The organism is Geobacillus sp. FSL W8-0026 (assembly GCF_037966255.1).
Classification (GTDB): domain Bacteria; phylum Bacillota; class Bacilli; order Bacillales; family Anoxybacillaceae; genus Geobacillus; species Geobacillus icigianus.
Genome location: NZ_CP150194.1, coordinates 1414936 through 1472061 on the forward strand (window position 1 = coordinate 1414936; position 57126 = coordinate 1472061).

A 57126-nucleotide genomic window follows, 5' to 3' on the forward strand; every position below is an offset into this window, starting at 1 on the left:
CGATGAAACGAATGGAAACGCTGTTATGGAAGCTCGTTCTTATCCAGGCAATCTGTTTGCTTGTCGCCCAATGGCTTGCCCTCTACACCCCGATCGAGCTTTACATCAATAAGGTGTACGAATATGAAGGGGTGGCAAAACAGGAAAAAATGAAATCGGTCGAAACGGCCGTCGACCGTTGACGGCAAATATGATACAATGAACGTAGACGCATGCAGGAGTTTCCTGCATTTTCTTTATGCACTCATCACTTTGGATCAAGCAGGAGGAATTATGAAACGACGAATTAGCATTGCGATCGACGGACCTGCGGCGGCGGGGAAAAGCACCGTTGCCAAACTCATTGCCCATCGCCTTTCCTACGTGTACATCGATACAGGCGCCATGTACCGCGCGCTGACGTACCGCGCGTTGGCGTGCGGCATCGATATCGATGATGAACAGGCGCTCTTGTCGCTGCTTCGCGATACATATATTGAATTGAAGCCATCGCGCCATGGACAGCAGGTGTTGGTAAACGGTGAAGATGTCACGGATGTCATCCGCGGCGAGGCGGTGACGAAGGCGGTATCATGGGTGGCCAAGCACCCGCTTGTGCGCGAAGAGATGGTCGTCCGCCAGCGCGCGTTGGCGAAGGGTGGAGGCGTTGTCATGGACGGGCGCGATATCGGAACGCATGTGTTGCCGGATGCCGAAGTGAAAATTTTCTTGAAAGCTTCGGTGGAAGAGCGGGCGCGGCGTCGGCACGAGGAAAACATCGCCCGCGGCTTTCCGTCCGATCTGGAAACGCTCAAAGAAGAAATCGCTCGCCGTGACCGTCTCGATTCGGAGCGGGAAACAGCGCCGCTTCGCAAGGCTCCCGATGCGGTCGAAATCGATACGACGTCGCTGTCGGTGGAAGAGGTGGCGGAGCGAATCATGGACATTGTTAACGAAAGGATTGGATGAGGGTGGATTTTTATTCGTTCGCCAAGGTGGTCGTTAACGGGGTGCTCACCCCTTTTTACCGCATCCAAACGATCGGGTTGGAACAATTTCCAAACGAGGGGCCTGTGCTTCTGTGCGCCAACCATATCAGCAACCTCGATCCACCAGTGGTCGGCATCACGGCGCCGCGGCCGGTTCGGTTTATGGCGAAGGAGGAACTGTTCCGCACGCCGCTTGTCAAAACGCTCGTTCATCATTTGCGCGCGTTTCCGGTCAAACGCGGCATGAATGACCGTCAGGCGCTGCGCATGGGGCTTGAGGTGCTGAAACAAGGGGAAGTGCTCGGCATTTTTCCAGAAGGGACGCGCAGCAAAGACGGGCGGTTGCAAAAGCCGTTGCCGGGAGTCGGTTTTTTCGCCCTGCGCACCGATGCCGCCGTCGTTCCGTGCGCCATCATCGGCCCGTACCGACCGCTTCGGCCGCTCAAAGTCGTATACGGGGCGCCGGTCGACATGACGCCGCTGCGAGAGCGGAAGGCGAGCCCGGAGGAAGCGGCCGATTACATTATGGATCATATTCGCCAGCTGCTTGAACAACATCGTTAAGCATTCTAGTACATGTTGATTGAGAAAATATGGTATACTAATTAGAAAAGCGTCCTTCGTTTGCCGACAGCCGGCCGCGGCCACGGTGCGAGGCGCGCTTTTGACAGTTGCTAGTCGATGAAGGAGGGTTTTGCGATGACGGAAGAGATGAATGTGCAAGTGAACGTGTATGAGGTGGGCGACATCGTCCGCGGCAAAGTGGTCAAGCTCGAGGATAAGCAAGTGCTTGTTGAGGTGGAAAACAGCAAACAAAGCGGGATCATCCCGATCAGCGAGCTGTCGAACTTGCATATTGAGAAACCGAGCGATGCCGTCGCTGTTGGCGATGAGGTGACGGCCAAAGTCAAGAAGGTCGAAGAAGGTCAAGAAGGGGAAGAAGGGCTGCTCATTTTGTCCAAAAAAGCGGTCGACGCCGAGCGGGCGTGGGAGGAGCTGGAAGGCAAATTCGCCGGCGGCGAAACGTTTGAAACGGTCGTCAAGGACATCGTCAAAGGCGGGCTTGTCGCCGATGTGGGCGTGCGCGGCTTCATTCCGGCGTCGCTCGTTGAGCCCCACTATGTTGAAGACTTTTCGGACTACAAGGGAAAAACGTTGGCCGTCAAAGTCGTGGAGCTGGACCGCGAGAAAAATCGCGTCATTTTGTCACACCGGGCGGTCGTAGAGGAAGAGCAAGAGCGGCAGCAAAAAGAGCTGCTTTCCCGTCTCGAGCCGGGGCAAGTGCTCGATGGCGTCGTCCGCCGCATCGCTGATTTCGGCGTCTTTGTCGATGTTGGTGGGTTTGATGGGCTCGTACATATTTCCCAGCTTTCCCACACGCGTGTCGCCCATCCGGCCGATGTGGTGAAAGAAGGCGATGCCGTCAAAGTCAAAGTGTTGGCTGTCGATCCGGAAAACGGACGCCTGTCGCTGTCGATCAAAGAAGCGCTGCCTGGCCCGTGGGAAGGCGTGAGCGCCAAAGTGAAGCCGGGGGATGTCGTGACGGGAACGGTGAAGCGGCTCGCGTCGTTCGGGGCATTTGTGGAAATTTTCCCGGGCGTCGAAGGACTGGTCCACGTTTCGCAAATTGCCAATCGCCGCATCGGTTCGCCGCATGAAGTGCTGAAAGAAGGCGATCAAGTCAAGGCAAAAGTGCTCGATGTCAACGAAGCGGAGCACCGCATTTCCTTGAGCATTCGCGCGCTGCTTGAAGAAGAGGCGGCTGCGCCGGCCGAGGATTACAGCTCGTACACAAGGACTGCGGAAGCGCGCGGCTTTCAGCTTGGCGAAGTGATCGGCGAACAGCTGAAAAAATTAAAATAACAGACGGTGATCGAACGCCGGATCAAACGCGCGCAACGGCCGCTGACAGGTGCGGTGCACAGCAGTAAAAAAGAGGGCCGAAACGGTCGCCCGTCTCCCGAATCGGCCCACCCTCGCGCGGCAGAAACGGCAAGCGAGATACAGCGGTGAAAAGGGGGCTCGTTCGGGCCCCCTCTCTTTGTTGTTGGGGTGCCGAAAGACGAAAGCCGGCGTGCGGGCTTTCACGCCAAACAACCGAGAAATGAAGCCGGCCTGCCCGCCGCGGCCTCTTTGGTTGGCCGGCTGCTCCCGCGGTCAAAAAAAGTGCAGGCGTCCGTTCCGTGGGGACGCCTGCGCATTTCCTCGAGAAGGTCGGTGTTGAAGGGGAACTACTGCTCTCGAACCGTGTTTCTCAAACGGAAAATTCTTGCAACTTCATCATTTCATTCTTTCCCATTTCTCACCAATCGAACAATGTTGTTTTTCATCAGCTTTCTAAAAGGTCGGTGATTTAGGGCAAAATTACCGCTGATTTCTACTCATTTCTCAATGAGAGAAACCTCGCAGAATCAGCTTTCTTTTTGGAATGAAAATGCCGCCGATTGGTGTGTGACAGCGGTTTTTCACCAGCCTTCTAGTGCTTGTTCCGTTCGCGCGCTTCGTCTGGTGTATCGAGCCGGGCGGCTCCTTGATACGAAAGCGACTGGTCGCGGTCGGACTGAACTTGCCGCGACTGCTTCAGTTTTTTCTCCTGCCGGTCGTTTCCCATGATACGTTGCTCCTTTCTGTCCAAGGATCATTTTTACTATGGATTTCGACCAAGGATTTTATACATGGGATCTTGGAGGAAAGGACAAGGCGTTGAGGATGCGCAGGGATAACGTGAAAGATCGCTGATTCCTTACATCAATGGGGGAACGCGTGAAAAGGAGGAGCGCTGCAACAAGGTTTGTCTAGTTAAGCAATGACATTGCAAAGTTCAATCACCGGCTCTGGAGAGGTTCCTCTTTCAGAGCATGGATATTGCGCAAATTTTCAAGTTGATATGGAAAGAAGGCAGATTGATGGTATCTTTGTTTTTCAACTTCCTATTTTTCTTTCTTATTTTGATTTTGATTTTGATTGTAGTGTTTCATGATTTTATCCCAAGAAAAATACTTGCCTATCTCTTTCCAAGTTTGATATTTCTCATTATTTTCATTCCTTTGCTAGGTCATTCTACTTTGTTGTTGAATTACCAGTTACGAACACAATTAGACAACTTATCAGTTGATAAAGTGAATTTCCGCTCGGATCCGAAGGCGGTGGAGGAAATTCGTTCGTTAAATCATCCGCTTCGATTCAAAATTTTGTCAAAGACGAAAAAAGGAAGTCATGCCTTTGAGTTCGTTCTCAAAATGGAAGATAATCAACATCAATATTTCGTTCGAATGCGAAATTATACGGAACCATTTCAATGGCTTCCATTTAACGATTTTCAAATCAACCAAGTGAACAAAGTGAAATAATATCTGGGAAGCGGTATTCATTGAAGACGACGGTGAGATGAACCAAGTGAATAACGTGAAATAATATCCCCTTTGTGATATGTACATTCCCATTACAACCGGAGATCAGCAAATGGTGCGTCCCCAAAGAGATCGTTCACCGACTTTTTGGGGACAGTTTCTGTTGGGGAGGGGACTGACCGAAAAGGCGATCTCCCCCTCAAAGAATATCGTGTGGCAGAGACACGGCTGGTACTTATATGGCGATGAGACAGGTGTCCTGTTGGACGCCCTCCGGCTTCTCCCCTTCTTTTGGTCTGCTCTTCTTCTCCCACCCTTGCGTTTATTCCTGAGCAAGCTCGATCGTTTGCCCGTGTTTCAACGAAAACTAGCGGCCCCTTTGGCGGTGGCGATAGGAAAGATGCCGCTGAGCCGCGGAACGAACGGTTAAGAAAGGAGAAAAGGTGGCATAATGAACATCATAAGGAGTGAAAAAATGGAAGGCGCTTATTTTTATGTCGGCTGTTGGTTGCTGTGGTTGGTGGCGACCTTTTTTATGAAAAAGACACCGGAGCGGACCGCTTTGGCGGCGTTTGCGCTTTTGATGATCAGTTCCGCCTCGCTTGAGTTGAAAATCGGTCCGATGCGGGCGGCGCTGTCCTTTTTTGTCCTTTTGTTCGCGTCTTGCTACGGGATGGTGAAGCAGCGGCCGTGCTCTTCCTTGCTGATGGTGTGGTCGACGTCGGGGGTGGCGTTTGCCTACGCCGCCTTGCGCCTGCTTGCTCTGTTTGATCCGGTGTGGATTTGGCTTGATGAGCGATGGCTGCTTGCTTGGTGGCTGGCGATCGTCAGCGCGTTGTTTCATCGCCGGCTTTTCGCCCGTCTTGTTTGTGTCGCCATGGGCGGCTGTCAAGGCGAGGTGGTGTATGCCTTAGCAATTGACCGCATGGCGCCCGACTATGTCATCGGTTCCTTTTCTTTTCTTGATGCGCTTGCCATTAGCGTGGCGTCGCTGCTTGTTTGGGAAATGATTCGCTTTTTTGCCTTCCAGCTCGAAGAAAAACGGCCGATAAGGAGGACGAGGCAGCCGTGAATGAATACACGTTTCCGATCTTATACGGAGTGATCGCCGGGGTGGTGACGCGCCTTTACTTGCTGCGCACCGATTACCGGCAATACCCGACGTATTTGCACGGTCGGACGATTCACCTTGCGCTTGGAGCGATTGCCGCTGGATTAGGAACGGTCGCCGTGCCGGCGATTATGGAAAAAGAGTTCGCAGCGATCACATTTTTGGCCTTGGCCGCCTCACAATTTCGCGATGTGCGCAACATGGAGCGCAACACGTTGAACGAGCTTGATCAGTATGAGCTCGTGCCGCGCGGCAAGACGTATATTGAAGGGATCGCCATCGTGTTTGAAGGACGAAATTATTTGGTCATCTTTGTTTCTTTTTTATCGACGCTGGCCTATCTCGTATGGAACATTGGGGCGGCGCTGGCCGCCAGCCTCATCGGCTTGGTGGTGGCGCGGCGGTTTATGAGCGGAAGCCGGCTGAAAGATATCGCCGACGTCCAGTATGTCAAGCCGCATTTTGAAGGGGCAGGGCTGTATGTGGACAACATCTACATCATGAACATTGGCTTGCCGGCGCGGCGCGAAGAAATTTTGCGCTATGGCATGGGGTTTGTTTTAACGCCGAAAAATTTCAACGCCCGCACGACGATCGCCAACCTCGGCCAGCGGCAAGCGATTTTGCACGATGTGTCAACAGCGCTCGGCATTTATCGGGACTCGGGGACGCCGGCGCTCGTGCCGCTCGCGAAGCGGGACTTAAACGATGGGCGCGTCGGTATTTTTGTTTTGCCGCAAGTAGAAGATGTCGAGAAGGCGAAGGCGGTCATTGAAAACGTTCCGGTGCTTGAAAGCGCCATCCGCATGCCGGCGAAGCGGCCCTGGAAGCGGAGAGGAGGTGGCGGTGATGACGCATGAAAAAATGATTTTGGCCATTGTGACGACCAAGGGCGAAACCGTGGCCGGCGGCGCGCCGATCTTTCTTTGTCAGACCAACGAGGAAATGGTGCGGATCGCCGCTAATTTAGAGGCGATTTTGGATGGCATCGCCCATGAATTGAGCGAGGGGCTTCTTATTATCGTCAAACATTAGTTGTTGAGCGTTTCGCTTTTTGATAAAATAAAGCAGCTGCGGTATGCCCTTTTCGAAAAGGGCGTTTTTCACGAGGAACGATATAAAAATGACGATAAAGGGTGGTAGCATGGCGAATCCAGTCGTGGCCATTGTCGGCCGTCCGAATGTGGGGAAATCGACGATTTTCAACCGCATCGTCGGGGAGCGCATTTCCATCGTTGAAGACGTACCCGGAGTGACGCGCGACCGCATTTACAGCCGGGCCGAATGGCTGAACCATTCGTTTTACTTGATCGATACCGGGGGCATTGACATCGGCGATGAGCCGCTGCTTGTGCAAATTCGTCAGCAGGCGGAAATCGCGATCGATGAGGCCGATGTCATCATTTTTATGACCAACGGCCGCGATGGCGTGACCGCGGCCGATGAAGAAGTGGCCAAGCTGCTTCATCGCTCGAACAAGCCGGTTGTGCTCGCGGTGAACAAAATCGACAATCCGGAGATGCGCGATTTGATTTATGACTTTTACGCCCTCGGTTTTGGAGAGCCGTATCCGATTTCCGGGGCGCACGGGACGGGGCTTGGTGATTTGCTTGACGCCGTTGTCCGTCATTTCCCGAAAGGCGGCGGGCAGGAATATGAGGAGGACGTGATTAAATTTTGCTTGATTGGCCGCCCCAATGTCGGCAAGTCGTCGCTAGTGAACGCCATTTTAGGCGAAGAGCGGGTCATCGTCAGCGATATCGCCGGCACGACGAGGGACGCTGTGGACACCTCGTTCGTGCGCGACGGGCAGGAATATGTTATCATTGATACGGCAGGGATGCGCAAGCGAGGAAAAATTTATGAAAGCACGGAAAAATATAGCGTCTTGCGCGCGTTAAGAGCCATTGAGCGCTCGGACGTCGTGCTTGTCGTGCTAAACGCTGAAGAAGGCATCATCGAACAGGACAAAAAAATCGCCGGATATGCCCATGAGGCCGGACGCGGCGTCATTTTGGTCGTCAACAAATGGGATGCGATTGAAAAAGACGACAAAACGATGGTCGAGTTTGAGCGGAAGATTCGCGATCATTTTCCATTTTTGGATTATGCGCCGCTTTTGTTTGTGTCAGCGAAGACAAAACAGCGGCTGCATAAGCTCTTGCCGCTCGTCCAGCTTGTGAGCGACAACCACGCGATGCGCGTTCAGACGAATGTGCTCAATGAAGTCATTATGGACGCAGTGGCGATGAATCCGACGCCGACGCACAACGGCAAGCGGCTAAAAATTTATTACATGACGCAAGTGGCCGTCAAACCGCCGACGTTTGTCGCGTTTGTCAACGATCCGGAATTGATGCATTTTTCATATGAGCGCTTTTTGGAAAACCGCATTCGCGACGCGTTCGGTTTTGAAGGCACGCCGATCAAAATCATCGCCCGTCCGCGGAAATAAGGAGAGAGCCGATCTTTTTGATCGGGCGGGGGAGGTCAGTGCGCGCGCTCCATAGGGCAGCTCAACTGCTAGGGGTCGCCTCTGTTTCTGGCGAAGGCGGGATGGAGACGGAGCGATGCGGCTGCTTTTTCACGCTTGCGACAATGGGACGAAGGAAGTGGGAAACGATGGAGAATATCGCCGTACTGGGAGCGGGAAGCTGGGGCACGGCGTTGGCGCTCGTTTTGGCCGACAACGGGCACCGCGTCCGCCTTTGGAGCCACCGCGCTGAACAAGTAAGAGAGATCAACGAGCGGCGGACGAACGAAAAATATTTACCCGCCGCCCGTTTGCCAGAATCCGTCGTGGGGTATGACGATCTTTGCGCTGCGCTTGACGGTCTTTCCATCGTCGTGTTGGCCGTGCCGACGAAGGCGATCCGCACGGTGCTCAACCAAGCGCGTTCTTGCTTGACGGCACCGATCACGGTCGTTGCCGTCAGCAAAGGAATCGAGCCAGGGACGCATAAGCGAGTGTCGGAAATGGTGATGGAAGAGCTCGGCGAATGGCTTGAGGATGTCGTCGTCCTTTCCGGGCCGAGCCATGCTGAGGAGGTCGTGCTCCGCCATCCGACGACCGTGGCGGTATCCTCGCCCAATATGGAAGCGGCGCGCCGCATCCAAGACCTCTTTATGAACCATCACTATTTCCGCGTGTATACGAACCCGGATTTAATCGGCGTTGAAGTTGGCGGAGCGTTGAAAAACATCATCGCCTTGGCCGCTGGCATCAGTGACGGGCTCGGCTACGGAGATAACGCCAAAGCGGCCCTCATTACAAGAGGTCTCGCCGAGATTGCCCGCCTCGGCTGCGCCCTCGGCGCTAACCCGCTGACGTTCGCCGGTTTGACGGGAGTCGGCGATTTGATCGTCACGTGCACGAGCGTTCATTCCCGCAACTGGCGGGCTGGGCACATGCTCGGTCAAGGGAAAAAGCTCGACGAGGTGCTCGAGAGCATGGGGATGGTCGTCGAAGGGGTGCGGACGACCAAAGCTGCCTATGAGCTGGCGAAGGAGCTTGGTGTGAAGATCCCGATCACTGAAGCGCTCTATGACGTGCTGTTTGCTGGCAAAGACCCGAAAGAGGCGGTCGATTCGCTGATGGCGCGCGGAAAAAAAGAGGAAATGGATGACCTCAACACCATTTTTGCGGCGCAAGAATCGTGAAAATAGGCCAATGACGGTACAAGTTGTCTTCGGTGTGCATACAATATGGCGAACGATCATCGGCTTGAGCTTCCGGAAGGGTATAAGGCGATGCTGGAGTAAAGAAAGCCCCGCTTTACTTCAGCTTTTTTTATGTCGATGGTATAATGATAGTTGTCGAAAAGGGGGAGCGTGTATGTCACCGGCGCTAGCGAAAATGTGGATCGCCATCACGTCAATGGTGTTTATGTTTCTTTCAGTCGGCTTCATTTATTTGAGCCGCTATAAAATCAAGATGAAATGGCTGCGCTTTCTTTTGGCGTTCATCGCTTACATCCTGCTGATTGTATCGGGCATCATCATCGTTTTTGTCGTGTTCAGCGGACCGACGCCGCAATAGGCAAAGGATGGAGGAACCTATGAAACAGATCGCTCGCTTGCTTTTAGCTTGCTTGTTTCTCGCGCTGCTTTCCGGGTGTTTGTATCCGCAAGAGCGGCTAAAACAAAACCAAATTCCTTACAAAGATCAAGTCGCGGCGGTGCAATCGGCGGTCGACGAATACCGGAAGGAGACCGGGGGGCTTTTGCCGATCAAAACACGGGATATGAAAACGCCACTGTACCTAAAATACCCGGTCGATTTTCAAAAACTCGTCCCGCGCTACATGCAGGAGCCGCCGGGAAACGCCTATGAAAGCGGGGGCGTCTTTCAATATATCATTATTGATGCGGAAACGAAGCCGACGGTCAAGCTTCTTGATCTGCGCCTAGCCGAGCGCGTCCGCGACTTGAAACTGCGGCTGAGAATGTATACGGACGAGCACCGTTATCCGCCGTTTCAAGACGTCGTTGCGCCCGGTGTGTTCACCCTTGATTACAAAAAACTTGGCTACAAAGAGCCGCCGTATGCGGTCAGCCCGTTTTCCGGCAACAACTTGCCGTTTGTCATCGACGGGAATGGGGAAATTTATATCGACTATCGTTCTGATTTGTATGCGGCGTTGAAAAAATATGCGCACCACTACAAGCTAGGCGACGACATTCGCCCGATTTTGACCGACCATTCGCTGTTCGTGCCGGCGTATTCGTTGCCGTATACGATCGATGCGAAAACGAACGAACCGATTTTTTTCACGAAATAAGTCATCATCCCTTCTCTAGGAAAATACATTCTAGAGAAGGGATTTTTTCTTGCTTTTAGTCATAACTGAATCGGACAACATCATATGCATATAGTGTCCTGCTCTATTGATTCATCTCGCTGTTTCCAATAACGACCGAAGGACTGGAGGGAAGCCGTTTGGAAAAGGTCGATCTTTTTAAAGATATCGCCGAGCGGACTGGGGGCGACATTTATTTAGGGGTAGTCGGCGCGGTTCGCACCGGGAAATCGACGTTCATTAAGCGTTTTATGGAGCTGGTGGTCATTCCGAACATTAAAAACGAAGCCGACAAGGCGCGCGCTCAAGACGAGCTGCCGCAAAGCGCCGCCGGCAAGACGATCATGACGACGGAGCCGAAATTTGTGCCGAATCAGGCCGTGACGGTGAAAGTCGATGAAGGGCTCGAAGTCAACATTCGTCTCGTCGACTGCGTCGGCTACGCCGTGCCCGGCGCCAAAGGATATGAGGATGAAAACGGGCCGCGGATGATTCACACCCCTTGGTATGAAGAGCCGATTCCGTTCCAAGAGGCGGCGGAAATCGGGACAAGAAAAGTCATTCAAGAACATTCGACGATTGGGGTCGTCATTACGACCGACGGCACGATCGGGGAAATTCCGCGCCAAGACTACATCGAAGCAGAAGAGCGGGTGATTGGCGAGCTGAAAGAAGTCGGCAAGCCGTTCATCATGATCATTAACACCGTGCGCCCGCACCATCCGGAAACCGAAGCGCTCCGCCGCGAGCTTGCGGAAAAATACGACATTCCGGTGCTCGCCATGAGCGTGGAAAGCATGCGCGAAGCGGACGTGTATAACGTGCTCCGCGAAGCATTGTATGAATTTCCGGTCCTTGAAGTGAACGTCAACTTGCCGAGCTGGGTGATGGTGCTGCGCGAAGACCATTGGCTGCGCGAAAGCTACCAAGAAGCGGTGCGCGACACGGTCAAAGACATTAAACGGCTGCGCGACGTCGACCGGGTTGTGCAGCAGTTTGCCGAGTACGATTTCATCGAAAAAGCGCAGCTTGCCGGCATCGAAATGGGGCAAGGGATCGCCGAAATCGACTTGTACGCGCCGGATGAGCTGTACGATCAAATTTTAAAAGAAATCGTCGGTGTCGAGATTCGCGGCAAAGACCATCTGCTTCAGTTGATGCAAGATTTCGCCCATGCGAAAGCGGAATATGATCAAATCGCCGATGCCTTGAAAATGGTCAAACAAACCGGCTACGGAATCGCCGCTCCCGCTTTGTCCGACATGAGCCTTGACGAACCGGAAATCATCCGCCAAGGGTCGCGCTTTGGCGTCCGCCTGAAAGCCGTTGCGCCGTCGATTCATATGATCAAAGTCGACGTCGAATCGGAGTTTGCGCCGATCATCGGCACGGAAAAGCAAAGCGAAGAGCTCGTTCGTTATTTAATGCAAGATTTTGAGGACGATCCGCTGTCGATTTGGAATTCCGATATTTTTGGCCGCTCGCTCAGCTCCATCGTCCGCGAAGGCATTCAGGCGAAGCTGGCGCTCATGCCGGAAAACGCCCGCTACAAGCTGAAAGAAACGCTTGAGCGCATCATCAACGAAGGCTCCGGCGGCCTCATCGCCATTATTTTATAGAAAAAGTTTCATGGGCAGCGCGATCTGTCCTCCACCCAAGGATGAAAATCCGCGTCAGTCCTGCATTTTCGCGGAAAAGATCTATGGGCAATGGTTTGCCCTCCACCCGGGGACGAAAATCTCGCGCCAGTTCGGCATTTTCGCGGAAAAGCAGAGGCCGCGCGCCCAAGCTCCCGAGGAACAATGTTCCCCGCCCGCAGAAGTGCTTGCACTTCGAGGGCGGGGGGTATTTTGCGGCCGGAGCTAGATAGAAAAGAAAAGCGGAGGCCGCGCGCCCAAGCTCCCGAAAAGGGGGCTTTTTTTGATGCCGTTTTTTCAACTGCGAAGCGGCAACGGGAAAAAATCGCCCAACCCCTTGAGAAATCAGGATTGGTACTTGATTATAGGCATGGCGTTATGGTAATCTTTTATCTGAAATCGTTGTTTTGGTGAAATATGCCTAAAATTGGCCGTTTTTGCGAAAAAAGAGGTTGAATTCTTGCGGTGAATTGGTTAAGATTAGGCATGTCACCGTTCCTTGCAATGTATAGAAACGCAGAAAAGTGTCTACAAATGGCAGTAAACAAGCAAAGCCTTGGGAGGAGGTGAATGGCATGAACAAAACGGAATTGATCAACGCGGTCGCTGAAACAAGCGGTCTTTCGAAAAAAGATGCAACAAAAGCCGTTGATGCGGTGTTTGATTCGATTACAGAAGCGCTGCGAAAAGGCGATAAAGTGCAATTAATCGGCTTTGGGAACTTTGAAGTGCGCGAGCGCGCCGCTCGCAAAGGACGCAACCCGCAAACGGGCGAAGAAATGGAAATTCCGGCGAGCAAAGTTCCTGCATTCAAACCGGGCAAAGCGTTGAAAGACGCTGTCAAATAAGCCTACATAGCCGGAGTGGAGAAAAGAAGGGCAGGTGTACACCGCCCTTCTTTTTTGTGTTTTTCTCATCCCTATGCTAGAATCGGATTACATGCAGTTTTTACGATGCAGGAGGATGTTATTTGTATGCCAGAGATCAATATTGCACAAATTGAATATGCCGTTCGTCTCATTCTCGAGGCGATCGGAGAAGATCCGAACCGCGAAGGGCTTGTCGATACGCCGAAACGGGTGGCGAAAATGTATGCCGAGGTGTTCGCCGGGCTCAACGAAGATCCGAAGCAGCACTTTCAGACCGTTTTCAGCGAAGAGCATGAAGAGCTTGTGCTCGTCAAAGATATTCCGTTTTATTCGATGTGCGAACACCATTTGGTTCCATTTTTCGGCGTTGCCCACGTTGCATATATTCCCCGGGGAGGAAAAGTGACCGGCTTGAGCAAGCTCGCGCGGGCGGTTGAGGCGGTGGCGCGCCGTCCGCAGCTGCAAGAGCGCATCACAGCGACGGTCGCCGACTCGATCGTCGAGGCGCTCGAGCCGTATGGGGTGATGGTTGTCGTGGAGGCGGAACATATGTGCATGACGATGCGCGGCGTCAAAAAACCGGGGGCGAAAACGGTGACAACGGCGGTGCGCGGCGTGTTTGAAACGGATGCCAACGCCCGCGCGGAAGTGCTTTCGTTAATCAAAGCGTAAGGAGGAAAGGTCGATGTACACAAACAGCGACTTTGTCGTCATCAAGGCGCTCGAAGACGGGGTGAATGTGATTGGACTGACGCGTGGCGCTGACACGCGATTCCACCATTCGGAAAAACTGGACAAAGGGGAAGTGTTGATCGCCCAGTTTACCGAACATACGTCGGCGATCAAAGTGAGGGGAAAGGCGTACATCCAAACGCGCCATGGCGCAATTGAATCGGAAGGGAAAAAGTGATTCGGCAAATTTCTAGCAAACTAGAGCGCTTTCGGCAAAATTATGTTATAATGAGTCCGACATGACGGTGCGGATATTTTTTCGGGGACAAGGGTGGTTGATGTGAATGGCATCATGGTGAAATTGGCTTCATTGAAGGAACAAATTGAACGTCTGCTCGATCATCCATACTTGCGCGCGCATATACCGGTGCCAGCTGTGGACGAAGATCGGCTGCTGCTTTCGCTGTCGATGCTTGATGGCGCCAAAGAGGCGCTGGACGAGCCAGATCGGTGCATCACGGCCATGATGCTGATGCAAATCGCTCTTGACACCCATGAAGACGTGACGGATCGCAGCGGCGATTTGCGGACGCGGCAGCTCGCCGTTTTGGCCGGGGACTTGTACAGCGGGCTTTTTTACGAGCTGTTGGCCCGCTCCGGCGATGCGGCGCTGATCCGGCTGTTTGCCGAGGCGGTCCGCGAGGTGAACGAACAAAAAGTGCTGCTGTATGAGAAAAAAACGGACCAGCTCGAACGGCTCGTTTCCGCCGTTGCTACGGTCGAATCAGCGCTGCTCGTCAAGCTCGCCGACCGCATCGGGGCGCCGCAGTGGGGGCAGTTTGCCCGCCATTATTTGCTGCTGCGGCGCTTGCGCTCGGAAAAAGAATCGTTTGTTCGCGGCGGGGCGTCGGCGCTGTTTGACCAGATGGCGCGCATCGCCTTTCCGCGATTGAAGGCGGTGAAGGAACTGCGTCGGCAGCTGCTTCGCCTTTGCGATCGTTATATCGACCGTTGTCAAGAAGCGCTGTTTGCGGCGAATCTGCCGTTGAACAGTTTGTTGGCGCTTCGTCTCGCCGAGCTTTCTGGCGGGGTTCAAGCCATCGGCAAAATGACGGTGGAAGAAGGGTAGAAGGATGCATCAGTCGAAGGAAGAGCGAGTCCATCGCGTATTTGAAACCATTTCCGCTCATTACGACCGAATGAATTCGGTAATCAGCTTTCGCCGCCATCTCAAGTGGCGTGAAGATGTGATGAGGCGGATGAACGTGCAAAAAGGGAAAAGAGCGCTTGACGTTTGCTGCGGAACGGCTGACTGGGCGATCGCGCTAGCTGAAGCGGTCGGCCCGGAGGGGGAAGTGTACGGCCTTGATTTCAGCGAAAACATGCTGAAAGTCGGCGAGCAAAAGGTGAAGGCGCGCGGCCTCGTCAATGTGACGCTCATCCACGGCAACGCGATGCAGCTGCCGTTTCCCGACAACACATTTGATTATGTCACGATCGGCTTTGGCTTGCGCAATGTTCCCGATTACATGACAGTGCTTCGGGAAATGCACCGCGTCACGAAGCCGGGGGGCATGACCGTCTGTCTGGAGACATCGCAGCCGACACTGTTTGGCTTTCGCCAGCTTTATTACCTGTATTTTCGGTTTATCATGCCGCTGTTTGGCAAGCTGTTGGCGAAAAGCTACGAGGAGTATTCATGGCTGCAAGAGTCGGCGCGCGAGTTTCCGGGGCGGGATGAGCTGGCCGAGATGTTTCGCCAAGCTGGCTTTGTCGATATCGAGGTCAAACCGTACACGTTCGGCGTCGCGGCGATGCACATAGGCTATAAACGATGAGTTAAGGTGAACACCATGAAGTTGAAGGCCATTTATTCGTTTTTACATGATGATTTGGCGGCAGTGGAAACGGAGCTCGAGCGGACGGTCCGGTCCGAGTACGGGCCGCTTGGAGAAGCGGCGCTTCACTTATTGCAGGCGGGCGGAAAGCGGATCCGTCCCGTTTTTGTCTTGCTTGCGGCCCGTTTTGGCCAAGCGGACGTCGAACAGGTGAAACATGTCGCCGTCGCGCTCGAGCTCATTCATATGGCGTCGCTCGTCCACGATGACGTCATCGATGACGCCGACACGCGCCGCGGCCGGCCGACGATCAAAGCGAAATGGAGCAACCGCTTTGCCATGTACACCGGCGATTATTTGTTTGCCCGCTCGCTGGAACGGATGGCGGCGCTCGATGATCCGCGCGCCCATCAAGTGCTGGCGGAGACGATTGTCGAAGTGTGCCGCGGGGAAATCGAGCAAATCAAGGACAAATACCGATTCGACCAGCCGCTGCGCACGTATTTGCGGCGCATCCGCCGCAAAACGGCGCTATTGATCGCCGCCAGCTGCCAGCTTGGCGCGTTAGCCGCCGGCGCCCCCGAAGCGGTGACCAACCGGCTGTATTGGTTCGGCCATTACGTCGGCATGTCGTTTCAAATCACCGATGACATTCTCGACTTTACCGGGACGGAAGAACAGCTCGGCAAACCGGCCGGGAGCGATCTGCTGCAAGGAAACATCACGTTGCCGGTGCTGTATGCCCTTGGCGATGCGCGCGTGCGGTCTAAAATTACCGCCGTCGGCGCGGACACGAACGCGGAAGAGATGGCCGCTATATTGGCGGCGATCAAACAAACGGACGCCATCGAGCGGTCGTATGCGCTCAGCGACCGTTATTTGGAAAAGGCGCTTCACCTCCTCGATGAGCTGCCGACTAACCAAGCGCGCTCCTTGTTGCGCGATCTCGCCCTCTATATTGGAAAAAGGGATTATTAGCGCTTTCAAGGCGGCAGTTGCCAACGGCGGGAAACCATGATACTATGATGAGGGGAGCTTGTCTCCCGGTACATACGACAGTAGGGGTGGAGAGCGAATGGCAGAACGGACATTCATCATGGTGAAGCCGGACGGAGTTCAACGCAATTTGATCGGCGAGATTGTCGCCCGCTTTGAAAAAAAGGGCTTCCAGCTCGTTGGTGCCAAGCTGATGCAAGTGTCGCGCGAACTGGCTGAGCAACATTACGCCGAGCATAAAGAGCGCCCGTTCTTCGGCGAACTCGTTGATTTCATCACTTCCGGGCCGGTGTTTGCCATGGTGTGGGAAGGCGAAAACGTAATCGCCGCCGCCCGGCAAATGATGGGGAAAACGAATCCACAGGAGGCTGCCCCCGGCACGATCCGCGGCGACTTCGGTTTGACGGTCGGCAAAAACGTCATCCACGGCTCCGACTCGCCGCAAAGCGCCGAACGGGAAATCAATTTGTTCTTTAAAGAAGACGAGCTCGTCCGCTACTCGAAACAGATCAACGCATGGCTGTACTGATGCAAAGACCGGCCGCAATTCGGCCGGTTTTCCATTTTCATCATCAAAGTCATGAAGGAGGAAGAAAGCGATGGATGATTATATGCAGTTTATCGCTAAGGTGAAACGAAAAACAGGCATCGATTTGTCTTTGTACAAAGAAGCGCAGATGAAGCGGCGGCTGGCGGCGCTTTACGCCAAAAAAGGATTGAACAGCTTCTCCGAACTGTTTGCGGCGATGGAAAAAGATCCGGCTCTATGGCATGAGTGTTTGGATCGCATGACGATCAATGTGTCCGAATTTTACCGAAATGCCAAACGATGGGAAGTGTTGGAACAGACCATTTTGCCGCGGCTCTTAGCGGAAAACCCTCGTCCGCGCGTATGGAGCGCCGCTTGCTCGACCGGCGAAGAGCCGTATACGTTGGCGATGGTGCTGGCTCAGCACGTGCCGCTTTCGCGCGTCTCGGTGCTGGCGACCGACATCGATGAAAACGCGCTCGCCCGCGCGCGGCTTGGCTTGTACAGCGAACGATCGCTCGCCGAGCTGCCGGAGGCGATGAGAAAAAAATTTTTTACGAAAGACGGCGATTGGTATAAAATAGACGACAAGATCAAGCGGACGGTGACGTTTGAGAAACATAACCTGCTCGCCGATCCGTTTCCTAGGCCATTTGATTTAATTGTCTGCCGCAATGTGCTCATTTATTTTACCGAGGAGGCGAAGCGGACGCTGTATCGGAAGTTCCATGCGGCGCTGCGGCCCGGCGGCGTGCTGTTTGTCGGCAGCACCGAGCAAATTTTCAACCCCGGCTTGTATGGGTTCGAGATGGAGGAAACGTTTTTTTACCGTCGAAAGTAGCAGTTTTTTCAAATCACTATTTTCATTTTTCGCATTTATGATATATTTTTACTCAAACGCGTTAAAGATCTGAAGGGAGAGACGAAGGTGCGGTATTTGACAGCAGGGGAATCGCACGGCCCGCAACTGACGGCCATTTTGGAAGGAGTGCCGGCCGGTCTAGAGCTGCGCGCCGAGCATATCAATCAAGAATTGGCGCGTCGGCAAAAAGGGTACGGGCGCGGCCGGCGTATGCAGATCGAAAAAGACGAAGTGAACATCACCGCTGGCGTCAGGCACGGCAAAACGCTCGGTTCGCCGATCGCGCTCGTCGTCGAGAATCGCGATTTTAAACATTGGCAAACGATTATGGCAGTTGAACCGGTGGATGACGAAGCGGAAGTGAAGCGGAAAGTGACGCGTCCGCGGCCGGGGCATGCCGATTTAAACGGCGCCCTGAAATACGGGCATCGCGATATGCGCAATGTGCTCGAGCGTTCGTCAGCGCGCGAAACGACCGTGCGTGTCGCCGCCGGGGCGGTGGCGAAGCGCATTTTGCAAGAGGTCGGCATCCGCGTCGCTGGCCATGTCATCGAAATCGGCGGCGTGCGCGCCAAGAAGCTTGATTATCGTTCGCTGGAGGAATTGCAGGCGGTGACGGAAGAGTCGCCGGTGCGCTGCTTTGACCCGGAGGCAGGGCAAAAAATGATGGAAGCGATCGATCAAGCGAAGAAAAACGGCGATTCGATCGGCGGCATCGTGGAAGTGATCGTTGAGGGCGTTCCGGCTGGAGTCGGCAGCTATGTCCATTACGACCGGAAGCTTGACGCCAAAATCGCCGCGGCGGTCGTCAGCATCAACGCGTTTAAAGGCGTTGAATTCGGAATCGGCTTTGAAGCGGCGCGCCGTCCGGGAAGCGAAGTGCACGATGAGATCGTTTGGAGCCCGGAAGAAGGTTTTTCGCGCCGCACCAACCGGGCGGGCGGCTTTGAAGGCGGGGTGACGACCGGGATGCCGATCGTCGTTCGCGGGGTGATGAAGCCGATCCCGACGCTGTATAAACCGCTGCAAAGCGTTGACATCGACACGAAAGAACCGTTTGCGGCCAGCATCGAACGGTCGGACAGTTGCGCCGTGCCGGCGGCGAGCGTCGTTGCCGAGGCGGTCGTTGCTTGGGAAGTGGCCGCGGCGATCGTGGCGCAATTCGGGCAGGATCGGATCGACTTGATCAAGGAAAACGTCGAGCGCGCCCGGCGTTACGCGAGGGAGTTTTGACGATGATCGAGCGAACGATCAAAACGGCGACGAAACAATATCCGCTTTTTTTAGGGGATGGCGCGGCCGGTGCGCTGCCAAGTTTGCTGCGGTCGCTCTCTTGCCCGCCTGGAACGAAGCTGCTGATGGTCACGGATGAGGTTGTGGCGTCGTTGTATTTGGATGAGGTGCGGTCGTTGCTCGTCGCTGCCGGTTATGATGCCTCGGCCTTTGTCATTCCGAGCGGCGAGGCGGCCAAGTCGTTTGAGAATTATTACGCCTGCCAAACGGCAGCGCTCGAGTTTGGCCTTGATCGCCGCTCGATCATTGTTGCGCTCGGCGGCGGCGTTGTCGGCGATTTGGCCGGATTTGTCGCCGCCACCTATATGCGGGGCATCCGTTACATCCAAATGCCGACGACATTGTTGGCCCATGACAGCGCCGTCGGCGGCAAGGTCGCCATCAACCATCCGCGCGGAAAAAATATGATCGGCGCTTTCCATCAGCCCGAGGCCGTGGTGTATGACACCGCGTTTTTGCGCACGCTGCCTGAGCGTGAACTCCGCTCCGGATTTGCCGAGGTCATCAAACATGCGCTCATCCGCGACCGCTGCTTTTACGAGTGGCTGCGCGCCGAAATCAAGACGTTGTCTGACTTGCGCGGCGAGAAGCTCGTTTATTGCATCGAAAAAGGCATTGACATTAAGGCGGCAATCGTGCGCGAAGATGAAAAAGAGACCGGGGTGCGCGCTCATTTGAACTTCGGCCATACGCTCGGCCATGCGCTAGAGAGCGAGTGCGGGTACGGCGCGCTCACCCACGGGGAGGCCGTGGCGATCGGCATGTTGTTTGCCGTGCTAGTTAGCGAACGCTTCTACGGCTGCTCGTTCGCCGCTGAGCGCTTGGACGAGTGGCTGGCCGGATACGGCTTCCCGACCGCGCCGCCGCCAACGGTTCAGCCCGTCCGTCTGCTTGAACGAATGAAGGGCGACAAAAAGTCATACGCCGGGACGGTGAGAATGGTGCTGCTCCGCGCGATTGGCGACGTGGAAGTAGCGGAGCTGGAGGATGGCCGCCTGCTCGCATGGCTTGAGGAGTTTGTCCGACAGGGGGGAGGGCGATGATCCGCGGCATTCGCGGGGCGATCACGGTCGAACAAAACGAGGCGAACGAAATCGTAACGGCGACAGAAACGTTGTTGCGCGAGATGATCCGCGCCAATGATGTCGCCGCTGATCACGTGTCCTTCGTGCTCATTTCCGTCACTGATGACATCGATGCGGCGTTTCCGGCGCAGGCGCTGCGGCGAATTGACGGTTGGACGTATGTGCCGGTCATGTGTACAAGAGAAATTCCAGTGCCCGGCTCTTTGCCGCGCTGCATTCGCGTCATGATGACGGTGGCGACCGAGAAGCGGCAGCATGAGATCCACCATGTGTATTTGGGAGAGGCGGTCGGGCTGCGGCCCGACTTATCCGATCGTGAAAGCCGCTTCGGAGAATGTCAACGTTGACAGAAAAAACAGAAATGTAATATAGTGAAAATAACTTCTTTGCCCGCCTAGAAGGCCGATGAAAAACCGCTGTCAACACCAAGCGGCGGCTTTTCAAAGAAAGCTGATTCGGCAAGGGTTCTCTCATTGAGAAACGGATGGGATCAGCAGCACTTTACACGAAATCCCCGTCTTTCTAGATGGCTTGGTGAAAAACGGTTGTTTCTTTTGAGCAATGGGGAGCGTTTGAAAGACGATCTTGATGCGACAAGGAGAAACGAGCTTGATAAGCGGCTTGCTCCCTTAAATCCCCGGCCTTCTAGGCGCGGGCGGTGGAAGCAGAGCATGAGCAGAGAACGAGCGCAGGGTAGATGAGAATGAGCGAGTTTAGCCGAGGTGAGGTTGCTTTGATTGGCGATCATCTGCCCAAAGACGACCGTCTTTGGGCTTTTCTTTCCTCACATTTCGCCTCATAAACCCTCATTCTCCACCCGGCTGTCCGGAGGGGAGGAGAAGAGATGTCTACCGATGAGTTGGCCGCTTTTTTGGCGGATGCCGACAAGTTTCACACCATTCCGATCGTGCGCAAATTTTTGGCCGATGTCATCGAACCGCTTGGCGTGTTTCACAATTTGCGTGATGAAGCGGTGTTTTTGCTCGAAAGCAAAGATGATGAATCGCCGTGGGCGCGTTATTCCTTTATCGGTGTTTCTCCGTTTTTGACTCTTGAAAGCGAAACGGGGGAGACGTTTACAGTCAAGGACGAAACCGGCATGGAGCGCATGACGGCTCCGACGCTGAAAGAGGCGTTTCAGTGGGTCGAGCGGACGCTCGCTGTCAAGCCGCTTGTCGGGGTGGCGCCGTTTGCTGGCGGCGCGGTCGGGTTTTTAGCCTATGATTTGATTTCTGCCATCGAAAAAGTGCCGCGCCATCGCCATCGCGATGTCGCCATGAAAGCCGCTTATTTCGTCTTTTGCGAGTCGCTGTTTGTCTTTGACCATCAAAAACGCGAACTTTCCCTCATTCACTACATTCGGTTGAACGGCGGGGAAACGAAACAAGAACGAATCGAAGCATACAGCGCCGCAAAGAAGCGGCTTGACGCTTTGGCGGCGAAAGCGGCAAGAGAGCAAAGCGAGCGGCTGCTGCTGCCGGCGGCGGAAGAAGTCAAAGGCGCCGTTTCGTTTGCTGGGGTGGTGTCCAATTACGACAAAGATCAATTTTTGCGCGATGTTGAAAAAGTCAAGCAATATATCGCCGCCGGCGACGTGTTTCAAGCGGTGCTGTCGCAACGGTTTTCCGTGCCGGTGCAAGCGGGTGGATTTCCCATTTACCGCCTGCTCCGCCATATCAATCCGTCTCCGTACATGTTTTACTTTCGCATGGATGGAACAGAAATCGTCGGCAGCTCGCCGGAAAAGCTTATTCAAGTGCAAAAGCGGCGCGTCGAAATCGACCCGATCGCAGGGACGAGGCGGCGCGGCCGGACGCCGAAGGAAGATGCCGCGCTTGCTGATGAGCTGTATCGCGACCCGAAAGAGCGGGCCGAGCATTACATGCTCGTCGATTTAGCGCGCAACGATATCGGCCGCGTCGCGAAGTTCGGAACGGTCGAAACGCCGGTTTTGCTGGAGATCGGGAAGTTTTCGCATGTCATGCATTTGATTTCCAAAGTCGTCGGGGAGCTGAAGGACGACGTTCATCCGATCGATGCCCTGCTTGCCGCATTTCCGGCCGGGACGGTCAGCGGGGCGCCGAAAGTGCGGGCGATGCAAATTTTGCAGGAGCTCGAACCGACTGCCCGCGGGCTGTACGCTGGGGCGATGGCTTACATCGGCTTTGACGGCAACATCGATTCTTGCATCGCTATTCGGACGGCGGTCGTCAAAGACGGCTGCGCTTACGTGCAGGCGGGCGCCGGGATCGTCGCTGACTCGATTCCGGAACTCGAATGGAAAGAGACGCGCAATAAAGCTAGCGCGTTACTAAAGGCGATCGAACAAGCGGAACGATTCGTTGTCAAGGGGGAGAGGACCGTATGCTAAAAGAGCTGCTTGGAAAGTGCGCAGAAGGGCAAACGCTGACCGAAGCGGAAGCGTACGCGGCGATGAATGCGGTGATGGCGGGGGAGGCGACCGCCAGCCAAATCGCCAGTTTGTTGTCGATGTTGCGCGTGCGCGGGGAGACGGTGGATGAATTGGTCGGGTTTGTGCGGGCGATGCGCGATCGAATGACGGCCATTGACGCCGGTGATGAGGTCATTGACACGTGCGGCACAGGCGGAGACGGCGCGGCGACGTTCAACGTCTCCACCGCCGCCGCGATCGTCGTTTCTTCGCTCGGGGTCAAAGTGGCAAAGCACGGCAACCGCGCCGTCTCATCGAAAAGCGGCAGCGCCGATGTGTTGGAGCGGCTTGGCATCGATATCCAATCGTCGCCGGAGGCCGCCAAGCGGGCGTTGGATCAAACAGGATTGGCGTTTTTGTTCGCTCCGCTGTATCACGCGGCGATGAAACACGCGGCTGGGCCGCGGAAGGAAATCGGCTTCCGCACGGTGTTCAATTTGATCGGCCCGCTGGCCAACCCGGCGCGCTGCAAGCGGCAAGTCATCGGCGTTTCCTCGACCGATTATGCGGAGAAGCTGGCCGAGACGATGCGCCGCCTTGGTTCCGAACACGTCTTGTTTGTCACCGGCCGCGATGGTCTCGATGAATGCAGCATTGCGGCGGAAACCGATGTCGTCGAACTGAAAAACGGCGAGATCCGCCGTTTCGTCATCGCCCCGGAAGATGCCGGTCTTCCGCGCGGCGCGCTCGCCGATGTGCAAGTGCGCAATCCGGAAGAAAGCGCCGCCCTGCTTCAGGCCGTTATGGAAGGGACGGCTCCAGCCAGCGCCGTAAACATGGTGGCATTGAATGCCGGCGCCGCTCTGTACGCCGCCGGCAAGGCCGAAACGATCGCCGCCGGGACGGCGATGGCAAAAGACGCCATTTTGTCCAAAACCGCCTACGCCCAGCTGGAGCGGCTGCGGACGAAGGAAGTGGTGCACGATGCTTGAACAAATCTTAGCGACGAAGCGAAGCGAACTGGACACATTCGTATGGCCGGAACCGCTGCCACAACCGAAGCGCCGCTCGTTTGCGGCGGCGCTCCGACGGCCGCGGCGGGCGCTCGGGTTGATCGCCGAGGTGAAAAAAGCGTCGCCGTCAAAAGGCATCATCCGCGCCGATTTTGATCCGGTCGCCATCGCCAAAGCGTATGAGCGCGCCGGGGCCGACGCCATCAGCGTGCTGACGGATGAACGATATTTCCAAGGGCACCGCCGCTATTTGCAAGCGGTCAAAGAAGCGGTCGACATCCCGGTGCTGCGCAAAGATTTTATCATCGACCGACGGCAGGTGGAGGAAAGCGCCCGGCTTGGGGCCGATGCCATTTTGCTGATCGGCGAGGCTCTTTCTGTTGACACGTTGGAGTCGCTTTATCGAGAAGCGTATGACCGTGGGCTGGAATGTTTGGTCGAAGTGCACGAGAAAGAAACGCTAGAGCGCGTGCTTGAACGGTTTACGCCCGAAGTGGTGGGCATTAACAACCGGAATTTGCGCACGTTTGTGACGACGCTTGAGGCGACCAAAACGCTTGCCCCGCTCATTCCGTCATCGTGCGTCATCGTCAGTGAAAGCGGGATCGGCTCTTACAGTGATGTAAAGACGGTGGAATCGTATGGGGCGCAGGCCATGCTCGTCGGTGAATCACTCATGCGCCAGCCGGATGTGGAGCGGGCGGTTTACCGGCTGTTTGGAGAGGGAGATGAGAATGATCCGCTTGAAATACTGCGGAAACCGATCCCGTGAGGACGTGCAGGCTTCCTTGGCAAGCGGGGCTGACTATCTCGGTTTTATTTTTGCTGAGAGCAGGCGGAAAGTGTTGCCCGCGGAAGTGAGATGTTGGCTCGACGGTCAGGCGCTCGGGGCGAAACAGCTTGTCGGCGTGTTTGTCAACGCCCCGGTCGAACGGATCGCGGCCGTCGTCCGCGAACTCCCGCTCCATATCATTCAATGCCACGGGCGGGAGGATCGAGCGGAGCTGGCCGCGGTGAAAAAAGCGGTGCGCCTCCCGGTCTGGAAGGCGATTCACCATGGTGACGGAGCGCTTGCAGCGATGAAACAGTATGCCAGCCTTGCCGATGGCTATGTCGTTGACAGCCGCGTCGCCGGCGCATGGGGGGGCACGGGCGTCACTTTCGATTGGGAGGCGGTGCCGCGTTATTTGGAAGAGGCGGCGCGCCAAGGCGTGCCGTGCTTTATCGCCGGCGGCATCACTCCGGACAATGTCGAACGGCTTGCGGCCTATCGTCCTGACGGCATCGACATTAGCAGCGGCATCGAAACAGACGGCCGCAAAGATCCGTCCAAGATGAAGCGAATCGAACACAAGGTCAAACGATGTTGCGGGGAAAAAGGGGAGTGACGGGAGCCCGTGCCGCGAGGCGAAACCGCGCCGCTGCGGCAACGGCCCGTTAGCAGGCGGCTTTTTTCCTGCGGACAAAAACGAAAAGAAGGTGGCTTCGATGAGGGAACACGTTCCAAATGAATACGGCCGATTCGGCGATTTCGGCGGCAAATTTGTTCCGGAGACGCTCATGCGTCCGCTTGAGGAACTGGAAGCAGAGCTTGACCGCGCGTTAGCCGACGAGTCGTTTCAGAGCGAATATGTGCGCATTTTGCACGAGTATTCCGGGCGGCCGACGCCGCTGACGTTCGCGCCGAATTTGACAGAATGGGCGGGCGGCGCGAAAATTTATTTAAAGCGCGAAGATTTAAACCACACGGGCGCCCATAAAATTAACAACGCCATCGGTCAGGCGCTTTTGGCGCGGCGGATGGGTAAAAAAAAGCTGATCGCCGAAACCGGCGCCGGGCAGCACGGGGTAGCGGCGGCGACCGTGGCCGCACACTTCGGCTTGGATTGCATCGTCTTTATGGGGGAAGAGGACATAAAGCGGCAAGCGCTGAACGTGTTTCGCATGAAGCTGTTAGGCGCTGAAGTCGTGCCGGTGTCAAGCGGCAACCGGACGCTGAAAGACGCGACGAACGAGGCGATCCGCTACTGGGTCGCTCATTGCGATGACCACTTTTATATGATCGGTTCGGTCGTCGGTCCCCATCCATATCCGAAAATGGTGCGTGAATTTCAGCGCGTGATCGGCGATGAAGCGAAAGAACAGGTTCTCGCCCGCGAAGGAAAGCTTCCGGATGTGATCGTCGCCTGCGTCGGCGGCGGCAGCAACGCCATCGGCATGTTTTACCCGTTTTTGCAAGATGACGTCCGTCTCGTCGGCGTCGAGGCGGCCGGCAAAGGGATCGACACTCCGCACCATGCGGCGACCATTACCAAAGGGACGAAAGGAGTCATCCACGGGGCGATGACGTACTTGCTGCAGGATGAATACGGGCAAATTCTCGAACCGTATTCGATTTCCGCCGGCTTGGATTATCCCGGCGTCGGTCCGGAACACGCGTATTTGGCGAGCATTGGCCGCGTCGACTACGAAAGCGCGACCGATGCGGAAGCGATCGCCGCGTTCCAACTGCTGGCGCAAACAGAAGGCATCATTCCAGCGATCGAATCGGCCCACGCGGTGGCAAAAGCGGTTGAACTCGCCCGCCGGATGACCCCGGATGAGACGGTGCTCGTTTGCCTGTCGGGCCGCGGTGACAAAGATGTGCAGACGATGATGCATCATCTCGGTGGGAAGGAAGGTGAAGGCGTTGTTGTCCGTTAATCCGCCGCTCTTTATCCCGTTTCTTGTGGCCGGCGATCCGACCGCCGCTTTGACCATCGACCTTGCGTTGGCGCTCCAAGACGCCGGGGTGGATGTCCTCGAGCTTGGCGTGCCGTACTCCGATCCGCTCGCCGATGGACCGACGATCCAGCGGGCTGCCGCTCGGGCGCTCGCCGGACAAATGACGCTGCCGAAAGCCATTCATCTCGTTGCCGAGATGCGAAAAAAAGGAGTCAAAATTCCGATTATCATCTTTACGTATTATAATCCTGTGTTACAATTAGGAGAAGAATCCTTTTTTGCTTTAGCGCGGGAAAATGGCGCCGACGGCGTGCTCATCCCTGATTTGCCGTTTGAGGAAAGCGCGCCGCTCCGTCGGCTTGGCGAGCGGTTTGGCCTGCCGCTCATTTCGCTCGTCGCTCCGACGTCGAAGCAGCGGATCGAGCGGATCGCTTCCGCGGCTGAAGGGTTTTTGTACTGCGTCTCTTCACTTGGCGTCACCGGTGTGCGCGAAACGCTGCCCGAGACGCTTGGCGATTTTCTCGGTGAAGTCAAGCGGCATAGCCGCGTGCCCGTTGTCGTTGGTTTTGGTGTTTCCACGCCCGAGCAAGTGGCGGTGCTCAAGCGCGAATGCGACGGCGTTGTCGTTGGCAGCGCGCTCGTCCAGAAAGTCGAACAGCTGCTTGAACGCCTGCAGGCTCCGGGAGAAAAGGAAGCGGCCATCGCTGAGTTTGCGGCCTATGCTCGCGCGCTCGCCGCGCCGCTGCGCGAGCCGTGTTCTTCGCGCGAAAAGTTCCAATGAAGGAGTTGGCGATCGATGCAAGTCAAGGAATCGCTCCGGGGGCTTTCCCCGTACCAGCCGGGAAAATCCATCGAAGAAGTGAAGCGGGAGTACGGCCTTTCCGAAATTATTAAACTAGCTTCCAATGAGAATCCATACGGTTCGTCGCCGGCGGTGAAAGCGGCCATCGCCGCTAGGCTTGACCACCTCGCCTTCTATCCGGACGGTTATGCCCGTACGCTGCGTGAAAAAGTGGCGAAGCATCTCGGCGTCAAGGAAACACAGCTGCTGTTTGGCAACGGTTCGGATGAAGTCGTGCAAATCGTTTGCCGCGCTTTCCTAGAGCCGGGTGCGAACACGGTCATGGCGACGCCGACGTTCCCGCAGTACCGGCACAACGCCGTCATCGAACGGGCGGACGTGCGCGAAGTGCCGCTCGTTGACGGCCGGCACGATTTAGAGGCGATGCTTAACGCCATCGACGGGGATACGCGCATCGTCTGGATTTGCAATCCGAACAACCCGACCGGCACGTACGTGAACGAAACGGAGTTGCGCGCCTTTTTGGACCGTGTGCCGCCGCACGTGCTTGTCGTTTTGGACGAGGCGTACTATGAGTACGTCGCAGCGGCCGATTATCCGCAGACCGTTCCGCTGTTGAACGAGTACGAACAGCTTCTCATTATGCGCACGTTCTCGAAAGCGTACGGGCTTGCCGCGCTCCGCGTCGGCTATGGCATCGCCAACGAGTCGCTCATTCGCGCCATTGAACCGGCGCGCGAACCGTTTAACACCTCCACCATCGCCCAAGCCGCCGCCGTCGCCGCTCTTGACGATCAGGCGTTCATCCGCGTCTGCGTTGAGCGAAATCGGGCCGAGCTTGAGCGGTATTATCGCTTTTGCGAGGAGAACGGCCTGAAGTATTATCCGTCGCAAACGAACTTTTTGTTTATGGAGGTTGGAGTGGACGGCGATGAGGTGTTTCGCTACTTGCTTGAGCGGGGCGTGATCGTCCGCTCGGGGCGGGCGCTTGGCTTGCCGAACGGGGTGCGCATCACCGTCGGCACGAAAGAGCAAAACGATCGCGTGTTTACGCTTCTTTCGGAGATGCTGGGAAAAGCACAGCTCGCCTAGGGGCTTGATGGCGAACTTTCAGAAGAACATGCCTGCCGCTTTTTAAGGCGGCAGGCGCATGTTTACATAAGTAGGTGGGACGATTGGAAGGAAACGTGTTGATTGTCGGCCTTGGCTTGATTGGGGGATCGATGGCGCTCGCCATCAAAAAAGCGCATCCGGAGGCGGTGATCATTGGGTATGATGTCGATGAGCGGCAGCTCGGCCTAGCCCGTTCGCTCAAAGTCATCGATGAGGCCGCCGGTTCATTGACCGAAGCATACGAACGGGCCAATTTGATCGTTTTGGCCGCCCCGGTCATGCAGACAGAGGCGCTGCTCTCCTCGCTGCCGCTTGAGCGGCTGAAGCCGGGCGTCATTGTGACGGATGTAGGCAGCACAAAGCGGCGCATCGTCGAACGGGCGCGCCGCCTGCTTGAGTGCGGCGTAGCTTTCATCGGCGGCCACCCGATGGCCGGATCGCATAAAAGCGGGGTGGCGGCGGCTAGAGCTCATCTGTTCGAAAATGCGTTTTACATTTTGACGCCGACTGAAGAGGTGGCGGTGCAGCGGGTCGAAATTCTGAAACGATGGCTTTCCGGAACGAAGGCCCAGTTCGTCATCTTGACGCCCGAGGAACATGACCGCATCACCGGGGTCATCAGCCATTTTCCGCATTTGATCGCGGCGAGCCTTGTCCATCAGGCGCGCGAGTACGAGTGTGAAAATGCGCTTGTCAGCCGGCTGGCGGCCGGTGGCTTTCGCGATATCACCCGCATTGCGTCGAGCAATCCGGAAATGTGGCGCGATATCTTGATCCATAATAAGCAGGAGATGCTGACGTTGTTTGACCGATGGATGGCGGAGATGGAAAAGTTGCGTTCCTTTGTCGAAGAAGAAAACAGCCCGGCCATTTACCATTACTTTCTAGAAGCCAAGCAATTTCGCGACGGGCTGCCGGCGCGCACGAAAGGGGCGATCCCGTCCTTCTATGATCTGTACGTCGATGTGCCGGATTATCCGGGCGTCATTTCCGAGGTGACCGGCTACTTGGCGAAGGAAAACATCAGCATCACCAACATTCGCATTATTGAAACGCGCGAAGAAATTTACGGCGTGCTTCGTCTCAGCTTTCAAAGCGAGGAGGATCGGGCGCGGGCGAAAGCGTGCCTCGCCCAACATACGAGCTATGCCGCCTATGAGGGATAGCGCGATGCCGCCGATCAAGGCAACGATGAAAGATAGTGGAGGGGTTTTGATGCAGCTGCCAACGAACGTCTCAGCGCTCCGGGGCGCGATTGAAGTGCCCGGCGACAAGTCGGTTTCCCATCGCGCCGTCATGCTTGGCGCGCTTGCTTCCGGGCGGACGGTAATCGAACACTTTTTGCCCGGAGCGGATTGTTTGAGCACCATCGATTGTTTCCGCAAACTCGGCGTTGACATTCGCCAAGACGGGACGACCGTCGTTGTCGAAGGAGTCGGCCCCGGCGGGTTGCGCGAGCCGGCCGCGGTGCTCGATGTCGGCAACTCCGGGACGACGGCGCGCCTTTTGCTCGGCATTTTGGCCGGCCAGCCGTTTCACGCCTGCTTGGTCGGCGATGAATCGATCGCCAGGCGGCCGATGGGCCGGGTGACGAAGCCGCTGCGCGAGATGGGGGCGCACATTGACGGGCGCGAGGGCGGCAATTATACGCCGCTTTCCGTTCGCGGCGGCGCGCTCCGCCCCATTCATTACGCTTCGCCGGTGGCCAGCGCCCAAGTGAAATCGGCCGTCTTGCTTGCCGGCTTGTTCACAGACGGCGTGACATCGGTTACGGAACCGCACCGTTCGCGCGACCATACGGAGCGGATGATTCGGCTGTTTGGAGGCGGGGTCGACGTTGCCGGCTTCACCGTCTCCATAGCGGGTCCGCAGCGCTTAGAGGGGACGCGCGTTTACGTTCCCGGCGACATTTCATCGGCCGCCTTTTTCTTGGTCGCCGGCGCCATTGTGCCAAACAGTGAAATTACGCTGAAAAACGTCGGCTTCAATCCGACGCGGACCGGCATCCTCGACGTGCTTGCGCAAATGGGCGCGGATCTCGCCATTGACAACGTCCGCAACGAGGAGACCGAGCCGGTTGCCGACATAACGGTCCGCACGTCAACACTGCGGGCGGTCGATATTGGCGGCGATCTGATTCCAAGATTGATCGATGAAATCCCGATCATCGCTCTGCTCGCGACGCAAGCGGAAGGGACGACGGTCATTCGCGATGCTGCTGAGCTGAAGGTGAAAGAAACGAATCGGATCGATACGGTCGTGGCCGAGCTGAAAAAGCTTGGCGCCGACATTGAAGCGACCGATGACGGCATGATCATCCGCGGGAAAACGCCGCTGGTGGCCGATGACGCTGTAGTCGACAGCCACGGCGATCATCGGATCGGCATGATGCTCGCCATTGCTGCCTGCATCACGAAAGGCCGGGTCCGCCTTAACCGGAAAGAGGCGGTCGCCGTCTCTTACCCAACGTTTTTTGCCGATCTTCGTTCCTTGTTGTGACCGCCCCCCGCCTCGAGCGGGCGGGCGGTTCTATTTGGCGCTGTTCCCTCATATGTTGTCAATGAGAGGGCGGGTTTCTCCACTTCTTTTTTTTGAAAGCGGATACACGGCGGGCCAATAGCGATCGGTGAGCGGTTTGGTTGCCGAAACGGCCGTTGTCGATTATGATAATGGATGTTCCGGTTGGAACGGTACATAATTTGAACAAGCAAGGGGTCTCAGACCGAAGCGGATTCGCGCTCCTTGCTGCAGGAGAGGGCTGACGAAGCATGACACGCGTCGAACAGATCATTCGGCTTGTGGAAAACGGCCACATCGATCAAGCGCTGGCGCTCGTGCCGAAGGTGAAACAATACGGAAATGATGAGGAAAAGTATGCGCTTGCCGACTATTTGTACGGCTTAGGGATGCCGGAAGAAGCGAAAGAGCTGCTTGAAGAGCTTGCCGCCCGCTACCCGGATGATGGCGATATTCGCCTGTTTTTGGCTGAAGTGTATACGGAATTGGAAGCGGAAGACGATGCGCTTGCCATTTTGGCAGAGATTGGCGAGGACGATCCGCAATTCGTGCGCGCCTGCTTGCTGGCTGCCGATTTGTACGAAATGCAAGGGCTGACGGAAGTGAGCGAGCGAAAGTTGCGCCAAGCCTATGAAAAAGCGCCTCATGAGCCAATCGTGCCATTGGCGCTCGCTGAGCTCTATTTTTCCCAAGGCGAGTACGCGAGAAGCGTGCCGCTTTATGAGCAAGTGCGGAAAACAGGAACGGAGCTGGCCGGCGTCTTGATCGCCGAGCGAATCGCTGAGGCGCTCAGCCGCTCAGGCGAATTCGAAGCCGCGCTTTCGTATTATCAAGAGGCGCTTCGGGAAAAAACGGACAGCCGGACGTTGTTCGCTTATGGGTTCACCGCCTTGCAGGCCGGCTATGCGCAAACGGCCATCGAGCAGTTTAGCGCCTTAAAGGCGCTCGACCCCGACTACAGCCCGCTTTACCTTCACCTAGCGAAAGCGTATGAACAGGAAGGGCGGCTTGTTGAGAGCTATGAGACGGCGCTTGAGGGCATCGGCGTCGATGAATGGAATAAAGAGCTCCGCCTTTACGCCGGCAAACTGGCGCTCAAGCTCAACAAGCCGGAGGAAGCGGAGGAACACTTGAAAAAAGCGCTTGAGATCGATGGGGGCTACATCGAGGCGCTCACCGTTTTATCGGCGCTTTGGCGAAACGAACAGCGCTATGAGGAGGTCGTGTCGCTGTTGGAAGGGGCGATGGCCGATGGTGAGTACGACCCGCAGTTCGAATGGGATTTAGGGCGCGCCAAACACCGGCTTGAGCGGTATGAAGATGCATTAAACCATTACAATGAGGCATATAATTTCTTTAAACACGACATCGATTTTCTCGAAGAGTATGGATATTTTCTCATCGAAGAAGGAAATCGAGCGGCGGCGAGAGAAATATTTCAACAAATCGTTCGCCTCGACCCAACGCACACTGAGGCGGCTGACGTTCTGTTGGATCTGGAGGAGTAGGGGAGAAGCGGTGGCCCAACCTCTTTTTTGGAAACCGATCGAGGGGGAAGCGCACAATGACACACGTGTCCGTCAATGAAAAAAAGGAGTTTATCCGGTGGTTTTTAAGCCATTACCAGTTGAAGCGGCGCGAGTGTGTTTGGATTTTGAACTATTTGATGAGCCATGACCAGCTGATGCAAAAGGTGCATTTCGTCGAGAACGCCCAATATTGCCCGCGCGGCATCGTGATGTCGACCCATTGCGTTGACGATGTGCCGTTTCGGTTTTATAAAGGCAATGTGATGACGACCGATGCGGAAAAGTCGTTTCATGACATTCGGCTGAACCGCGACGAAGATATTTACATTCAGCTCAATTTTCGCGCTTCTTTTCACTCACCGCAATACGTTGCCGTCCTTGAGGAAAACCCGTACGCGCCGAGGCAGGCACAGGTGAGCGAAAACGACCAGCGCCTAGCCGAACAGTTTTTGGAGCGGTCCATTTACGAGTTTCGGCGCGATCGGCTCATGAAATGGATCGATGAAGCGCTCGACCGCCGCGATGAAGAGGCGTTCCGCCGCCTGACGGACGAGTTGAATCAACTGTAGCACCTTGCCATCGGCAAGGTTTTTCTTTTGCCGAAAAATGTGATATGTTGATAACAAGAAATCCACTTTTCGGACAGAGGGGAGCACATATGAAATGGATCAGTGAAGACGTCAACGTGTATGAAAAGGAGCGCGGGTACGTCGATACGGCGCTCGTTCCGCTCCTGCCGCTGGCCTTTGACCAAGAGGCGAAACGGCTCGCCGCCGGCGGGGAGCTGGTCGGGCTTGTCGCCGCTGAAGCCGAGCGGCAGCTCCGCGGGCGGGTGTTTTTGTTGCCGCCGTTTGTATATTTTGTCGATGAACCGCGCTCCGTGCTTCGCGAACGGCTTTCCGATTGGACAAGGCGGCTTGGGCGGGAAGGAATGGCGCATTCTGTCTACGTGACATGCGATCGTTCGTGGCAAGAGGGGGACGAAGCCGACCGCGTTTGGTTCGTTCCGTCCGTTCCGCTCGAAAGCATGGAGGCATCGTACAAGCATGAGCTCATTAGAGAGCAGGCCGCCGGGTTGCTCCGCTTTCTTGTCGGCCGCTGGGCGCAAGAGTAAACACGACAGTCGGACGTTTTGCCAGCTGCGATATTGACCTTGCCGGACGATTGCGCTATCATTAGAATGTCCTAGTTTTCCATATGTGTTATACATACAATCGTCCGGTGCGGACTTGATCTTGCATAGAGGGGGGAGAACGATGAGCGACAACAAACATCGCGTCACGAGACGTCAGTTTTTGAACTACACGTTGACCGGCGTCGGCGGCTTTATGGCCGCGGGGATGCTCATGCCGATGCTTCGCTTTGCTTTTGATCCGCTTTTGAAAGACGAAGCGGGAACGGGTATGGTCGCGGTGGCTGACGTCAAGGAAATCACGACAGAGCCGAAGCGCTTCGACTTCAAGGTCAAGGTGAAAGACGCTTGGTATGAAGCGGAAGAGCCAAGATCTGCTTGGGTGTACAAGGATGGAAAAGGGAACATCGTCGCCTTGTCGCCGATCTGCAAACACCTTGGCTGTACGGTCGACTGGAATACGGACAAAGAGCATCCGAACCAGTTTTTCTGTCCGTGCCACTACGGGCGCTATACGAAGGACGGCACCAACATTCCGGGGACACCGCCGCAGGCGCCGCTTGACCGCTACGAGTACAAAGTGAAAGACGGGAAGCTGTACTTGGGCAAGGCGAAACCGAGAGGGGAGGCGTAATGCGTGTTAAACAAGCTGTATGATTGGGTGGACGAGCGCTTGGATATTACGCCTTTGTGGCGGGATATTGCCGATCACGAAGTTCCGGAGCATGTCAACCCGGCCCACCATTTTTCCGCCTTCGTGTATTGTTTTGGCGGGCTGACATTTTTTGTTACGGTCATTCAAATTTTGTCGGGCATGTTTTTGACGATGTACTACGTTCCGGATATTAAAAATGCGTGGGAGTCGGTGTATTACTTGCAGAACGAAGTAGCGTTCGGCCAAATCGTGCGCGGCATGCACCATTGGGGAGCGAGCTTGGTCATCGTCATGATGTTTTTACATACGCTGCGCGTCTTTTTCCAAGGGGCATATAAAAAGCCGCGCGAAATGAACTGGATCGTTGGCGTATTGATTTTCATGGTTATGATGGGGCTCGGCTTTACCGGCTACCTGTTGCCGTGGGATATGAAAGCGCTGTTCGCGACGAAAGTAGGGTTGAAAATTGCCGAAGCAACTCCGCTTATCGGTCCGGCGATCAAAACGCTGTTGGCTGGTGATCCGGAGATTGTCGGCGCGCAAACGTTGACGCGCTTCTTTGCCATTCATGTCTTCTTCCTGCCGGCGGCATTGCTCGGCTTAATGGCAGCGCACTTCTTAATGATCCGCAGACAAGGCATTTCCGGTCCGCTATGATCCGGTCGGCCTAGCGTTTGCAGGTGACAGAAAAAAGGAGGGAACGACGCAATGCATCGCGGAAAAGGAATGAAATTCGTCGGCGATTCCCGCGTTCCCGCGGTGAAAAAACCGAATATCCCAAAGGATTATTCGGAATATCCCGGGAAAACGGAAGCGTTTTGGCCGAACTTCCTCTTGAAAGAGTGGCTTGTCGGTTCGGTTTTCCTGATCGGGTTTTTATGCTTGACGGTCGCCCATCCGTCGCCGCTTGAGCGGATCGCCGACCCGACGGATACGACGTATGTGCCGCTGCCTGACTGGTATTTCTTGTTCTTGTACCAATTGCTCAAATATTCGTATGCGTCTGGTCCGTATACGGTCGTTGGCGCCATTATTATGCCAGGATTGGCGTTTACTGCATTGTTGTTGGCGCCGTTTTTGGATCGCGGCCCGGAGCGCCGTCCGTGGAAGCGTCCGGTGGCGACAGGCATGATGCTCTTGACGTTGGCGACGATGATTTATTTGACATGGGAAGCGGTCGTCACGCATGACTGGAAAAAAGCGGCTGAACAAGGGAAAATTCGTGCTGAAGTCAAAATTGATACGAACGCGGAAGGTTATAAAATCGCCCAAGCGAATACGTGTACGTCATGTCACGGGCAAAACTTGTCCGGCGGCGCTGGTCCGTCGCTCATCGGCACCGGCTTAAAGCCGGAAGAAATTGCTAAAATTGCTAAGCAAGGAAAAGGGAACATGCCAGCCGGCGTATTTAAAGGGACGGATGAAGAGCTGAAAAAGTTGTCTGAATTCATCGCCGGTTTAAAAGCGAAATAATAGGTTCGGTCCGGAAAAGCTGACTCGCGTTAGTCAGCTTTTTTCGTGCTCGTGCCCAATCGAAGAGAGGTGCGAATGATGGCATGGCTTTATGCGCTGCTCGCTTCCCGGTCGGTCGTTTGGCTGCTGTTTGCCGTTAACGCTGCCGGTACAGCATATGGATATTATTGGTATAGGTATCAGCTGGCCGATACGCCCCCTTTGTTTTTACCGTTTGTGCCTGACAGCCCAACGGCGAGTCTTTTTTTTCTCATCGTCCTCGGCGCTTGGCTGCTCGGCCGGCGGGCGCCGCTGTTCGAAGCGCTGGCCGTGGTGACGCTCGTCAAGTACGGCGTTTGGGCGGTCGTCATGAACGTGCTCGTCTGGCGGGTCACCGGCACGCTTGACTGGGCGGGTTGGCTGCTCATTGTCTCCCACGGGGCGATGGCGGTCGAAGGGATCGTATACGCTCCGTTCTATCGGTTCCGCTGCTCGCATTTGGCGTTGGCTGCCGTCTGGACGCTGCATAATGACATCATTGACTACGTTTTCGGCATGATGCCGCGCTATCAGATGTTGGCGAATTACGCCGATGTCATCGGTTATTTCACGTTTTGGCTGAGCATCGCTTCCCTTGCCGGCGCGTATTGGCTCGGCATCCGTCAGCCGCGCCGTCGGCTCTGTCTGTCCGATCGCGGCGCCTAGCGGAGGTGATGCTCCGGTCGTTCTTTCGGCAAGAACGATCAACTTTTCCGGCTAAGGTTCATGTCGCTCCACCCGCTTGTTTCGCAAATGGAGAAGGGGAGGATCGGTTTTCCCGCTTTCTTTGTTGAGCCGGCGTTGGGCGGCTCTCCGTCCCGCCGGCCGCGGAGGGCTGCGGCGAAAAGACGGGCGGCGCTTTACGACACTTGGCTGGTCTACTCTTGTCCACTCCTTCATACATTGTAGTAGTGAATGGAGGAGGGACGATGATGAAACGAATCGGGCTGGCCTTGCTGTTGTCGCTCGCTTTTTTATGGTCGGTGTCCGTCGATGCGGCGGGGCAACGGAGCGATTGGGAAAAATTAGATGATATTTCCGACGAGGCGCTGCAATTGGCCAAAAATGAGCGCTTCGCTGAAGCGCAAGAAGTGCTCCGCTATTTCTCCGAGCGATTTTTCGCCTTAGAGGCGAAGGAACGATTGAGATCAGCAGATGAACTGCGAGCGGTGACCGTGACGCACGAACAGGCGGTCAGGGCGATGAGCGCGCCGATCCCAGCGGAAGATAAGGTGGCAGCGGTCACCCAATTTCGCCTTGTCGTTGATGCCATCCATTCAACTTACCAGCCGCTTTGGTCGGAGATGGAGCCGGCGGTGATGGAAGCGTTGGCGGCGATGGAAAAAGCGGCGGAGCGCGGCGAAAAAGAGGCATATGCCGCTGCGGTGCGCCAGCTGGTTGACCGCTACACGTTGATCGAACCGAGCGTGAAAATTGACGTTCCGCCCGAAGTAGCGACAAAAGTCGATGACGATCTCGAAGCGCTGCAAGCCGCCGCGTTTTGGCAAGCCGATGAAACGAAGCGGCGCGAGCGGCTTTCGACCGCGCGCCATGATCTTAGGGCGCTGTTTGCCGGAGTGAAAAAGGACGAGGCCGACCCGTCGCTGATTTGGGTCATGATTTCAACCGGCGGAATGATCGTGTTGACGTTAACGTACGTCGGCTGGCGGAAATACAAAGGGGAAAAAGAGGAAAAACGGGCGCGGCAGCCCGAGGAATAAACGGGTGGTTCAAGGGGATGCTCCCGTTTTTTTTTTTTTTTTTTTTTTTGGACGGGGGGAGCAGTTTTTAACAGTGTGGCTGTCGATACGTGTCCTTGCCCTTTTTATGAGGGGCGCAGCGGGTTGGCCGCTTTCGCTCGGCGCGGCGAGCCCAGTTTGCCGGCCGGGAAGGCCCCTTCCGCATGGCTGATCAAGGGAACAGGGCCGATTCGCTCATGGCTCGAGCGGCCGTTTTTGTTCGTCGAGCGTAAACCCTTCGCCGAGCACGTCATGCACGTCGGTGACGGCGACAAACGCGTGCGGGTCGACGGACATAATGACGTTTTTCAAGCGCGGCAGTTCGTTTTTGGCGACGACGCAATACAAAACGTCACGGTCGCGCTTCGTGTACGAGCCGCGCCCTTTGAGCACGGTGACGCCGCGCTCCATCTCCGTCAAAATCCGGTTGGCGATCTCTTCGCTGTTGTCGGAGATGATCGTCGCTCCTTTCGCGGCGTACCCGCCTTCTTGGATAAAATCGATGACCCGGGCGGCGATGAAGACGGCGACCAGCGTATACATCGCTTCCCGGTATGATAAGTAAAGAAGGGACAACGTGATGACCGTGGCGTCAAAGGCGAACATCGTTTTGCCCATGCTGATGCCTTTGTACTTATAGACTAAGCGGGCGATGATATCCACTCCCCCGGTGGTGCCGCCGTAGCGAAAAATGATGCCGAGGCCGACGCCGATGAACACGCCGGCGAACAAGGCGGCGAGCGTCAAATCATGGCGAAGCGGCATATGAATCATGTAGCGTTGAAAGATGGACAAAAATACAGAAACAGCGACCGTGCCGATGATCGTATAGAGAAACGTCTGACGGCCGAGCAGTTTCCAGCCGATGAAAAAGACCGGGATGTTGAGCGCCAAGTTGGTGATGGCCGGATCCAAACCGGACGAAAAATAAAGAAGAAGCGTAATGCCGGTAAATCCGCCTTCCGCCAAATTGTTTTGCATGTTGAAATGGACGAGCCCGAAGGCGAAAATGGCGGCGCCAAGCAAAATAAATACGCAGTTTTTGATCTTGAGTCCAAAAATCATAACGTCCCTCCGTCCGCAAAAATAGTCGGCGCCCTTAATTATAGAGGAACTCATCCATCTAGGCAATGATGAGCGCAAACGGACGGAATGGACAGCGGGCGAAAACATTTGTCAAATGCGCCGCTTTTCGCTAACATGAAAGCAGACGAGGTGAGAGCGATGCAAGAGAAAACGATGAAACAGATGCAAAAAGAAGTGGACGAGTACATCAGCCAATTTAAGGAAGGCTATTTTCGTCCGCTCGCCATGCTCGCGCGGCTGACCGAAGAGCTCGGCGAACTGGCGCGAGAGGTGAACCACTACTACGGGGAAAAACCGAAAAAGGCGACCGAACAAGAAAAAACAATCGAAGAAGAGCTGGGCGATTTGCTGTTTGTGCTCATTTGCTTTGCCAATTCGCTTGGCATTGATTTGCAAGCGGCGCACGACCGGGTGATGGACAAGTTCCGCACCCGCGACCGTGACCGTTGGACGCGGAAGGAGGAAGAGAAATGATTCGCATCGTCATCGCCGGGCCGCGCGGCCGCATGGGCCGTGAAGCGGTGGCGCTTGTGCAAAGAACGGACCATTTTGAACTGGCCGCGGTCATCGACCGTCGTTACGACGGACAAAATTTAGCGGAGATCGACGGATTTTCTGGTGTCGACGCCCCGATTTACACTGATGCGGCTCGCTGTTTTGCCGAAGTGAAGCCGGATGTCTTGATCGATTTGACCACGCCGGAAGCCGGAAAGCGGCATGCCGAGCTGGCGCTGCGCCACGGCGTTCGCCCGGTCGTCGGCACGACCGGATTTACGCCGGACGAGATCGAGCGGCTGACCGAATTGGCTGAGGAAAAAGAGCTCGGCGCCATCATCGCCCCGAACTTCGCCGTTGGCGCGGTGCTGATGATGAAGTTCGCCCGCATGGCGGCCAAATATTTCACGGATGTGGAAATCATTGAATTGCACCATGACCAAAAGCTTGACGCTCCGTCGGGAACAGCGCTGAAAACCGCGCAGCTCATCGCCGAAGTGCGCCCGGAGAAAAAACAAGGCCATCCGGATGAAAAGGAAACGCTCGCCGGTGCGCGCGGCGCCGCCTACGCCGGCATTCCGATTCACAGCGTTCGCCTGCCGGGGCTTGTGGCGCATCAGGAAGTGATGTTCGGCGGCGACGGACAGACGTTGACGATCCGCCATGATTCATTCGACCGCCGTTCGTTCATGTCGGGAGTGAAACTGGCGGTGGAAACGGTCATGCATTTACATACGCTCGTCTACGGGCTCGAACAGATTTTAGACTAGCGCGGACAGCGCCAACGGGGGAGAGGACAAGATGAAAATCGCGTTGATTGCTCACGACCAAAAAAAGGCGGAGATGGTCGCGTTTGTGACCGCCTATGCACCGATTTTGGCGAACCACGAACTGTACGCCACCGGCACGACTGGCTTGCGCATTCAAGAGGCGACCGGTCTTTCGGTTCACCGTTTCCAATCCGGGCCGTACGGTGGCGATCAAGAAATCGGGGCGATGATCGCCCGCAATGAAATGGACATTGTTATTTTTTTCCGAGATCCGCTCACCGCCCAGCCGCACGAACCGGATATTAGCGCGCTGATGCGGCTTTGCGATGTCTATGCGGTGCCGCTGGCGACGAACATCGGGACGGCCGAGCTGCTCATTCGCGCGCTGGAGCGCGGCGATTTGGCATGGCGCAACATCGTCCGCGGCCGGGCGAAAAGTGGGGAGGAACCGGAAACAGAAAGGTGACCGCAATGGTGGAAACATGTGATCTATTGGCGTTTGGCGCCCATCCCGATGACGTTGAAATCGGCATGGGCGGGACGATCGCCAAATATGTGCGGCGCGGATACCGCGCGGTGATTTGCGATTTAACGAAGGCCGAGCTGTCATCAAACGGCACGGTTGACGAGCGGCAGAACGAAGCGGCTGAAGCGGCGCGCCGGCTTGGCGTAGCGGAACGGCTCAACCTCGGGCTGCCCGACCGCGGTCTTGATGTCGATGATGAGGAGGCGATTCGCCGCCTAGTCGCCGTCATTCGCCGTTATCGGCCGCAGCTCGTATTCGCTCCGTATTGGGAGGATCGCCATCCCGATCATGGGCGATGCGCCCGCCTCGTTGAGGAGGCGGTCTTTTCCGCCGGCATCCGCCGCTATGGCGCAGGCGAGCTGGGAGAGGCGCACCGCGTCCGCGCCGTGTACTACTATATGATCAATGCCTTTTGCCGCCCGCACTTTCTCATCGATATTAGCGAGGCGATCGACGACAAGCGGGCCTGTTTGCGCGCCTACGGAAGCCAGTTTGAAAAGCGGCCCGGATCGGTCGACACCCCGCTGACCAACCACTACATCGAGATGATCGAAAGCCGCGAGCGCTGGTTTGGCCAGCAAATTGGCGCGGCATATGCCGAAGGGTTTTTGTCCAAAGCACCGATTCATCTTTTCGACTTATTCGAGGGAGCGCGATGAAGCTGAAAATCGGAATTGTCTGTTATCCGACGGTCGGAGGCTCGGGGGTCGTCGCCACCGAGCTTGGCAAGCTGCTGGCAGAGCGTGGGCATGAGATCCATTTTATTTCATCGAGCATGCCGTTTCGGCTCAGCAAAGTATACGGGAATATTTATTACCATGAAGTGAGTGTCAACCAATATTCGGTTTTTCAATATCCGCCGTACGATTTGGCGTTGGCCAGCAAAATCGCCGAGGTGGCGAAGCGGGAACGGCTCGATGTGCTTCATGCCCATTACGCCGTGCCGCATGCGGTCTGTGCCGTGCTGGCGCGGCAAATGGTGGGCGAATTGCCGATTGTGACGACATTGCACGGCACGGACATCACAGTGCTCGGCTATGACCCGTCGCTTTCTGATATGATCAAGTTTGGCATTGAGCAGTCCGATGTGGTCACGGCTGTATCAAACGCTCTCGTCCGCCAAACATACGAACTGCTCGATGTGCAAAAACCGATCCAAACGGTGTACAATTTTGTCGACGAGCGCGTCTACCAGCGCCGGGAAGCCGGCCATTTGCGGCGCGAATACGGCATCGGCGAGCAGGAGCGCGTCGTGATTCACGTCTCCAATTTCCGCAAAGTGAAGCGCGTCCCCGATGTGGTGCGCGCCTTTGCCATCATTCGCCGTCACGTGCCGGCCAAGCTTTTGTTTGTCGGCGATGGGCCGGAAATGACCGTCGTCTGCCGGCTTGTCAAAGAGCTGGGCTTACAGAATGAAGTCCGTTTTTTAGGCAAACAAGACAAGCTGGACGAGCTGTATTCGATCAGCGATGTGATGATGCTGCTGTCGGAAAAAGAAAGCTTTGGCCTCGTTCTGCTCGAGGCGATGGCGTGCGGCGTCCCGTGCATCGGCACGGCGATTGGCGGCATTCCGGAAGTGATCGATGACGGCCAAAGCGGATTTTTATGCCCGCTTGGCGATGTAAAAGAGGCGGGGAGGAAGGCGCTGGCGCTGCTGACCGACCGCCGCCTGCACGCCGAGATGGCGAAGCGGGCGGTGCAGGCCGTCGAGCGCAAATTCCGTTCGTCCGATATCGTCGGGCAGTATGAGCAGCTGTACGCTTCGCTGGCAGCAAGGAAGGTGAGACGATGAAACCGCCGTTCCGGCAGGCGCTTGGCATTATCCGACAGCTGAAGCAACATGGCTATGAAGCGTATTTCGTCGGCGGCGCCGTGCGCGACCTCTTGATCGGGCGTGCGATCGGCGATGTCGACATTGCGACGAGCGCCCGTCCTGAAGAAGTGATGGCCATATTTCCGAAAACGATCGACGTCGGCTCCAAGCATGGTACGGTCGTCGTCGTCCATGAAGGAACAGCGTATGAAGTGACGACATTTCGCACGGACGGGGATTACGAAGATTACCGCCGCCCCGAATCGGTGACGTTCGTCCGTTCGCTGGAAGAAGATTTAAAGCGGCGCGACTTTACGATGAACGCCATCGCCATGGACGAAAACGGGACCGTTATCGATCCGTTTGCGGGACGGGAGGCGATTGCGCGGCGGCTCATTCGCACGGTGGGAAAGGCCGAAGAGCGGTTTCGCGAAGATGCGCTCCGCATGATGCGAGCGATTCGATTTGTCAGCCAGCTCGGTTTTTCCCTCGCGCCGGAAACGAAGCGGGCGGTCATAGACAATGCCCCGCTTCTTGCCCATATTTCCGTGGAGCGGATGACCATGGAGATGGAAAAACTGCTCGCCGGCCCGTTTGCCGGCGAAGCGTTGTCGCTGTTGGCGGAAACCGGATTGTGCGCGTATTTGCCAGGTCTCGTTGGAAAAGAGGAGGGAGTGCGCCGGGCGGCGGCGTACCGCTGGGGATGGCTCACAGCGCGCGAAGAGCGGTGGGCGCTGTTGTGCCGAGCGCTTGACATCACGGAAAGCCGGCCGTTTTTGCGGGCATGGAAGCTGCCGAACAAAGTGATGGACGAAACCGGCGCGATCTTGTCGGCGCTCGAGGCCGTTCCCCATTCAGACGAATGGACGAATGAGCGGCTGTTTTTGGCTGGCCTCAAGCGCGCGCTTTCCGTTGAGACAGTGCGCGCCGCCTACACCGGCACACCGCCCGATTCATCGCATGATGAGCTGCGCCGCCGCTTTGCCGCTTTGCCCATCAAAACGAAAGCGGAACTCGCGGTGAGCGGCAAAGAGGTCATTCAGTGGATCGGAAAGCCGGCCGGCCCGTGGGTGAAAGAGACGCTTTACGCCATATGGCGGGCGGTCGTCAACGGTGAAGTTGAAAACGAGAAGGAGCGGATTCACGCATGGCTCACGGAGCGCAATCGGACACAAGGAAACGGCTGTTAGAACTGTTTGCCGAGGCAAACGGCGAGTTTTTATCCGGACAAAAAATTAGCGAACGGCTCGGCTGCTCGCGCGCGGCGGTGTGGAAGCATATCGAGGAGCTGCGCAAGGAAGGATTTGAGCTCGAAGCGGTGCGCCGCCTCGGCTACCGGATCGTTAGCACTCCGGACAAAGTGACGGCGAACGAAATCCAACTCGGCTTAAAAACGGAGACGTTTGGCCAAGTGATTTATTCCTTCGAGGATGTGGATTCGACCCAGCGGGTGGCGGCCAAGCTGGCCCACGAAGGAGCGCCGGAAGGGACGCTCGTCGTTGCTGAGGAGCAAAAAGCCGGACGTGGGCGCCTCGACCGGAAATGGTTTTCGCCAAAAGGAACGGGCATTTGGATGAGCCTGATTTTGCGCCCGCCCATCCCGCCGCAACAGGCGCCGCAGCTGACCTTGCTTGCGGCTGTCGCCATCAGCCAGGCCATTCAAGAAGTGACCGGCCTCGTCCCGGACATTAAATGGCCAAACGACATTTTGCTTGGCGGCAAAAAATGCGTCGGCATTTTAACCGAGCTGCAGGCCGATCCGGATCGCGTCCATTCGGTGATCATCGGCATCGGCATCAACGTCAATCAGACGAGCGAGCAATTTCCCGAGGACATCCGCGCCATCGCCACCTCGCTCGCCATCGAAAAGGGGAAGCCCATCAAACGGGCGCGGCTCATCCAAGACATTTTGTTCCGGCTGGAACGCTTGTACCGCCAATACTTGACGCACGGGTTCCGACCGATCAAGCTTCTTTGGGAAGGATACGCCGTTTCGATCGGCAAGCCGGTGACGGCCCGGACGTTGGGCGGGGTGATGCGCGGCATCGCCCGCGGTATCACCGATGATGGGCTGCTCATCTTGGAAGATGAGCAAAACACGATTCATTACATTCATTCAGCCGACATTCAACTGTAATTGCCACTAGAAAAATTGTGACAATTTTGTTAAAATGCAAAGTGAGGAAAAGGGCAGTATCTTTGTCGAAAAGAACTGCACCGGATATGGCGACGTGAATGAAAAAAGAAGCAACGAAAAGATCTGCCTTGATCCTTGCAGGAAGGACTGGGACAGAGGGATGAACGGGGCCGACGGCGGTTGAGCAGCGTCCTTCTTTCTCAAGGCGGAAAGAAGGACGCTTTCTTTCGGGCGGTTCATCTCCTCTGCAGCGAAAAGAGGAGGGAACGAACGTGAAAACGAAAGCCGATTTCTTGCGCATGAAACAGGAGAGCGAGCCGATTGTCATGGTGACCGCCTATGACTTTCCAGCGGCGAAGCTCGCTGAGCAAGCGGGAGTCGACATGATTTTGGTCGGCGACTCACTCGGCATGGTCGTGCTCGGCTACGACTCGACGATCCCGGTGACGGTCGATGACATGATTCATCACACGAAAGCGGTCCGCCGCGGTGCGCCGAATACGTTTATCGTCACCGACATGCCGTTTATGTCGTACCACACATCGAGAGCGGAGGCGCTGCACAATGCTCGGCGCATCATGCAAGAGTCGGGGGCGAACGCCGTCAAAGTCGAGGGGGCGGATGAAGTCGTCGATGTCATCGCCGCCTTGACGAAAGCCGGGGTGCCGGTCGTCGCCCATCTTGGGCTGACGCCGCAGTCCGTGGGCGTGCTTGGCGGCTACAAAGTGCAAGGCAAAGACGCGGAAAGCGCCAAAAAACTGCTCGAGGATGCCAAGCGGTGCGAGCAGGCGGGAGCGATGGCCCTCGTCTTGGAGTGCGTGCCGAAGCAGCTCGGCGCGGCGGTTGCGCGCGAGCTGGCGATTCCTGTCATCGGCATCGGCGCTGGGGCCGATGTCGACGGGCAAGTGCTCGTCTACCATGACTTGCTTGGCTATGGGGTCAGCCGCGTGCCAAAGTTTGTCAAACCGTACGCCTCCATCCAAGAAACGATCGTCGCGGCGTTGGCCCACTACGCCGCGGAGGTTAAGCTGCGCCAATTCCCGGAGCCGGCGCATACGTTTACGATGAAGGAAGAAGAATGGGTAGCGTTATACGGAGGAACATCATCATGATCATCATCGACCGCATTCTTGACATGCAGGCGCTCATGCGCCGATGCCGCCGCGAAGGAAAAACGATCGGATTCGTCCCGACGATGGGCTATTTGCACGAAGGACATGCCGCCCTCATCGACAGGGCGCGGGAAGAGAATGACGTAGTCGTTGTCAGCATTTTCGTCAACCCGCTTCAGTTCGGCCCAAATGAAGATTTTGCCCGTTATCCGCGCGATTTCGCCCGCGACCGGCGCATCGCTGAACAGCACGGAGCCGACGTGCTCTTTCACCCAGAGGCGGGGGAAATGTATCCGGGGCCGCTCACGGTGCAGGCCGTCGTGAAAGCGCGCACCGATGTATTGTGCGGACGGTCGCGGCCCGGGCATTTCGACGGGGTGGCGACGGTGCTTATCAAGCTGTTTAACATCGTCATGCCTGACCGCGCCTACTTTGGCAGGAAAGACGCCCAGCAAGTGGCGGTTGTTGACGGCCTCATTCGCGATTTCAATTTTCCGATTGAGCTCGTGCCGGTGCCGACGGTGCGCGAGGCCGACGGGCTGGCAAAAAGCTCGCGCAACGTCTATTTGTCCCCGCAGGAACGGCGTGAGGCGCCGGCGCTCTATCAAGCGCTCCAGGCCGCAGCGGCGGCTGTTGAGGGCGGGGAACGGAGCGCGGCCGCCATTCGTCGCCTCGTCCGCGAACAGATTGAAGCCCATACGAACGCGGAGATCGACTATGTGGACGTATGCTCATATCCGGACTTGGCGCCGTTGGCGGTGTTAGAGGGCACCGTCATTATCGCCATCGCCGTCCGGTTTGCGAGCGCCCGGCTGATTGACAATCTCATCCTTGAGCTGCCCAAGGCGCCAAGACAAGAGGAGTAAGGGGGGATCACCCATGTTTCGCACGCTCATGAACGCGAAAATTCACCGCGCCCGCGTGACGGAAGCGAATTTGGATTACGTCGGCAGCATTACGATCGACGAAGATATTTTGGATGCCGTCGGCATGGTAGCTAATGAAAAAGTGCAAGTGGTCAACAATAATAATGGAGCCCGTTTTGAAACATACATCATCCCCGGCGAGCGGGGCAGCGGCGTCTTCTGTCTAAACGGCGCCGCCGCCCGTCTCGTGCAAAAAGGGGATGTCATTATCGTCATTTCGTATGCGCTTGTTCCCGAGGACAAAGTGTCTAAACACCGGCCGAAAATTGCGATTATGGATGAAAACAACCGAATTGTCCAGCTAATTGCTGAAGAGCCGGCACATACGATTTTATAAAGGGGGCTTTCCGCCCCTTTTCGTTTTGAGGTGATGAAAATGGCCACCCGCTTTGTCATTATTGATCTAGAAACAACTGGAAATGGGCCGAAAAAAGGAGATCGGATCATTCAGCTCGGCATGGCGGTTGTGGAAAACGGCTTGATCGTTGAGCGGTTTTCCAGTTTTTTTAACCCGGAACAGCCGATTCCTTTGTTCGTCCAGCAGCTGACAAACATTAACGAAGAGACGGTGGAAGGGGCGCCGCTGTTTGCCGACAAGGCGGGCGAGATCGCGGCCATGATGGATGATGCGTATTTTGTCGCCCACAACGTCGATTTCGATTTGCCGTTTTTGCAGGCTGAGCTAGAACGGGCCGGTCGCCCCCCGTTCACCGGCCCGACGATTGACACGGTGGAGCTCGCCCGCATCGTGCTGCCAACGGCGGAAAGTTACAAACTCAGCGACTTGGCGAGGCAGCTCGGCCTCCGCCATGATCGCCCCCATCAGGCGGACAGCGATGCCGAAGTGACCGCCAAGCTGCTGCTCGCTTTGCTTGAGCGGCTTGGCCGCCTGCCGCTCGTGACGCTCGAACAGCTGCGGCGCCTCGCCCGCCGCCTCAAGAGCGACATTTACTTGCTTCTTGATGCGCTGATCGCGGAAAAACAGCGAGAAGCGCCGAACGACCAACCATTTGTCATGCATGGCGGCATCGCTCTGAAACGGCCGGCCCCAGCGCGCCCGGAAAAAGAAAAGGGGGCTGTGGCCGCTTCGTTCGCCGCCTTCTCTGAACAGGAGCCGCCGTTGCCGCTTCCCGGTTACAAGCGGCGTCCGACGCAGTGGGAGATGATGCGGCTCGTCTATGAGGCGCTGTCGACATCTCAGCACGCCATGATGGAGGCAGGGACCGGGCTTGGCAAATCGCTCGCTTACTTGATTCCAGCCGCTTTTTTCGCCGGTGAGCGGCAAGAGCGGGTCGTCATCAGCACCAATACGATCCAGCTGCAAGAGCAGCTTATCCGCCGCGATGTGCCGGTGCTGCGAGAAGTGGTGCCGTTTCCGCTTCGCGTGGCCGTGCTGAAAGGGAAACAAAACTACCTCTCCATCGAGAAGTTTGCTTCGTTTTTAGCCGAGCCGTCCGATCCATACGATGCCGTCCTTTTGAAATGTCAGCTGCTCGTTTGGCTGCTGGAGACGGAGAGCGGCGATTTGGATGAGTTGAACGTTCCATCCGGCGCCCGGATGCTGTTAGCGGACCTTGCCATTGGAGAAGAGGAAGAGGGTGGGCGGCACCATTTTTTCGCCGCAGCGAAAAGACGGGCTGAAGAGGCTGATCTCATCATCACGAATCATGCTTTTTTGCTTCATGATTTGACGGCTCCTCGGCCGCTTTTCCCGCCGTTTCGCTATCTTGTCATCGACGAAGCGCATCGGCTGGAAGACGCGGCGGCCCGTCATTTTGGCGAGCGGGTCGACTACGTATCGTTTCGCTTCCTGACGGCGAAACTCGCGCAAACGATGGCGAAGCGAAGGGAAGAGGAGCAGCGTTGCGAGGCGCGAGCGACGCTTGCCCGTTGCCAACGGCTTCTTGAGGAGCTGCAGTTTGAAGGGGATGAGCTGTTTCGGCTGTTGCGCCGCTACGCGCTGGCAAAACAGCCAGCCAGAGCCGGGCGTTGCCGTTATCGTTTTTCCCCGGCCGATGAGCGCGGACAAACATGGGAGGCGGCCGTCGAGTTGTGTTGGCGTCTCCGCGATGCGATAGCGGCGCTGGCAGCGGCGGTCCAACCGCTGTTGGCGACCGAGAACGAGACGATGGCGCTGCCCGTCTCGTTCTCGGCTGATATGGCCGCGCTTCGCCGGCACATCGCCGCCCTCGTTCGGTTGCTGACAGAAACCGAGGAAGGAGTCGTGCGCTGGATGGAAGCGGACGAAAAGGGGGCGGCGAACGCCGTCCGTCTTTATGCGCAGCCGGTCGATCTCTCCGCTTTTTTCGCGGACCGGTTGTTTATGAACAAGCGGAGCGTCATATTGACTTCGGCGACGCTCACGGTGCGCGGTCAGTTCAGCTACATGGCGGCGCGGCTCGGCCTCGAAGAATTTTATCCGCTTTGCCGCTCGTTTCCAGCTCCGTTTCGCTATGAGGAACAGGCGGCGCTCTTTGTGCCGACCGATCTGCCGCTTGTGTCAGCCGTGCCGCTGGAACGGTACGCGGAAGCGGCCGCCGCGGCCATCGTTGCGATCGCGCGCCGCCTCGGCCGGCGGATGCTTGTGCTGTTTCCTTCCTATGAATTGCTGAAGCTGACCGCTGAAGCGCTCAAGGCCGAGGAGGGAAACGAGCCGTTCGTGCTGATCGCCCAAGGAGTGCAAAGCGGCAGCCCGACGAAACTTTTGCGGACATTTTTGCAATTTGATCAAGCGGTGTTGCTGGGAACGAGCAGCTTTTGGGAGGGGGTCGATTTGCCGGGGCCGGCGCTCGCCGCCCTCGTCATCGCTCGTCTGCCGTTTGCCTCTCCTGAGGATCCGGTGGCGGCGGCAAAAAGTGAACGGATTCGCGCCGCGGGGGGCGATCCGTTTGCTCGGCTCTCGCTTCCCGAGGCGGTGCTTCGCTTTCGCCAAGGATTCGGCCGCCTGATTCGCACGGAACGCGATAAAGGGGCGGTGTTTGTGCTTGACCGCCGGTTGCTGACCGCTTCCTACGGGGCCGATTTTTTGGCTTCCTTGCCGCCGCTTCCGGTGCACGAAGGGCCGCTTGCCGCGCTGCTCGAGGCGGCGGAAGACTGGCTGGCATAAGGCCGGCGCGGCTTTTTAGCGTTCTTGAAAAAATGATGAGCTTGGGAAAACGGCGGAGGGGGGATGGAGGAAGAGCGGTTTCGCCCGTCTTTTTCTCATAAAGAGGAGGGAAACGGCGCAATCTAAAGATGGCGTCCACTCGCCAAACAGAGCGCAAAGCAAGAAGCCCCGCGCAAAGGCGGGGCGGGAACGAGGCAAATTTGCGTTGGCGGTGTAGGCGGGCAAATTTGTTATGAAATGGTCGGACAAACCTGCTATAATAGGGAAGAAGCACAAGGTGCCAAACAGGCGTCTCCGCCATGTCGGCTGGCCGCAAAAGGCGAAGACGCGCAACCGGTGTGACGTTTGCGGCTGCTGTATTTGTATTGTTGCCGGAGCCGCCCGTCTGTATAAGTAACAAAATTTGCGCCGCACAGGAGGAAGCGACGAAAATGGAAAGCAAAATCGAAGTGCTCGCCACCGTCAAAATTCAGCATTCCGAGGACTTGTACAAGATCGTCGATTGCCTGAACCGGACGCTCAAGCGCGACAATTTGATGTTCGGCCTCGCTTTGGATGAAAACGACAAGCGTCAAGCCGTTTTTACCATTTACCGGACGTGATCGGCCATGAAAAAGTGGGGATGGCTTCTATTGCTTTTTTTTGCCGTTCTCGTGTGGCAGACGTGGTCCATTTATAGCGAAGCGTTGGCGCCCAAGCGCGCGATGGTCGCGCGCGCCTTGGAGCGGGCAAAGGAAGCGGCGGAGCTTGTCGAGATCAAGAAAGTCTATACATATTATGGCGATGAAGCATACACCGTATTCATCGGCCGCGCGAAGCGAGGGGAAGATCTCGTCGTGTGGGTGCCAGAAAAAAGCGGGGATGTCGTCGTTCGGCGAGCAGATAGCGGCATCAGCGAGGCGGAGGCGCGCGCCATTTTGCGGCGCGAACGCCACCCGCAGCAGGTGATTGACGCCACGCTCGGCATGGAAAAAGGCGTGCCGGTTTGGGAGTTGACCTATATGGACGACGAGGGAAGATACTCGTTTTACTATTTGCACTTCACCGACGGCTCTTTTTTGAAAAGGTACAGCTTTCAACGATGACGATGTGAGGGGGAAGAAGCGATGAAATTGGCAAAACGGGTAGCGGCGCTGACGCCGTCGGCAACACTGGCGATTACGGCGAAAGCAAAAGAACTGAAAGCGGCCGGGCACGATGTGATCGGCTTAGGAGCCGGCGAACCGGATTTCAACACGCCGCAGCACATCATCGAGGCCGCCATTCAGGCCATGAACGAAGGGCATACGAAATATACGCCCTCGGGCGGACTGCCAGCGTTGAAAGCGGAAATTATCAAAAAGTTCGCTCGCGACCAAGGGCTCGATTATGAACCGGCCGAAGTGATCGTATGCGTCGGGGCGAAACATGCGCTGTACACGCTGTTTCAAGTGCTGTTGGACGAAGGCGACGAAGTCATTATCCCCACCCCGTATTGGGTGAGCTATCCGGAACAGGTGAAGCTGGCGGGCGGCGTTCCCGTCTATGTGGAGGGACGGGAGGAAAACGGCTTTAAAATGACGCCGGAGCAGCTGAAAGAGGCGATCACGCCGCGGACGAAAGCGGTCATCATCAACTCGCCGAGCAATCCGACCGGCATGATTTACACGGCCGAAGAATTAAAAGCGCTCGGCGACATTTGCTTGGAGCATGGGGTGCTGATCGTCTCCGATGAAATTTACGAAAAACTCATTTACGGTGGGGCAAAGCATGTGTCGATCGCCGAACTGTCGCCGGAGTTAAAGGCACAGACGGTCATTATCAACGGCTTGTCGAAATCGCACTCGATGACAGGCTGGCGCATTGGCTACGCGGCGGGGCCGAAAGAGATCATTCGGGCGATGACCGATTTGGCCAGCCATAGCACGTCCAACCCGACCTCGATCGCCCAATACGCGGCGATCGCTGCTTACAGCGGCCCACAGGAGCCGGTGGAACAAATGCGCCAGGCGTTTGAACAGCGCCTTCATATCATCTACGACAAACTCGTGCAAATTCCGGGCTTTACGTGCCTGAAGCCGCAAGGGGCGTTTTACTTGTTTCCGAACGCTCGCCAAGCGGCCGCGATGGCGGGCTGCCGCACGGTTGATGACCTTGTCGCCGCCCTGCTCGAAGAAGCGAAAGTGGCCCTTGTGCCGGGTTCAGGATTTGGGGCGCCGGACAACGTTCGCCTCTCCTATGCGACTTCGTTAGAGGCGTTGGAAACCGCCATCGAACGCATTCGCCGCTTTATGGAAGCGCGCGCGTAACAGCGATCCGCCCGCCTCTTTGGCCGCTAGGCAATGGAAAGACGGCTTTGCTTGAAGCAAAGCCGCTTTTTCCGCGCTTCAGCTAGGGGGCGAATTGTCGCGGCGGGGCGGCATCATGAGGGCAAACGCACGGACAAGGCGATAAGAGGAAAGGAAGGGAATGGATACGTGAAAACGACAACGATTGCGGAAGTGAATCAATACGTCGGACAACAAGTGACGATCGGCGCTTGGCTGGCGAACAAGCGCTCGAGCGGAAAAATTGCTTTTTTGCAGCTGCGTGATGGAACGGGCTTTATTCAAGCGGTGGTGGAAAAAGCCAATGTTTCCGAAGAAGTGTTTCAGCGGGCAAAAGCGCTGACGCAGGAAACGTCGCTCTATGTGACCGGCACGGTGCGCATCGATGAGCGCTCTCCGTTCGGCTATGAACTATCGGTTTCCGATTTGCAAGTCATTCATGAAGCGGTCGACTACCCGATTACGCCTAAGGAGCACGGCGTTGAATTTTTGATGGACCATCGCCACCTTTGGCTGCGGTCGCGGCGCCAGCACGCGATCATGAAAGTTCGCAACGAGATCATCCGTGCGACGTATGAATTTTTCAATGACCGCGGCTTCGTTAAGGTCGATGCCCCGATTTTGACCGGCAGCGCGCCGGAAGGAACGACCGAGCTGTTCCATACGAGATATTTTGAAGAAGACGCGTATTTATCGCAAAGCGGCCAGCTTTATATGGAAGCGGCCGCCATGGCGCTCGGCAAAGTGTTTTCCTTTGGTCCGACGTTTCGCGCCGAAAAATCGAAAACGCGCCGCCATCTGATCGAGTTTTGGATGGTTGAGCCCGAAATGGCGTTTTATGAGTTTGAGGACAACTCGCGGCTGCAAGAAGAGTATGTGTCGCACCTTGTGCAGTCCGTGCTCGCTCGCTGCCGGCTCGAGCTCGGCCGCCTTGAGCGCGATACGGCCAAGCTGGAATTGGTGAAGCCGCCGTTCCCGCGCTTGACGTACGATGAGGCGATCCAACTGCTGCATGACAAAGGGTTTACCGATATCCAATGGGGCGATGATTTCGGCGCGCCGCATGAGACGGCCATCGCTGAAAGTTTTGACAAACCGGTGTTCATCACCCATTATCCGACATCCTTGAAGCCGTTTTATATGCAGCCGAACCCGAATCGCCCGGAAGTGGTGTTGTGCGCCGATTTGATCGCGCCGGAAGGATACGGGGAAATCATCGGCGGCTCCGAGCGCATTCACGATTACGAGCTGCTCAAAAAGCGCCTCGAGGAGCATCATTTGCCGCTTGACGCTTATGCGTGGTATCTCGATTTGCGCAAATACGGTTCCGTGCCGCACTCCGGATTCGGCCTTGGCTTGGAACGAACCGTCGCGTGGATTTGCGGCGTTGAGCATGTGCGCGAAACCATTCCGTTCCCGCGGCTGCTCAATCGTCTTTATCCATAATCCCTCGGCAAAAAAGGGTTTTTTCGCCGCCGGCATGGTATACTATCATTGAGGTGCATCGGCATGGAAAAGAAAAAAGTGGCCGAATGGCTGGCGCAAGGAAGCATTGCTGTTTCCAAACTGCTGCTTGACCGCTACAAGCAGCTCGGCTTGGACGAAAGGGAACTTGTCCTGCTTCTGCACATGCAGTCGTTTTTCGAAGCGGGGGTTTCGTTTCCAACACCGGCTGAACTGGCTGAAAAAATGACGATCTCGGCGGCGGAATGCATGGAGATGGTGCGGCGGCTTTTGCAAAAGGGAATGATCGCCATCGAGGAACAGACGGATGAGCGAGGCATTCGCAGCGAAAAATATACGCTCGAGCCCCTCTGGGAGCAGTTGGTGCACCATTTGTATACAGACGCCGTTCGCAGCGGGCAGGCTGAGGAAGAGAAGGCGGAGGAAAGTTTATACACCGTTTTTGAACAAGAGTTTGGCCGCCCCCTTTCCCCGTTTGAATGCGAAACGCTGGCGATGTGGATCGATCAAGACGGCCACGAGCCGGCGATCATCAAGGCGGCGCTGCGCGAGGCCGTGCTGTCGGGAAAATTGAATTTCCGCTACATTGATCGCATTTTATTCGAATGGAAAAAGAACGGCATTCGGACGATTGAACAGGCGCAAGATTACGGAAAAAAATTCCGCAAACCTAAGCCGTCCGCTCGTCCGGCGAAGCAGGCGACAGGGGAATTTCAACCGACGATCCCGTTTTTCAACTGGCTCGATTCCTAAACGGCCGATGAACACCAACGGCTCCCCTCGATCGATGAGGAAACGTGGGAAAAGAAGCGCCGATGCGGCAAGGAGGTTCTCGTTGAAAAACGGGGCTTGGGATCCGACCCGCTTTCGTCAAAGAACGGGAAAGACCGACAGAGCGGGGAAATCACAAGGGAGGAAACGGTCAGTGACTCGGGGGCGGTCAGCGCCCTTCGATCATCGGTCTCCGAAAACGAGAGGCGTTGTCTCTCGTTTTTGTTTGGTCTGCGGGCGCGGCAACGAAAGGAGGGGGAAGACGGGTGCTGACGAAACAGCAAATCCGTTATTGTTTGGATGTCATGGCGCGCATGTTTCCCGATGCGCATTGCGAACTTGTGCACCGCAATCCGTTTGAGCTGTTGATTGCGGTTGTCCTGTCGGCGCAATGCACGGACGCGTTAGTCAATAAAGTGACCAAACGGCTGTTTGAGAAATATCGAACGCCGCATGACTACCTCGCTGTGCCGCTGGCGGAGTTAGAGCAGGATATTCGCTCGATCGGTTTGTATCGAAACAAGGCGAAACATATTCAAAAGTTGTGTGCGATGTTGATAGAACAGTATAACGGCGAAGTGCCGCGCGACCGCGATGAATTGATGAAGCTGCCGGGAGTGGGGCGAAAGACGGCGAATGTCGTTGTTTCTGTCGCGTTTGGCGTTCCGGCCATCGCCGTCGATACACATGTGGAACGCGTCAGCAAACGGCTCGGCTTTTGCCGCTGGAGCGACTCGGTCCTCGAAGTGGAACAGACGCTGATGAGAAAAATCCCGAAAGAGGAGTGGTCCATCACCCACCACCGGATGATCTTTTTCGGCCGCTACCATTGCAAGGCGCAAGCACCACAATGTCCGGTCTGTCCGCTGCTTGAGCTATGCCGGGAAGGAAAAAAACGAATGAAAAAGCGCGAGCCATAACTTACCCGTGCTAGAAAAAGGGCTGTCCGATAAGTCGCTAAAAATAAAGAGGGTGTCCCAAAAGTGTTCGCATAGCGTTCGCTTTTCGGACACCCTCCTTTTTTTCGCAAAAAAAAATAAGAAAACCGTTCCTCTTTTGGTATAATAAAGTCACCATAACCCTACCAAGAAAGGACGGTTTTCTTATGTACATTTATTATAACCGAGATCAACTCATTTTGCCAATGGATCTTGAAATTTTCATTCCGGAACATCATCTTTGCCGGATCGTGGATCTGGCAGTGGAAAAAATGGATCCGGCTCTGCTCGTTTCCCTCTATCCTGGTGGAGGCCGCCCAGCCTATCATCCGAAAATGATGTTGAAAGTCATCCTGTATGCCTACGCCAATCGGATCTACTCCTCTCGCCAAATCGCCAAGCAGTTGAAAGAAAACATTTACTTTATGTGGCTCTCCGGCCATCAAACACCGGATTTCCGCACGATCAACCGATTTCGCTCGGAACGGATGAAGGACGTCATTTACGAAACGTTTTTCTCCATTGTTGATCTTCTGCGTCAAGAAGGGCTCGTCAAACTAGAGGATTACTTTCTGGATGGAACGAAAATCGAGGCCAATGCCAACAAATACACGTTCGTTTGGCGCAAATCAACGGAAAAGATCCATGGGCAACGTTTTGCCCTCCACCCAGGGATGAAAATCCCCCTTTTCTTCCCATAATGAAGAATAGGCGCAAACAGTTCAACAGGACGTTATGCTTAATGGTGGCTTAGACCCTGTACGGAAAAGTGTTTGAATCCACTGGGTGCACCACCCATTGTCCGCCCTTTCCTGTGATAGAGGAAAGGTGACGACGAACGGAAAACTGCCGCATTTCTCCCGTGGATTCGCTGTTTGCGCACTCGATCATCGAAAAGGAGGATTTTCATCATGGATGTCATCTATCCTCGCTGCGCAGGATTGGATGTTCATGCCGAAACCATCGTCGCCTGCGCGCTATGGGAAGAAGATGGACACATTCAAAAGGACATTCAAACCTTCTCCACGTTCTCGAAAGGACTTGGCGACCTGCTTGAGTGGCTCGAAGAACATGGCGTTACCCATGTCGCCATGGAATCCACCGGCGTGTATTGGAAACCGGTCTTTGCCTTCCTCGAGGGCTATGTCGACTTGACACTGGCCAATCCGCAGCGGATCAAAAATGTCCCGGGAAGAAAAACCGATGTCTCTGACGCCGAGTGGATCGCCAAGCTGCTCCGCCATGGACTCATTGAAAAAAGTTTCGTCCCCCCAGCGGATATTCGCGAATTGCGGGATTTTACCCGCCTCCGCAAAAAGTGGGTCGGACAGTTGAGTTCAGAGAAAAACCGGATTCAAAAAGTGCTGGAGTCTTCCAATGTCAAACTGGGCTCCGTCCTCTCGGATCTCTTCGGCGTTTCCGGACGAAACATCCTTGCCCGGCTGCTCGAGAAGGGATACGTGGACAAGGACGAGCTGGATCAATGCCTGCGCGGCAGGCTCAAAACGAAAAAGCAGGCGGTGTATGATTCGCTGCTGGGCACCTTGACCGAACACGAGCTCCGTCTCCTTCGCCTCTTGTGGAAACACGTGGAGGAATTGGAGCAGTTAATCGAAGAAGTCGACCAGCACATCGACCGCCTGCTCGAGCCGTATCGGGAGGAAGTGGACTTACTGATGACCATGCCTGGAATCAAAAAACAAACCGCCGCCGTCATCATCGCCGAGATGGGAACCGACATGAGCGTCTTTGAAACGCCGGAACGGGTGGCTTCATGGACGGGGTTGTCCCCCGGCAACCATGAAAGCGCCGGAAAGCGAAAGAGCACGCGTACGACTAAAGGCAATCCCCATCTTCGATCAGCGTTATGCGAGGCGGCATGGTCAGCAGCTCGATCCAAGACACATCCCTTGTCCCGAAAATTTTGGTCGTTGGCGGCCCGATGCGGGAAGAAAAAAGCCCTCATCGCCACGGCTCGACGAATGTTGGTGATCATCTTTTGCATGATCTCCCGCAAAGAGTCGTTCCGCCAACCACAACTTATCTAGTATAGCCAACAGGCAGCCAGATCATACGAGATGTCCGAAAATCGGGCACCTCTGCTTTCCTATTGCCTTCTTTGGCCATTTTCAGTATACCCGCACGGATCAGGAGCGTATACAGCACTCACCCAGTGGTGGGGATTTTCACGGAAAAGATCCATGGGCAACGTTTTGCCCTCCACCCAGGGATGAAAATCCCCCTTTTCTTCCCATAATGAAGAATAGGCGCAAACAGTTCAACAGGACGTTATGCTTAATGGTGGCTTAGACCCTGTACGGAAAAGTGTTTGAATCCACTGGGTGCACCACCCATTGTCCGCCCTTTCCTGTGATAGAGGAAAGGTGACGACGAACGGAAAACTGCCGCATTTCTCCCGTGGATTCGCTGTTTGCGCACTCGATCATCGAAAAGGAGGATTTTCATCATGGATGTCATCTATCCTCGCTGCGCAGGATTGGATGTTCATGCCGAAACCATCGTCGCCTGCGCGCTATGGGAAGAAGATGGACACATTCAA

At 55.9% G+C, this 57126-nt stretch carries 61 protein-coding genes and 1 pseudogene (1 of these 62 only partly in view); 60 read left to right on the forward strand and 2 right to left on the reverse strand.

The features are described from left to right. Positions 1–2: 2 nt before the first annotated feature. From NST29_RS07165 to rpsA, 4 genes are all read left to right on the forward strand, one after another. Positions 3–182 carry a YpfB family protein gene (locus NST29_RS07165; RefSeq protein ID WP_033021250.1) on the forward strand — a complete coding sequence of 60 codons (180 nt, stop codon included), beginning with the start codon at positions 3–5 and terminating at the stop codon, positions 180–182. 91 nt (positions 183–273) lie between these two features. Next, positions 274–948, forward strand: coding sequence for a (d)CMP kinase (cmk, locus tag NST29_RS07170; protein ID WP_339232857.1), 675 nt, complete (start codon positions 274–276; stop codon positions 946–948). Further along, positions 945–1532 (forward strand): lysophospholipid acyltransferase family protein, encoded by a 588-nt coding sequence (locus NST29_RS07175; protein WP_144975112.1) that lies wholly within the window; start codon positions 945–947, stop codon positions 1530–1532. Before cmk ends, NST29_RS07175 begins: the two co-directional genes overlap by 4 nt. Positions 1533–1667: 135 nt before the next feature. Beyond that, positions 1668–2831 (forward strand): 30S ribosomal protein S1, encoded by a 1164-nt coding sequence (gene rpsA, locus NST29_RS07180; protein WP_339232860.1) that lies wholly within the window; start codon positions 1668–1670, stop codon positions 2829–2831. A 613-nt stretch (positions 2832–3444) separates the two neighbouring features. Here the strand turns inward: rpsA and NST29_RS07185 are convergent. After that, positions 3445–3579 carry a YpzI family protein gene (locus tag NST29_RS07185; RefSeq protein WP_081897229.1) on the reverse strand — a complete coding sequence of 45 codons (135 nt, stop codon included), beginning with the start codon at positions 3577–3579 and terminating at the stop codon, positions 3445–3447. A 1214-nt stretch (positions 3580–4793) separates the two neighbouring features. Here NST29_RS07185 and NST29_RS07190 point away from each other — a divergent pair. The 36 genes from NST29_RS07190 (at position 4794) to ypjB (ending at position 37098) form a co-directional block, all read left to right on the forward strand. Then, complete coding sequence (locus tag NST29_RS07190; RefSeq protein ID WP_339232861.1) at positions 4794–5390, forward strand: hypothetical protein; 597 nt, start codon at positions 4794–4796, stop codon at positions 5388–5390. Continuing rightward, positions 5387–6289 (forward strand): YIEGIA family protein, encoded by a 903-nt coding sequence (locus tag NST29_RS07195; protein ID WP_033844078.1) that lies wholly within the window; start codon positions 5387–5389, stop codon positions 6287–6289. Before NST29_RS07190 ends, NST29_RS07195 begins: the two co-directional genes overlap by 4 nt. Then, positions 6279–6464 (forward strand): hypothetical protein, encoded by a 186-nt coding sequence (locus NST29_RS07200; protein WP_033844077.1) that lies wholly within the window; start codon positions 6279–6281, stop codon positions 6462–6464. The genes NST29_RS07195 and NST29_RS07200 overlap by 11 nt, the downstream gene beginning before the upstream one ends. A 109-nt stretch (positions 6465–6573) precedes the next feature. Then, entirely contained in the window at positions 6574–7884 is a 1311-nt protein-coding gene (der, locus tag NST29_RS07205; protein WP_033021196.1) for a ribosome biogenesis GTPase Der, read from the forward strand. A 167-nt stretch (positions 7885–8051) separates the two neighbouring features. Further along, positions 8052–9089: an NAD(P)H-dependent glycerol-3-phosphate dehydrogenase gene (locus NST29_RS07210; RefSeq protein WP_172418800.1), complete on the forward strand. Its 1038-nt coding sequence runs from the start codon at positions 8052–8054 to the stop codon at positions 9087–9089. 175 nt (positions 9090–9264) lie between these two features. After that, complete coding sequence (locus tag NST29_RS07215; RefSeq protein ID WP_033021200.1) at positions 9265–9468, forward strand: DUF2768 domain-containing protein; 204 nt, start codon at positions 9265–9267, stop codon at positions 9466–9468. Positions 9469–9487: 19 nt separating this feature from the next. After that, positions 9488–10210 (forward strand): hypothetical protein, encoded by a 723-nt coding sequence (locus tag NST29_RS07220; RefSeq protein ID WP_339232862.1) that lies wholly within the window; start codon positions 9488–9490, stop codon positions 10208–10210. Positions 10211–10368: 158 nt separating this feature from the next. Then, positions 10369–11847 carry a stage IV sporulation protein A gene (gene spoIVA, locus NST29_RS07225; RefSeq protein ID WP_033021202.1) on the forward strand — a complete coding sequence of 493 codons (1479 nt, stop codon included), beginning with the start codon at positions 10369–10371 and terminating at the stop codon, positions 11845–11847. A 593-nt stretch (positions 11848–12440) separates the two neighbouring features. Next, entirely contained in the window at positions 12441–12713 is a 273-nt protein-coding gene (locus NST29_RS07230; RefSeq protein ID WP_008879623.1) for an HU family DNA-binding protein, read from the forward strand. A 126-nt stretch (positions 12714–12839) separates the two neighbouring features. After that, positions 12840–13406, forward strand: coding sequence for a GTP cyclohydrolase I FolE (gene folE, locus NST29_RS07235; RefSeq protein WP_033844073.1), 567 nt, complete (start codon positions 12840–12842; stop codon positions 13404–13406). 13 nt (positions 13407–13419) lie between these two features. Next, positions 13420–13644 carry a trp RNA-binding attenuation protein MtrB gene (gene mtrB, locus NST29_RS07240; RefSeq protein WP_008879621.1) on the forward strand — a complete coding sequence of 75 codons (225 nt, stop codon included), beginning with the start codon at positions 13420–13422 and terminating at the stop codon, positions 13642–13644. A gap of 114 nt (positions 13645–13758) precedes the next feature. Then, positions 13759–14535 carry a heptaprenyl diphosphate synthase component 1 gene (locus NST29_RS07245; RefSeq protein WP_051962820.1) on the forward strand — a complete coding sequence of 259 codons (777 nt, stop codon included), beginning with the start codon at positions 13759–13761 and terminating at the stop codon, positions 14533–14535. A gap of 4 nt (positions 14536–14539) precedes the next feature. Next, the gene (menG, locus tag NST29_RS07250; protein WP_033844071.1) at positions 14540–15244 is read left to right on the forward strand and encodes a demethylmenaquinone methyltransferase; all 705 of its coding nucleotides are present in this window, start codon (positions 14540–14542) and stop codon (positions 15242–15244) included. A gap of 15 nt (positions 15245–15259) precedes the next feature. Continuing rightward, positions 15260–16222, forward strand: a complete 963-nt coding sequence (gene hepT, locus NST29_RS07255) for a heptaprenyl diphosphate synthase component II (protein ID WP_033021208.1) — start codon at positions 15260–15262, stop codon at positions 16220–16222. A 97-nt stretch (positions 16223–16319) separates the two neighbouring features. Next, positions 16320–16769 (forward strand): nucleoside-diphosphate kinase, encoded by a 450-nt coding sequence (gene ndk, locus NST29_RS07260; protein WP_033021210.1) that lies wholly within the window; start codon positions 16320–16322, stop codon positions 16767–16769. Between the two features lie 70 nt (positions 16770–16839). Then, positions 16840–17610: a protein-glutamate O-methyltransferase CheR gene (locus tag NST29_RS07265; RefSeq protein WP_033021213.1), complete on the forward strand. Its 771-nt coding sequence runs from the start codon at positions 16840–16842 to the stop codon at positions 17608–17610. An 87-nt stretch (positions 17611–17697) separates the two neighbouring features. Beyond that, complete coding sequence (gene aroC / locus NST29_RS07270) at positions 17698–18864, forward strand: chorismate synthase (protein ID WP_033021220.1); 1167 nt, start codon at positions 17698–17700, stop codon at positions 18862–18864. Positions 18865–18866: 2 nt separating this feature from the next. Next, entirely contained in the window at positions 18867–19967 is a 1101-nt protein-coding gene (aroB, locus tag NST29_RS07275; RefSeq protein WP_033021222.1) for a 3-dehydroquinate synthase, read from the forward strand. After that, the gene (gene aroH, locus NST29_RS07280) at positions 19964–20356 is read left to right on the forward strand and encodes a chorismate mutase (protein ID WP_033021225.1); all 393 of its coding nucleotides are present in this window, start codon (positions 19964–19966) and stop codon (positions 20354–20356) included. The genes aroB and aroH overlap by 4 nt, the downstream gene beginning before the upstream one ends. A 497-nt stretch (positions 20357–20853) precedes the next feature. Next, positions 20854–22380: an anthranilate synthase component I gene (gene trpE / locus NST29_RS07285; protein ID WP_033021228.1), complete on the forward strand. Its 1527-nt coding sequence runs from the start codon at positions 20854–20856 to the stop codon at positions 22378–22380. Continuing rightward, positions 22374–23393: an anthranilate phosphoribosyltransferase gene (trpD, locus tag NST29_RS07290; protein WP_033021231.1), complete on the forward strand. Its 1020-nt coding sequence runs from the start codon at positions 22374–22376 to the stop codon at positions 23391–23393. Before trpE ends, trpD begins: the two co-directional genes overlap by 7 nt. Beyond that, a complete protein-coding gene (gene trpC, locus NST29_RS07295; protein WP_033021232.1) occupies positions 23386–24186 on the forward strand; it encodes an indole-3-glycerol phosphate synthase TrpC in 801 nt (266 codons plus the stop codon). Before trpD ends, trpC begins: the two co-directional genes overlap by 8 nt. After that, complete coding sequence (locus NST29_RS07300; protein ID WP_033021235.1) at positions 24149–24802, forward strand: phosphoribosylanthranilate isomerase; 654 nt, start codon at positions 24149–24151, stop codon at positions 24800–24802. The genes trpC and NST29_RS07300 overlap by 38 nt, the downstream gene beginning before the upstream one ends. A 100-nt stretch (positions 24803–24902) precedes the next feature. Beyond that, positions 24903–26117, forward strand: coding sequence for a tryptophan synthase subunit beta (gene trpB / locus NST29_RS07305; RefSeq protein ID WP_033021236.1), 1215 nt, complete (start codon positions 24903–24905; stop codon positions 26115–26117). Further along, a complete protein-coding gene (trpA, locus tag NST29_RS07310) occupies positions 26095–26919 on the forward strand; it encodes a tryptophan synthase subunit alpha (RefSeq protein ID WP_339232863.1) in 825 nt (274 codons plus the stop codon). The genes trpB and trpA overlap by 23 nt, the downstream gene beginning before the upstream one ends. Before the next feature lie 15 nt (positions 26920–26934). Continuing rightward, positions 26935–28032 carry a histidinol-phosphate transaminase gene (gene hisC / locus NST29_RS07315; protein ID WP_339232864.1) on the forward strand — a complete coding sequence of 366 codons (1098 nt, stop codon included), beginning with the start codon at positions 26935–26937 and terminating at the stop codon, positions 28030–28032. An 83-nt stretch (positions 28033–28115) separates the two neighbouring features. After that, positions 28116–29219, forward strand: coding sequence for a prephenate dehydrogenase (locus tag NST29_RS07320; protein ID WP_061912315.1), 1104 nt, complete (start codon positions 28116–28118; stop codon positions 29217–29219). A gap of 49 nt (positions 29220–29268) precedes the next feature. Next, on the forward strand, positions 29269–30552 hold the full coding sequence (aroA, locus tag NST29_RS07325; protein ID WP_033844948.1) for a 3-phosphoshikimate 1-carboxyvinyltransferase: 1284 nt from the start codon (positions 29269–29271) through the stop codon (positions 30550–30552). A gap of 269 nt (positions 30553–30821) precedes the next feature. Beyond that, on the forward strand, positions 30822–32078 hold the full coding sequence (locus NST29_RS07330; protein ID WP_033021305.1) for a tetratricopeptide repeat protein: 1257 nt from the start codon (positions 30822–30824) through the stop codon (positions 32076–32078). 56 nt (positions 32079–32134) lie between these two features. After that, positions 32135–32668 carry a ReoY family proteolytic degradation factor gene (locus NST29_RS07335; RefSeq protein WP_033021302.1) on the forward strand — a complete coding sequence of 178 codons (534 nt, stop codon included), beginning with the start codon at positions 32135–32137 and terminating at the stop codon, positions 32666–32668. Between the two features lie 89 nt (positions 32669–32757). Then, entirely contained in the window at positions 32758–33213 is a 456-nt protein-coding gene (locus NST29_RS07340) for a YpiF family protein (protein ID WP_033844066.1), read from the forward strand. A 142-nt stretch (positions 33214–33355) separates the two neighbouring features. Next, positions 33356–33865, forward strand: a complete 510-nt coding sequence (locus NST29_RS07345) for a ubiquinol-cytochrome c reductase iron-sulfur subunit (protein WP_033021821.1) — start codon at positions 33356–33358, stop codon at positions 33863–33865. 3 nt (positions 33866–33868) lie between these two features. After that, positions 33869–34543 (forward strand): menaquinol-cytochrome c reductase cytochrome b subunit, encoded by a 675-nt coding sequence (gene qcrB / locus NST29_RS07350; protein WP_033021820.1) that lies wholly within the window; start codon positions 33869–33871, stop codon positions 34541–34543. 51 nt (positions 34544–34594) lie between these two features. Then, positions 34595–35359, forward strand: a complete 765-nt coding sequence (locus NST29_RS07355) for a menaquinol-cytochrome c reductase cytochrome b/c subunit (RefSeq protein WP_033021819.1) — start codon at positions 34595–34597, stop codon at positions 35357–35359. Positions 35360–35437: 78 nt separating this feature from the next. Then, the gene (locus NST29_RS07360) at positions 35438–36043 is read left to right on the forward strand and encodes a DUF1405 domain-containing protein (RefSeq protein WP_033021824.1); all 606 of its coding nucleotides are present in this window, start codon (positions 35438–35440) and stop codon (positions 36041–36043) included. 266 nt (positions 36044–36309) lie between these two features. Further along, a complete protein-coding gene (gene ypjB / locus NST29_RS07365) occupies positions 36310–37098 on the forward strand; it encodes a sporulation protein YpjB (protein ID WP_033021818.1) in 789 nt (262 codons plus the stop codon). 213 nt (positions 37099–37311) lie between these two features. On the opposite strand, the gene NST29_RS07370 is transcribed toward ypjB, so the two are convergent. Then, entirely contained in the window at positions 37312–38181 is an 870-nt protein-coding gene (locus NST29_RS07370; RefSeq protein ID WP_033019555.1) for a YitT family protein, read from the reverse strand. Between the two features lie 159 nt (positions 38182–38340). Between NST29_RS07370 and NST29_RS07375 the strand changes: the two genes are divergently transcribed. The 20 genes and pseudogenes from NST29_RS07375 to NST29_RS07470 form a co-directional block, all read left to right on the forward strand. Next, positions 38341–38676 carry a nucleotide pyrophosphohydrolase gene (locus tag NST29_RS07375; RefSeq protein WP_033019586.1) on the forward strand — a complete coding sequence of 112 codons (336 nt, stop codon included), beginning with the start codon at positions 38341–38343 and terminating at the stop codon, positions 38674–38676. Continuing rightward, on the forward strand, positions 38673–39467 hold the full coding sequence (gene dapB / locus NST29_RS07380) for a 4-hydroxy-tetrahydrodipicolinate reductase (protein WP_033019557.1): 795 nt from the start codon (positions 38673–38675) through the stop codon (positions 39465–39467). The genes NST29_RS07375 and dapB overlap by 4 nt, the downstream gene beginning before the upstream one ends. Before the next feature lie 31 nt (positions 39468–39498). Beyond that, entirely contained in the window at positions 39499–39933 is a 435-nt protein-coding gene (gene mgsA / locus NST29_RS07385; RefSeq protein WP_033019560.1) for a methylglyoxal synthase, read from the forward strand. 5 nt (positions 39934–39938) lie between these two features. Further along, a complete protein-coding gene (gene bshB1 / locus NST29_RS07390; protein WP_033019563.1) occupies positions 39939–40652 on the forward strand; it encodes a bacillithiol biosynthesis deacetylase BshB1 in 714 nt (237 codons plus the stop codon). Further along, positions 40649–41785, forward strand: a complete 1137-nt coding sequence (gene bshA, locus NST29_RS07395) for an N-acetyl-alpha-D-glucosaminyl L-malate synthase BshA (protein ID WP_033019566.1) — start codon at positions 40649–40651, stop codon at positions 41783–41785. Before bshB1 ends, bshA begins: the two co-directional genes overlap by 4 nt. Then, the gene (locus NST29_RS07400; RefSeq protein ID WP_033019569.1) at positions 41782–42996 is read left to right on the forward strand and encodes a CCA tRNA nucleotidyltransferase; all 1215 of its coding nucleotides are present in this window, start codon (positions 41782–41784) and stop codon (positions 42994–42996) included. The genes bshA and NST29_RS07400 overlap by 4 nt, the downstream gene beginning before the upstream one ends. Next, positions 42954–43943, forward strand: a complete 990-nt coding sequence (locus NST29_RS07405; RefSeq protein ID WP_033019571.1) for a bifunctional biotin--[acetyl-CoA-carboxylase] synthetase/biotin operon repressor — start codon at positions 42954–42956, stop codon at positions 43941–43943. The genes NST29_RS07400 and NST29_RS07405 overlap by 43 nt, the downstream gene beginning before the upstream one ends. A 272-nt stretch (positions 43944–44215) precedes the next feature. Next, positions 44216–45055: a 3-methyl-2-oxobutanoate hydroxymethyltransferase gene (gene panB / locus NST29_RS07410; RefSeq protein WP_033019572.1), complete on the forward strand. Its 840-nt coding sequence runs from the start codon at positions 44216–44218 to the stop codon at positions 45053–45055. Further along, complete coding sequence (panC, locus tag NST29_RS07415) at positions 45052–45921, forward strand: pantoate--beta-alanine ligase (RefSeq protein ID WP_033019573.1); 870 nt, start codon at positions 45052–45054, stop codon at positions 45919–45921. Before panB ends, panC begins: the two co-directional genes overlap by 4 nt. A 13-nt stretch (positions 45922–45934) precedes the next feature. Beyond that, positions 45935–46318 (forward strand): aspartate 1-decarboxylase, encoded by a 384-nt coding sequence (gene panD / locus NST29_RS07420; protein ID WP_033019574.1) that lies wholly within the window; start codon positions 45935–45937, stop codon positions 46316–46318. Positions 46319–46357: 39 nt separating this feature from the next. After that, entirely contained in the window at positions 46358–49087 is a 2730-nt protein-coding gene (gene dinG / locus NST29_RS07425; RefSeq protein WP_033844944.1) for an ATP-dependent DNA helicase DinG, read from the forward strand. 431 nt (positions 49088–49518) lie between these two features. Then, positions 49519–49689, forward strand: coding sequence for a YpmA family protein (locus NST29_RS07430; protein ID WP_081897228.1), 171 nt, complete (start codon positions 49519–49521; stop codon positions 49687–49689). Positions 49690–49695: 6 nt separating this feature from the next. Further along, positions 49696–50172, forward strand: a complete 477-nt coding sequence (locus tag NST29_RS07435) for a DUF5590 domain-containing protein (protein ID WP_033019575.1) — start codon at positions 49696–49698, stop codon at positions 50170–50172. Between the two features lie 21 nt (positions 50173–50193). Further along, entirely contained in the window at positions 50194–51375 is a 1182-nt protein-coding gene (locus tag NST29_RS07440) for a pyridoxal phosphate-dependent aminotransferase (protein WP_033019577.1), read from the forward strand. Between the two features lie 168 nt (positions 51376–51543). Further along, on the forward strand, positions 51544–52839 hold the full coding sequence (gene asnS, locus NST29_RS07445) for an asparagine--tRNA ligase (RefSeq protein WP_339232870.1): 1296 nt from the start codon (positions 51544–51546) through the stop codon (positions 52837–52839). Between the two features lie 63 nt (positions 52840–52902). After that, entirely contained in the window at positions 52903–53610 is a 708-nt protein-coding gene (locus NST29_RS07450; RefSeq protein WP_033019582.1) for a DnaD domain-containing protein, read from the forward strand. 284 nt (positions 53611–53894) lie between these two features. Continuing rightward, positions 53895–54548: an endonuclease III gene (gene nth / locus NST29_RS07455; protein ID WP_033019584.1), complete on the forward strand. Its 654-nt coding sequence runs from the start codon at positions 53895–53897 to the stop codon at positions 54546–54548. Between the two features lie 185 nt (positions 54549–54733). Further along, a pseudogene (locus NST29_RS07460) lies at positions 54734–55207 on the forward strand (transposase); the annotation flags it as partial. A gap of 270 nt (positions 55208–55477) precedes the next feature. Beyond that, a complete protein-coding gene (locus NST29_RS07465) occupies positions 55478–56614 on the forward strand; it encodes an IS110 family transposase (RefSeq protein ID WP_033842531.1) in 1137 nt (378 codons plus the stop codon). 419 nt (positions 56615–57033) lie between these two features. After that, on the forward strand, positions 57034–57126 hold the 5' end (the start) of the coding sequence (locus NST29_RS07470; protein WP_033842531.1) for an IS110 family transposase. It continues 1044 nt past the right edge of the window; the window shows 93 of its 1137 coding nt (coding positions 1–93); it begins with the start codon at positions 57034–57036; its stop codon lies beyond the right edge, outside the window.

Excerpts from the sequence above, each read along its gene's own strand:
- NST29_RS07185 (WP_081897229.1), bottom strand. The coding sequence starts at position 3,579 with ATGGGAAACGACCGGCAGGAGAAAAAACTGAAGCAGTCGCGGCAAGTT.
- dapB (WP_033019557.1), top strand. The coding sequence starts at position 38,673 with ATGATTCGCATCGTCATCGCCGGGCCGCGCGGCCGCATGGGCCGTGAA.
- NST29_RS07405 (WP_033019571.1), top strand. The coding sequence starts at position 42,954 with ATGGCTCACGGAGCGCAATCGGACACAAGGAAACGGCTGTTAGAACTG.
- NST29_RS07335 (WP_033021302.1), top strand. The coding sequence starts at position 32,135 with ATGACACACGTGTCCGTCAATGAAAAAAAGGAGTTTATCCGGTGGTTT.
- NST29_RS07355 (WP_033021819.1), top strand. The coding sequence starts at position 34,595 with ATGCATCGCGGAAAAGGAATGAAATTCGTCGGCGATTCCCGCGTTCCC.
- panC (WP_033019573.1), top strand. The coding sequence starts at position 45,052 with ATGATCATCATCGACCGCATTCTTGACATGCAGGCGCTCATGCGCCGA.
- NST29_RS07200 (WP_033844077.1), top strand. The coding sequence starts at position 6,279 with ATGACGCATGAAAAAATGATTTTGGCCATTGTGACGACCAAGGGCGAA.
- NST29_RS07450 (WP_033019582.1), top strand. The coding sequence starts at position 52,903 with ATGGAAAAGAAAAAAGTGGCCGAATGGCTGGCGCAAGGAAGCATTGCT.
- trpC (WP_033021232.1), top strand. The coding sequence starts at position 23,386 with ATGCTTGAACAAATCTTAGCGACGAAGCGAAGCGAACTGGACACATTC.
- trpD (WP_033021231.1), top strand. The coding sequence starts at position 22,374 with ATGCTAAAAGAGCTGCTTGGAAAGTGCGCAGAAGGGCAAACGCTGACC.
- ndk (WP_033021210.1), top strand. The coding sequence starts at position 16,320 with ATGGCAGAACGGACATTCATCATGGTGAAGCCGGACGGAGTTCAACGC.
- mtrB (WP_008879621.1), top strand. The coding sequence starts at position 13,420 with ATGTACACAAACAGCGACTTTGTCGTCATCAAGGCGCTCGAAGACGGG.
- NST29_RS07165 (WP_033021250.1), top strand. The coding sequence starts at position 3 with ATGAAACGAATGGAAACGCTGTTATGGAAGCTCGTTCTTATCCAGGCA.
- NST29_RS07300 (WP_033021235.1), top strand. The coding sequence starts at position 24,149 with ATGATCCGCTTGAAATACTGCGGAAACCGATCCCGTGAGGACGTGCAG.
- NST29_RS07440 (WP_033019577.1), top strand. The coding sequence starts at position 50,194 with ATGAAATTGGCAAAACGGGTAGCGGCGCTGACGCCGTCGGCAACACTG.
- cmk (WP_339232857.1), top strand. The coding sequence starts at position 274 with ATGAAACGACGAATTAGCATTGCGATCGACGGACCTGCGGCGGCGGGG.
- trpB (WP_033021236.1), top strand. The coding sequence starts at position 24,903 with ATGAGGGAACACGTTCCAAATGAATACGGCCGATTCGGCGATTTCGGC.
- NST29_RS07210 (WP_172418800.1), top strand. The coding sequence starts at position 8,052 with ATGGAGAATATCGCCGTACTGGGAGCGGGAAGCTGGGGCACGGCGTTG.
- NST29_RS07430 (WP_081897228.1), top strand. The coding sequence starts at position 49,519 with ATGGAAAGCAAAATCGAAGTGCTCGCCACCGTCAAAATTCAGCATTCC.
- hepT (WP_033021208.1), top strand. The coding sequence starts at position 15,260 with ATGAAGTTGAAGGCCATTTATTCGTTTTTACATGATGATTTGGCGGCA.
- NST29_RS07345 (WP_033021821.1), top strand. The coding sequence starts at position 33,356 with ATGAGCGACAACAAACATCGCGTCACGAGACGTCAGTTTTTGAACTAC.
- mgsA (WP_033019560.1), top strand. The coding sequence starts at position 39,499 with ATGAAAATCGCGTTGATTGCTCACGACCAAAAAAAGGCGGAGATGGTC.
- NST29_RS07400 (WP_033019569.1), top strand. The coding sequence starts at position 41,782 with ATGAAACCGCCGTTCCGGCAGGCGCTTGGCATTATCCGACAGCTGAAG.
- der (WP_033021196.1), top strand. The coding sequence starts at position 6,574 with ATGGCGAATCCAGTCGTGGCCATTGTCGGCCGTCCGAATGTGGGGAAA.
- NST29_RS07370 (WP_033019555.1), bottom strand. The coding sequence starts at position 38,181 with ATGATTTTTGGACTCAAGATCAAAAACTGCGTATTTATTTTGCTTGGC.
- dinG (WP_033844944.1), top strand. The coding sequence starts at position 46,358 with ATGGCCACCCGCTTTGTCATTATTGATCTAGAAACAACTGGAAATGGG.
- NST29_RS07220 (WP_339232862.1), top strand. The coding sequence starts at position 9,488 with ATGAAACAGATCGCTCGCTTGCTTTTAGCTTGCTTGTTTCTCGCGCTG.
- NST29_RS07190 (WP_339232861.1), top strand. The coding sequence starts at position 4,794 with ATGGAAGGCGCTTATTTTTATGTCGGCTGTTGGTTGCTGTGGTTGGTG.
- hisC (WP_339232864.1), top strand. The coding sequence starts at position 26,935 with ATGCAAGTCAAGGAATCGCTCCGGGGGCTTTCCCCGTACCAGCCGGGA.
- NST29_RS07435 (WP_033019575.1), top strand. The coding sequence starts at position 49,696 with ATGAAAAAGTGGGGATGGCTTCTATTGCTTTTTTTTGCCGTTCTCGTG.
- ypjB (WP_033021818.1), top strand. The coding sequence starts at position 36,310 with ATGAAACGAATCGGGCTGGCCTTGCTGTTGTCGCTCGCTTTTTTATGG.
- aroB (WP_033021222.1), top strand. The coding sequence starts at position 18,867 with ATGATCGAGCGAACGATCAAAACGGCGACGAAACAATATCCGCTTTTT.
- aroH (WP_033021225.1), top strand. The coding sequence starts at position 19,964 with ATGATCCGCGGCATTCGCGGGGCGATCACGGTCGAACAAAACGAGGCG.
- NST29_RS07465 (WP_033842531.1), top strand. The coding sequence starts at position 55,478 with ATGGATGTCATCTATCCTCGCTGCGCAGGATTGGATGTTCATGCCGAA.
- rpsA (WP_339232860.1), top strand. The coding sequence starts at position 1,668 with ATGACGGAAGAGATGAATGTGCAAGTGAACGTGTATGAGGTGGGCGAC.
- panD (WP_033019574.1), top strand. The coding sequence starts at position 45,935 with ATGTTTCGCACGCTCATGAACGCGAAAATTCACCGCGCCCGCGTGACG.
- bshA (WP_033019566.1), top strand. The coding sequence starts at position 40,649 with ATGAAGCTGAAAATCGGAATTGTCTGTTATCCGACGGTCGGAGGCTCG.
- NST29_RS07330 (WP_033021305.1), top strand. The coding sequence starts at position 30,822 with ATGACACGCGTCGAACAGATCATTCGGCTTGTGGAAAACGGCCACATC.
- NST29_RS07360 (WP_033021824.1), top strand. The coding sequence starts at position 35,438 with ATGGCATGGCTTTATGCGCTGCTCGCTTCCCGGTCGGTCGTTTGGCTG.
- NST29_RS07175 (WP_144975112.1), top strand. The coding sequence starts at position 945 with ATGAGGGTGGATTTTTATTCGTTCGCCAAGGTGGTCGTTAACGGGGTG.
- folE (WP_033844073.1), top strand. The coding sequence starts at position 12,840 with ATGCCAGAGATCAATATTGCACAAATTGAATATGCCGTTCGTCTCATT.
- trpE (WP_033021228.1), top strand. The coding sequence starts at position 20,854 with ATGTCTACCGATGAGTTGGCCGCTTTTTTGGCGGATGCCGACAAGTTT.
- aroA (WP_033844948.1), top strand. The coding sequence starts at position 29,269 with ATGCAGCTGCCAACGAACGTCTCAGCGCTCCGGGGCGCGATTGAAGTG.
- NST29_RS07215 (WP_033021200.1), top strand. The coding sequence starts at position 9,265 with ATGTCACCGGCGCTAGCGAAAATGTGGATCGCCATCACGTCAATGGTG.
- NST29_RS07230 (WP_008879623.1), top strand. The coding sequence starts at position 12,441 with ATGAACAAAACGGAATTGATCAACGCGGTCGCTGAAACAAGCGGTCTT.
- bshB1 (WP_033019563.1), top strand. The coding sequence starts at position 39,939 with ATGGTGGAAACATGTGATCTATTGGCGTTTGGCGCCCATCCCGATGAC.
- NST29_RS07245 (WP_051962820.1), top strand. The coding sequence starts at position 13,759 with ATGGTGAAATTGGCTTCATTGAAGGAACAAATTGAACGTCTGCTCGAT.
- NST29_RS07340 (WP_033844066.1), top strand. The coding sequence starts at position 32,758 with ATGAAATGGATCAGTGAAGACGTCAACGTGTATGAAAAGGAGCGCGGG.
- NST29_RS07265 (WP_033021213.1), top strand. The coding sequence starts at position 16,840 with ATGGATGATTATATGCAGTTTATCGCTAAGGTGAAACGAAAAACAGGC.
- menG (WP_033844071.1), top strand. The coding sequence starts at position 14,540 with ATGCATCAGTCGAAGGAAGAGCGAGTCCATCGCGTATTTGAAACCATT.
- NST29_RS07375 (WP_033019586.1), top strand. The coding sequence starts at position 38,341 with ATGCAAGAGAAAACGATGAAACAGATGCAAAAAGAAGTGGACGAGTAC.